Source organism: Buttiauxella brennerae ATCC 51605 (genome assembly GCF_001654925.1).
Taxonomy (GTDB): domain Bacteria; phylum Pseudomonadota; class Gammaproteobacteria; order Enterobacterales; family Enterobacteriaceae; genus Buttiauxella; species Buttiauxella brennerae.
Genome location: NZ_LXER01000011.1, coordinates 287,575 through 345,245, shown reverse-complemented (window position 1 = coordinate 345,245; position 57,671 = coordinate 287,575). Strand labels below are relative to the sequence as shown.

54 protein-coding genes and 1 pseudogene (2 of these 55 only partly in view) are annotated in these 57,671 nt (G+C 50.8%); 30 read left to right on the top strand and 25 right to left on the bottom strand.

Features of this window, described 5'->3' with window-relative positions; genetic code table 11:
* A protein-coding gene (locus M975_RS06875) for a VOC family protein (RefSeq protein WP_064558125.1) crosses the window boundary here: on the top strand, positions 1-270 show its 3' portion. It extends 123 nt beyond the left edge of the window; only the last 270 of its 393 coding nucleotides appear in the window; its start codon lies off the left edge, out of view; its stop codon occupies positions 268-270.
* Here the strand turns inward: M975_RS06875 and tehB are convergent.
* A complete protein-coding gene (gene tehB, locus M975_RS06870; protein WP_064558123.1) occupies positions 267-854 on the bottom strand; it encodes a tellurite resistance methyltransferase TehB in 588 nt (195 codons plus the stop codon). The genes M975_RS06875 and tehB overlap by 4 nt on opposite strands.
* 1 nt (position 855) lies before the next feature.
* On the bottom strand, positions 856-1,845 hold the full coding sequence (tehA, locus tag M975_RS06865) for a dicarboxylate transporter/tellurite-resistance protein TehA (RefSeq protein WP_064558121.1): 990 nt from the start codon (positions 1,843-1,845) through the stop codon (positions 856-858).
* A 120-nt stretch (positions 1,846-1,965) separates the two neighbouring features.
* On the opposite strand from tehA, the gene ydcK reads away from it, so the two are divergent.
* A complete protein-coding gene (gene ydcK, locus M975_RS06860) occupies positions 1,966-2,895 on the top strand; it encodes a YdcK family protein (RefSeq protein ID WP_064558119.1) in 930 nt (309 codons plus the stop codon).
* A gap of 10 nt (positions 2,896-2,905) precedes the next feature.
* On the opposite strand, the gene rimL is transcribed toward ydcK, so the two are convergent.
* Complete coding sequence (rimL, locus tag M975_RS06855; protein ID WP_064558118.1) at positions 2,906-3,460, bottom strand: 50S ribosomal protein L7/L12-serine acetyltransferase; 555 nt, start codon at positions 3,458-3,460, stop codon at positions 2,906-2,908.
* Positions 3,461-3,649: 189 nt separating this feature from the next.
* Between rimL and hpxO the strand changes: the two genes are divergently transcribed.
* The 3 genes from hpxO (at position 3,650) to M975_RS06840 (ending at position 5,557) form a co-directional block, all read left to right on the top strand.
* Positions 3,650-4,807: an FAD-dependent urate hydroxylase HpxO gene (gene hpxO / locus M975_RS06850; protein WP_064558117.1), complete on the top strand. Its 1,158-nt coding sequence runs from the start codon at positions 3,650-3,652 to the stop codon at positions 4,805-4,807.
* 115 nt (positions 4,808-4,922) lie between these two features.
* Positions 4,923-5,198, top strand: a complete 276-nt coding sequence (locus M975_RS06845) for a type II toxin-antitoxin system HicA family toxin (protein ID WP_064558116.1) — start codon at positions 4,923-4,925, stop codon at positions 5,196-5,198.
* Positions 5,195-5,557 carry a type II toxin-antitoxin system HicB family antitoxin gene (locus M975_RS06840; protein ID WP_064558115.1) on the top strand — a complete coding sequence of 121 codons (363 nt, stop codon included), beginning with the start codon at positions 5,195-5,197 and terminating at the stop codon, positions 5,555-5,557. The genes M975_RS06845 and M975_RS06840 overlap by 4 nt, the downstream gene beginning before the upstream one ends.
* Before the next feature lie 91 nt (positions 5,558-5,648).
* Here the strand turns inward: M975_RS06840 and M975_RS06835 are convergent, their stop codons facing one another.
* The 3 genes from M975_RS06835 to M975_RS06825 form a co-directional block, all read right to left on the bottom strand.
* On the bottom strand, positions 5,649-7,304 hold the full coding sequence (locus M975_RS06835) for a glucan biosynthesis protein D (protein ID WP_064558114.1): 1,656 nt from the start codon (positions 7,302-7,304) through the stop codon (positions 5,649-5,651).
* 254 nt (positions 7,305-7,558) lie between these two features.
* Complete coding sequence (locus tag M975_RS06830) at positions 7,559-8,335, bottom strand: transporter substrate-binding domain-containing protein (protein WP_064558113.1); 777 nt, start codon at positions 8,333-8,335, stop codon at positions 7,559-7,561.
* Positions 8,336-8,347: 12 nt separating this feature from the next.
* Positions 8,348-9,517, bottom strand: coding sequence for a pyridoxal phosphate-dependent aminotransferase (locus M975_RS06825; RefSeq protein WP_064558111.1), 1,170 nt, complete (start codon positions 9,515-9,517; stop codon positions 8,348-8,350).
* 122 nt (positions 9,518-9,639) lie between these two features.
* Here M975_RS06825 and M975_RS06820 point away from each other — a divergent pair, with 122 nt between their 5' ends.
* Complete coding sequence (locus tag M975_RS06820) at positions 9,640-10,515, top strand: LysR substrate-binding domain-containing protein (RefSeq protein ID WP_064558109.1); 876 nt, start codon at positions 9,640-9,642, stop codon at positions 10,513-10,515.
* A 61-nt stretch (positions 10,516-10,576) separates the two neighbouring features.
* Here the strand turns inward: M975_RS06820 and hglS are convergent, their stop codons facing one another.
* The gene (hglS, locus tag M975_RS06815) at positions 10,577-11,920 is read right to left on the bottom strand and encodes a 2-oxoadipate dioxygenase/decarboxylase HglS (RefSeq protein ID WP_064558107.1); all 1,344 of its coding nucleotides are present in this window, start codon (positions 11,918-11,920) and stop codon (positions 10,577-10,579) included.
* Positions 11,921-12,173: 253 nt separating this feature from the next.
* Between hglS and pcaH the strand changes: the two genes are divergently transcribed.
* The 3 genes from pcaH to pcaQ all read left to right on the top strand — a co-directional run bounded on the left by pcaH (position 12,174) and on the right by pcaQ (position 14,842).
* On the top strand, positions 12,174-12,911 hold the full coding sequence (gene pcaH / locus M975_RS06810) for a protocatechuate 3,4-dioxygenase subunit beta (protein WP_064558104.1): 738 nt from the start codon (positions 12,174-12,176) through the stop codon (positions 12,909-12,911).
* Positions 12,911-13,531 carry a protocatechuate 3,4-dioxygenase subunit alpha gene (gene pcaG / locus M975_RS06805; RefSeq protein WP_064558102.1) on the top strand — a complete coding sequence of 207 codons (621 nt, stop codon included), beginning with the start codon at positions 12,911-12,913 and terminating at the stop codon, positions 13,529-13,531. The genes pcaH and pcaG overlap by 1 nt, the downstream gene beginning before the upstream one ends.
* A gap of 387 nt (positions 13,532-13,918) precedes the next feature.
* Complete coding sequence (pcaQ, locus tag M975_RS06800; protein ID WP_064558098.1) at positions 13,919-14,842, top strand: pca operon transcription factor PcaQ; 924 nt, start codon at positions 13,919-13,921, stop codon at positions 14,840-14,842.
* A 41-nt stretch (positions 14,843-14,883) separates the two neighbouring features.
* Here the strand turns inward: pcaQ and pcaC are convergent, their stop codons facing one another.
* From pcaC to M975_RS06770, 6 genes are read right to left on the bottom strand one after another with little or no spacing between them, the layout of a single operon-like run.
* The gene (pcaC, locus tag M975_RS06795) at positions 14,884-15,264 is read right to left on the bottom strand and encodes a 4-carboxymuconolactone decarboxylase (RefSeq protein WP_064558096.1); all 381 of its coding nucleotides are present in this window, start codon (positions 15,262-15,264) and stop codon (positions 14,884-14,886) included.
* A gap of 1 nt (position 15,265) precedes the next feature.
* A complete protein-coding gene (pcaD, locus tag M975_RS06790; protein ID WP_064558094.1) occupies positions 15,266-16,024 on the bottom strand; it encodes a 3-oxoadipate enol-lactonase in 759 nt (252 codons plus the stop codon).
* Entirely contained in the window at positions 16,021-17,376 is a 1,356-nt protein-coding gene (locus M975_RS06785) for a 3-carboxy-cis,cis-muconate cycloisomerase (RefSeq protein WP_064558092.1), read from the bottom strand. The genes pcaD and M975_RS06785 overlap by 4 nt, the downstream gene beginning before the upstream one ends.
* Before the next feature lie 9 nt (positions 17,377-17,385).
* Entirely contained in the window at positions 17,386-18,588 is a 1,203-nt protein-coding gene (gene pcaF / locus M975_RS06780) for a 3-oxoadipyl-CoA thiolase (RefSeq protein WP_064558090.1), read from the bottom strand.
* A 9-nt stretch (positions 18,589-18,597) separates the two neighbouring features.
* Positions 18,598-19,254 (bottom strand): 3-oxoacid CoA-transferase subunit B, encoded by a 657-nt coding sequence (locus M975_RS06775; protein WP_064558088.1) that lies wholly within the window; start codon positions 19,252-19,254, stop codon positions 18,598-18,600.
* A 12-nt stretch (positions 19,255-19,266) separates the two neighbouring features.
* Positions 19,267-19,950, bottom strand: a complete 684-nt coding sequence (locus M975_RS06770; RefSeq protein ID WP_064558086.1) for a 3-oxoacid CoA-transferase subunit A — start codon at positions 19,948-19,950, stop codon at positions 19,267-19,269.
* Positions 19,951-20,132: 182 nt separating this feature from the next.
* On the opposite strand from M975_RS06770, the gene M975_RS06765 reads away from it, so the two are divergent.
* Positions 20,133-20,939 carry an IclR family transcriptional regulator domain-containing protein gene (locus M975_RS06765; RefSeq protein WP_064558084.1) on the top strand — a complete coding sequence of 269 codons (807 nt, stop codon included), beginning with the start codon at positions 20,133-20,135 and terminating at the stop codon, positions 20,937-20,939.
* A gap of 6 nt (positions 20,940-20,945) precedes the next feature.
* Here M975_RS06765 and smrA read toward each other — a convergent pair whose 3' ends face one another.
* Both smrA and M975_RS06755 read right to left on the bottom strand, forming a co-directional pair.
* Positions 20,946-21,509 carry a DNA endonuclease SmrA gene (smrA, locus tag M975_RS06760; protein WP_064558081.1) on the bottom strand — a complete coding sequence of 188 codons (564 nt, stop codon included), beginning with the start codon at positions 21,507-21,509 and terminating at the stop codon, positions 20,946-20,948.
* Between the two features lie 66 nt (positions 21,510-21,575).
* Positions 21,576-22,472 carry a LysR family transcriptional regulator gene (locus M975_RS06755; RefSeq protein ID WP_064558079.1) on the bottom strand — a complete coding sequence of 299 codons (897 nt, stop codon included), beginning with the start codon at positions 22,470-22,472 and terminating at the stop codon, positions 21,576-21,578.
* 165 nt (positions 22,473-22,637) lie between these two features.
* On the opposite strand from M975_RS06755, the gene M975_RS06750 reads away from it, so the two are divergent.
* From M975_RS06750 to uspE, 6 genes are all read left to right on the top strand, one after another.
* Complete coding sequence (locus M975_RS06750; protein WP_064558077.1) at positions 22,638-23,948, top strand: M20 family metallo-hydrolase; 1,311 nt, start codon at positions 22,638-22,640, stop codon at positions 23,946-23,948.
* Positions 23,948-25,393: a M20 family metallopeptidase gene (locus M975_RS06745; protein ID WP_064558076.1), complete on the top strand. Its 1,446-nt coding sequence runs from the start codon at positions 23,948-23,950 to the stop codon at positions 25,391-25,393. Before M975_RS06750 ends, M975_RS06745 begins: the two co-directional genes overlap by 1 nt.
* A 97-nt stretch (positions 25,394-25,490) precedes the next feature.
* Positions 25,491-27,017 (top strand): p-aminobenzoyl-glutamate transporter, encoded by a 1,527-nt coding sequence (abgT, locus tag M975_RS06740; protein ID WP_064558075.1) that lies wholly within the window; start codon positions 25,491-25,493, stop codon positions 27,015-27,017.
* A 12-nt stretch (positions 27,018-27,029) separates the two neighbouring features.
* Positions 27,030-27,545, top strand: coding sequence for a methylated-DNA--[protein]-cysteine S-methyltransferase (gene ogt, locus M975_RS06735; RefSeq protein ID WP_064558074.1), 516 nt, complete (start codon positions 27,030-27,032; stop codon positions 27,543-27,545).
* 196 nt (positions 27,546-27,741) lie between these two features.
* Complete coding sequence (gene fnr, locus M975_RS06730) at positions 27,742-28,494, top strand: fumarate/nitrate reduction transcriptional regulator Fnr (protein WP_064558073.1); 753 nt, start codon at positions 27,742-27,744, stop codon at positions 28,492-28,494.
* Positions 28,495-28,630: 136 nt separating this feature from the next.
* Positions 28,631-29,581 carry a universal stress protein UspE gene (gene uspE, locus M975_RS06725; RefSeq protein WP_064558072.1) on the top strand — a complete coding sequence of 317 codons (951 nt, stop codon included), beginning with the start codon at positions 28,631-28,633 and terminating at the stop codon, positions 29,579-29,581.
* Positions 29,582-29,719: 138 nt separating this feature from the next.
* On the opposite strand, the gene M975_RS06720 is transcribed toward uspE, so the two are convergent.
* The 3 genes from M975_RS06720 to pntA all read right to left on the bottom strand — a co-directional run bounded on the left by M975_RS06720 (position 29,720) and on the right by pntA (position 33,102).
* Positions 29,720-29,869, bottom strand: coding sequence for a Hok/Gef family protein (locus tag M975_RS06720; protein WP_064558071.1), 150 nt, complete (start codon positions 29,867-29,869; stop codon positions 29,720-29,722).
* Positions 29,870-30,173: 304 nt separating this feature from the next.
* Entirely contained in the window at positions 30,174-31,562 is a 1,389-nt protein-coding gene (gene pntB, locus M975_RS06715) for a Re/Si-specific NAD(P)(+) transhydrogenase subunit beta (protein ID WP_064558070.1), read from the bottom strand.
* Between the two features lie 10 nt (positions 31,563-31,572).
* Complete coding sequence (gene pntA / locus M975_RS06710; RefSeq protein ID WP_064558293.1) at positions 31,573-33,102, bottom strand: Re/Si-specific NAD(P)(+) transhydrogenase subunit alpha; 1,530 nt, start codon at positions 33,100-33,102, stop codon at positions 31,573-31,575.
* A 520-nt stretch (positions 33,103-33,622) separates the two neighbouring features.
* Here pntA and ydgH point away from each other — a divergent pair.
* From ydgH to tus, 7 genes are all read left to right on the top strand, one after another.
* Entirely contained in the window at positions 33,623-34,567 is a 945-nt protein-coding gene (gene ydgH, locus M975_RS06705) for a DUF1471 family protein YdgH (protein WP_064558069.1), read from the top strand.
* 184 nt (positions 34,568-34,751) lie between these two features.
* A complete protein-coding gene (locus M975_RS06700) occupies positions 34,752-36,134 on the top strand; it encodes an amino acid permease (RefSeq protein WP_064558068.1) in 1,383 nt (460 codons plus the stop codon).
* A 29-nt stretch (positions 36,135-36,163) separates the two neighbouring features.
* On the top strand, positions 36,164-36,889 hold the full coding sequence (gene folM / locus M975_RS06695) for a dihydromonapterin reductase (RefSeq protein WP_064558067.1): 726 nt from the start codon (positions 36,164-36,166) through the stop codon (positions 36,887-36,889).
* A gap of 75 nt (positions 36,890-36,964) precedes the next feature.
* On the top strand, positions 36,965-37,693 hold the full coding sequence (gene rstA / locus M975_RS06690; RefSeq protein WP_064558066.1) for a two-component system response regulator RstA: 729 nt from the start codon (positions 36,965-36,967) through the stop codon (positions 37,691-37,693).
* Positions 37,694-38,096: 403 nt separating this feature from the next.
* On the top strand, positions 38,097-40,235 hold the full coding sequence (locus M975_RS06685) for an EAL domain-containing protein (RefSeq protein ID WP_083967848.1): 2,139 nt from the start codon (positions 38,097-38,099) through the stop codon (positions 40,233-40,235).
* A gap of 180 nt (positions 40,236-40,415) precedes the next feature.
* Positions 40,416-41,732, top strand: a complete 1,317-nt coding sequence (gene rstB, locus M975_RS06680) for a two-component system sensor histidine kinase RstB (protein ID WP_064558064.1) — start codon at positions 40,416-40,418, stop codon at positions 41,730-41,732.
* A gap of 101 nt (positions 41,733-41,833) precedes the next feature.
* Complete coding sequence (gene tus / locus M975_RS06675) at positions 41,834-42,763, top strand: DNA replication terminus site-binding protein (RefSeq protein WP_064558063.1); 930 nt, start codon at positions 41,834-41,836, stop codon at positions 42,761-42,763.
* A gap of 18 nt (positions 42,764-42,781) precedes the next feature.
* Here the strand turns inward: tus and fumC are convergent, their stop codons facing one another.
* Positions 42,782-44,179, bottom strand: a complete 1,398-nt coding sequence (gene fumC / locus M975_RS06670) for a class II fumarate hydratase (RefSeq protein ID WP_064558062.1) — start codon at positions 44,177-44,179, stop codon at positions 42,782-42,784.
* Positions 44,180-44,362: 183 nt separating this feature from the next.
* Positions 44,363-46,009 carry a class I fumarate hydratase FumA gene (fumA, locus tag M975_RS06665; protein WP_064558061.1) on the bottom strand — a complete coding sequence of 549 codons (1,647 nt, stop codon included), beginning with the start codon at positions 46,007-46,009 and terminating at the stop codon, positions 44,363-44,365.
* A 218-nt stretch (positions 46,010-46,227) separates the two neighbouring features.
* Here fumA and manA point away from each other — a divergent pair, with 218 nt between their 5' ends.
* From manA to M975_RS06650, 3 genes are all read left to right on the top strand, one after another.
* A complete protein-coding gene (manA, locus tag M975_RS06660) occupies positions 46,228-47,400 on the top strand; it encodes a mannose-6-phosphate isomerase (protein ID WP_064558060.1) in 1,173 nt (390 codons plus the stop codon).
* A 163-nt stretch (positions 47,401-47,563) separates the two neighbouring features.
* Positions 47,564-49,114 carry a YdgA family protein gene (locus M975_RS06655; protein WP_064558059.1) on the top strand — a complete coding sequence of 517 codons (1,551 nt, stop codon included), beginning with the start codon at positions 47,564-47,566 and terminating at the stop codon, positions 49,112-49,114.
* Positions 49,115-49,456: 342 nt separating this feature from the next.
* Positions 49,457-49,942 carry an Hcp family type VI secretion system effector gene (locus M975_RS06650; protein WP_064558058.1) on the top strand — a complete coding sequence of 162 codons (486 nt, stop codon included), beginning with the start codon at positions 49,457-49,459 and terminating at the stop codon, positions 49,940-49,942.
* 20 nt (positions 49,943-49,962) lie between these two features.
* On the opposite strand, the gene M975_RS06645 is transcribed toward M975_RS06650, so the two are convergent.
* The 4 genes and pseudogenes from M975_RS06645 to M975_RS06635 form a co-directional block, all read right to left on the bottom strand.
* Positions 49,963-50,289, bottom strand: a complete 327-nt coding sequence (locus M975_RS06645; RefSeq protein WP_064558057.1) for a DUF1493 family protein — start codon at positions 50,287-50,289, stop codon at positions 49,963-49,965.
* Positions 50,283-50,732, bottom strand: coding sequence for an STM2901 family protein (locus M975_RS06640; protein WP_064558056.1), 450 nt, complete (start codon positions 50,730-50,732; stop codon positions 50,283-50,285). Before M975_RS06640 ends, M975_RS06645 begins: the two co-directional genes overlap by 7 nt.
* Before the next feature lie 64 nt (positions 50,733-50,796).
* Positions 50,797-50,991, bottom strand: a pseudogene (locus tag M975_RS23330) (hypothetical protein); the annotation flags it as partial.
* A gap of 18 nt (positions 50,992-51,009) precedes the next feature.
* Positions 51,010-52,044: a Mal regulon transcriptional regulator MalI gene (locus M975_RS06635; RefSeq protein ID WP_064558055.1), complete on the bottom strand. Its 1,035-nt coding sequence runs from the start codon at positions 52,042-52,044 to the stop codon at positions 51,010-51,012.
* 186 nt (positions 52,045-52,230) lie between these two features.
* Between M975_RS06635 and malX the strand changes: the two genes are divergently transcribed.
* From malX to add, 4 genes are all read left to right on the top strand, one after another.
* Positions 52,231-53,823, top strand: a complete 1,593-nt coding sequence (malX, locus tag M975_RS06630; protein WP_064558054.1) for a maltose/glucose-specific PTS transporter subunit IIBC — start codon at positions 52,231-52,233, stop codon at positions 53,821-53,823.
* Between the two features lie 41 nt (positions 53,824-53,864).
* A complete protein-coding gene (locus tag M975_RS06625; RefSeq protein WP_064558053.1) occupies positions 53,865-55,037 on the top strand; it encodes a MalY/PatB family protein in 1,173 nt (390 codons plus the stop codon).
* A gap of 200 nt (positions 55,038-55,237) precedes the next feature.
* Positions 55,238-56,065 carry an excinuclease Cho gene (gene cho, locus M975_RS06620; RefSeq protein WP_064558052.1) on the top strand — a complete coding sequence of 276 codons (828 nt, stop codon included), beginning with the start codon at positions 55,238-55,240 and terminating at the stop codon, positions 56,063-56,065.
* A 171-nt stretch (positions 56,066-56,236) separates the two neighbouring features.
* A complete protein-coding gene (gene add, locus M975_RS06615; protein ID WP_064558051.1) occupies positions 56,237-57,238 on the top strand; it encodes an adenosine deaminase in 1,002 nt (333 codons plus the stop codon).
* Positions 57,239-57,256: 18 nt separating this feature from the next.
* Here the strand turns inward: add and M975_RS06610 are convergent, their stop codons facing one another.
* Positions 57,257-57,671: the final stretch of a bile acid:sodium symporter family protein gene (locus M975_RS06610; protein ID WP_064558050.1), read on the bottom strand. Its footprint extends 584 nt past the window's final position; 415 of the gene's 999 nt are visible here — the last part of the coding sequence; its start codon lies off the right edge, out of view; it ends in the stop codon at positions 57,257-57,259.

Here is a 57,671-nt window from a genome sequence, read left to right as displayed (position 1 = left end):
GTGATGCTGGGTCGTGAAGATTTAAGCTGGCACCTGGAGTTCACCGTTTGCCATCGCCACCCGGTTGAACCCTCCGCAACGGTTGATGACCTGCTAGTGCTGTACTTCCCAGACCACGAATTATGGCAAAAAACCTGCCAGCAGATGCTGAATGCAGGTTTTCTAACCATCAACAGTTTTAACCCGTACTGGGATGTCGCCGGGAGCACGTTTGTTGATAACGATGGTTACCGCGTGGTGTTACAAAACCGCGCCTGGCCGGCGGTTTAAATTTTGCGTGCCAGCATCGTGGCAAACCGCAGCTTAATGCGGTTACCTTCTGCGTCGGTTTTGTGTAATTCGCCGAGGTCTTCGTTGTATTTAATCAGCTCCCAACCCGCGTAATAGTCGCGCAGTTCACCTTCAGTGAAAGCAAACGGGAAACCGACGGTACAAGGGAAATCTTCGGTGTCCATTGCGGCCACAACCAGGTTGTATCCACCCACTTTCGTGCAACGCTGCATGTTGGCGATAAGCCCAGGAATAGTTTTACGCTCCAGGAACATCATCACTACGGTTGAAAGAATAAAGTCGTATTCACCATCAAACTGCAATGCGTTAAGGTCGACCACATTCGTGGTGATGTTTTGCAGCCCTTCTGCCTCAATAATTTTATTCAGGTTACTGATGCTCATCGGGTTTTTATCCCAGGCAGTAACATCAAACCCTTTTTGATTCAGATACAAGCTGTTGCGCCCGCTGCCACAACCTAAGTCCAGTGTTTTCCCCGCCGGGACAATCGTTGCCGCATTCACCACATCAGAATGAGTACGGGTTAAACCATATTTCTCGGTGTAATAATTTTCAGAAGCCATCTTAGTTTGTCCTTTTTGCAGGCCGTTCGACACGCAGTAGCAATTTCCCCTGATAAAGCAGGATAACCGTGCGTACCAGCAGCAGGCCAATAATGAAATTTGTGAAGATAAATAGCGGTACCGCGAGTGTGGTGAAAAGCCCGTCATGGCTACCATGGCTCAGGTGCAACGCGGTGGCAGCAAGCGCTGAAATACCGAATGAGAAGCTCCAGAAAGACGCATTAAACGGCTGCATCAAATACCAGGGCATCAGGCGCAGCATAAACAGAAGTTGCAGCAGTCCATAGCCAAACAACATTTTGGCAAAGAAATCAGGCTGCCCACCGTTCACGCTCAAATAAGCATTGCAGGCTACCAGCGCCGGGGCCAGCTGAATACCAAGGGATGTGCGAACCTGCTCAGGGAGTTCACCGGCACTGCGCAAACGGTGCAAAATGGCCGGTTCAAGGCTTAGCCAGGAAAACACGCCTGCGCCGAAGAACAGAATCCCGAGATCCTGATAGCCAAGTGCGCCACAGGCCATGGCACTGATGAAGTTGTTGGCAACCGTGGGTAAATAAAGCCCCGGAGTGGTGTCTGTATGCGGATGGTTTCCCCGCCACAAACCCGCACTTTGCCAGGCGGCGTAGGCTAGTTGAATAACGGCCCCGAATGCAAACATCCCAACCGCTAACGGGCGAAGATAAGGGGCGATGGCAATCGAAACCAACATGGTTGTCGCCGGAAACAGGCTGACAAAACTGCCCTTCAACGGGTGACGGACTTCATCTAAAACGGTTTGCGGATATTTCACCAGGCGCACGATAAAAGCCAGCGCCAGAGCCAGCCAAATGGCGATCGCCAGGCTTTCAAACGCTTCGCCAATGGCGGGTGGCACTTGCCAAATCATTGCGGCATAGCGCCAGGCAAACCCCATTCCGATGGTCCCAAGTACCATGCCAAAATACCCGGCAGGCAGATTGAGCATGGTACGAGTCACTGAATTGTTCATTTCGTTTAAAGAATAAAGTGTATTTGAAATGCATTTTATTCGATTGCTTTGCAGAACGCCACCTGGGGATTTACCTGCTACGTTTTAAACTGACGCAGAGCAAACATGAAGGCGCAATAAATGAACAAGTATCAGCTGACTGGTGAATCGCGGCTGCACAGCTACCTGGTCGATGGACAAAAACAGCAGGTCAAACTTTGGCAAATCGAAGCTCTTTGTGATTTCAGCGATGTCAAAGCCGAGCAGACTGGCGGCTGGGTTGAAAACGAAAGTAACCTTAGCCAGCAAGGAAAATGCTGGATTTATGGCAGCGATTGCGTGGTTTTTGGTGGTTCGAGCGTGGAAGATGACGCGCAAATTCACGGTGAGTCCACGCTTTGCCACCAGGCACATATCAGCGGTAAAAGTGTGGTTGAACACTCATTCATCAGCGGTGAATGCCGTATTTACGATGCAGCTCGCATTGTTAATGGCAGCCAGGTGATTGCCGTTCGTGGGCTGACAGCCGATAACGATAAACTGCTACAAATTTATGGCAATGCCACGGTCAACGCATCCCGCGTGGTTCATCAGGCACAGATTTTTGGCAATGCGGTGGTGAACAACGCGTTTATTGAACACCGCGCTGAAGTGTTCGGGCAGGCAATTCTTGAAGGCAACGACGAAAACAACATCTGGGTCTGCGACTGCGCGCGCATTTTCGATAATGCCCGTATTATTGCCGGGCGTGGCGATGACCAGATCCCGACCATTCGCTACTCTTCGCAGGTTTACGGCAATGCGCTGATTGAAGGTGACTGCGTGCTGAAACACCAGGTACATATCTTTGATGACGCAACACTGATCGGTGGCCCGATTCAGTTAGATAACCAGGTGCAGATTTACGGCCAGGCACGAGTCACCGGGAATGTGCTGATAGAAAATAACGTGCAGATTTATGATAAAGCCGCCGTGGATGGACTGGATGGCGAGTTGATTCATATTCGCGGCATTAAAGATATTAACGGCGACCAACGCGTCACGCGCTCGCCGTTTTATGGGGTGTTTTAGCCGAAGCGCCTTACTCTATAATCCGACCATAAATATTCTGGTCATGAAATTCGCCATTAAGAAACTCGGCTTGTTTCAGGCAGCCTTCAAGCTCAAAACCATTGCGCAACGCGACCTGGTTGCTGGCGGTGTTACTGACAATGCACTTAATCACAAAGCGGCGCGCCAGGCCTTCGCGGGCATATTTTTGAATGACCGCCTGTAGCGTGCGGGAAATAATGCCCTGCCCCTGAACGCCTTTATCTAGCCAATAGCCGATGTAGGCGGTTTTATTGGTCGGTTCAATTTGGTTAAACGAAAACACACCCACCATTGTTTCATTCTGGAAAATCAGAAACATTTTCGCGTAACCGCGATGGTGCAGCATGTAATTGCCCTGTGCCATTTTGCGCGAGTCTTCCACAGACAATACATATTTCGGCCAGTCCATTGCGGTTTTCAGCCAGGCTTTGTTTTTGACTACCAGCGTAAAAATCTCATCCACATAGCGTTCGTGAATCGAGCGAAGCGTAATCTTCTCATCAATATAAATGACATCGTCCTGCCAGCTTTCGGGATCTTGCACGCCCTTTCTCCTGCTTTCATTCTTTGAAAAAATAGTGTGGAAAATAATGGTGCATAAAACCGTGTTGCACCACTGATGCTCCCCACCATTGCGCAAACTTATTTAACATTCACAGCAAGCCGCCATTGGGCCACCACGCAGGCTGGCACTGATATTGCTTAACATCTTTGTAACCCATAGGAGATTCAGATGAAAGCGATCATAATTGGCGGCGGCATTGGTGGACTTTCGGCGGCAATTGCCCTGAAAAGATGTGGCATTACAACGGAAGTCTATGAAGCGGTCAAAGAAATCAAACCGGTTGGTGCGGCGATTTCAATTTGGCCCAATGGCGTGAAGTGCCTGAACTGGCTCGGTATGAAAGAGCAGCTCCAGCAGTTAGGCGGTCCGATGGAGTTTATGGCGTACAAAGAGTTCGTCCACGGCCAGACGTTAACGCGCTTTAGTCTTGATCCTTTAATCAAAAGTGTTGGCGAGCGCCCCTACCCGGTTGCTCGCGCCGAATTGCAAGACATGCTGATTGATACTTACGGTCGCGGTGATATTCAGTTCGGCAAACGTGTCGCGCGCATCGAAGAATTTGATGGCGGCGTGCGGGCATATTTTGAAGATGGGCACGTCGCCGTTGGTGATGTGTTGATCGCCGCCGATGGCACGCATTCGGTGATCCGCCCTTATGTGCTTGGCCACCAGACCGAGCGCCGTTATGCCGGTTACGTTAACTGGAACGGTCTGGTAGAAATCGACGAATCCATTGCACCTGCAAACCAGTGGACGACGTTTGTTGGTGAGGGCAAACGTGTATCCCTGATGCCGGTTGCGGGTAACCGTTTTTACTTCTTCTTTGACGTACCGTTAGACAAAGGATTGCCGGAAGACCGCACCACAGTAAAAACCGATTTAACGCGTTACTTTGCCGGTTGGGCAGCCCCGGTTCAAAAATTGATTTCCGCGATTAACCCCGACACCACTAATCGCATAGAAATTCATGATATCGAGCCATTTATGCAACTTGTGCGTGGCCGTGTTGCACTGCTTGGCGACTCGGGTCACAGTACGACTCCGGATATCGGCCAGGGCGGTTGTGCGGCAATGGAAGATGCCGTAGTGCTGGCCGTTGCGTTGCAAACCAACTCGTTAGGTGTGGAAGATGCGCTGCTACGTTACCAGGAAAAACGCGCGTATCGCGTCAAAGACCTGGTGCTGAAAGCGCGTAAACGCTGCGATGTCACCCACGGAAAAGATATGAACATTACTCATAGCTGGTATGAAGAGCTAAAAAGCGAAACCGGCGAGCGTGTACTGTCGGGTATGCGCGAAACAATTCTCGGCGGGCCGCTAGAGTAGCGTTGCACAAATTTTCATTCAAATCCTGAAGAGTGTTCCAGAAATGACGTCAGAAATTGACGTCATTTTTTTATATGCTAGCATGACTTCATAAATTGACTTCACGGAAGGATTCATGGGATATGGCAAGGACTACCTCAGAAACAAACATCACGGCACACTAAAACAGATTTATGCCCGCCCCACTGCATCCCACGTCAAATGGCAGGATGTGGAAATGTTGATAGTGGCATTAGGTGGTGAAGTGAGTAACGGAAAAGGTTCGAGAGTGCGCTTCATTTTAAAAGGCAGTATTGCCCGTTTTCATCGCCCTCACCCCCATCCCGAGACTGACAAAGGTGCCATCGTCAATTTACGAGAATGGTTTGAAAGTATTGGAGTAATACCATGACGGATTCACACTCAATTCCCAACACCATGGTCATTTGCGGCCAGCCGGCGCTGATCACCTGGATCCCCGAAATCAGCCTGTTTCGCGGTAAATTTTTAGGCCTTTCAGGTTACTGTGATTTTGTTGCAGACAGCGCCAAAGGGTTGGTGCAGGAAGGCGAGATTTCACTTAATGAGTATCTTGCTGATTGCAAAGCTAGCGGAATTGAACCCTATGAGCGCGAAGAAAAGACCAAGACCTTTACCCTTCGCTACCCGGAGTCTTTTGGTGAGCGTTTAGCCATTGCCGCCGCCGAAAAGCGGATGTCGGTGAACAGCTATATCGTTGAGATGCTCAGCAAGCAAATGAAGTTGAAGTAACACTGAATACCCGTTTTGTAGTGTGGATTAGCGGCAGCGGCATCCACCGTCTACACCAAAAAAAAGCCTCGCAATTGCGAGGCTTAAGGCTTTACTTCATCACGCGGTCATCAACGTATTTGCGTTTATCCGGTGCTGGTGGGAAATAGTGATACAGCCAGGTTTCACTGATGGCATCGCCCTGGCAGCGCAGGAACATGCGCATATCGACCGGGTCGGTTGAGTCGTCAGTTGGGTACCAGTCAAACAGAATACGGTAGCCGTCGAATGGTTCGACATACAAAATCTCAATCTGTCTGGCTTCACCGTTCGATAGCGTAATCACCGGCTCGATACCTTTCGGTGCCGCAGCTTTCAGATCACCACCGATGAAATCAATGGCGAAACGGCGTGACCATTTTTCAGGGAAATGTTCGCCAGGCGCCCAACCTTCCGGGAAGCTACCCATACCGGTGCGGGTCGCATAAACACGGGCCAGCGGCGACTGAATCGGCGGCAAACCGCTCCAGTACAGACGGTATTTGAATTCCAGCTCATCACCGGCTTTCACCGGTTTCTCCGGCTGCCAGAAGCAGACGATGTTATCGAGCGTTTCCCCCGTAGTCGGGATCTCCATCAGCCCAATCGCACCTTTACCCCACTTATTGAGCGGCTCAACCCACAGACTTGGGCGCTTGTTATACCAGCCCATGATGTCCTGGTAATTGGCAAACTCGTGGTCGAGTTGTAGCAAACCGAAGCCTTTCGGGTTGTTATCGAGATAAGCGTTGAACTGCAACTTCTGCGGGTTATTGAGCGGACGCGTTACCCATTCGCCGTTTCCACGCCACATCGCCAGGCGATCGGAGTCATGAATTTGTGGGTGAATGGTGTCGCACATACGGCGTTCGTTAGTGCCGCAGGCAAACATACTGGTCATCGGCGCGATGCCCAATTGCTTAATATCTTCACGAGCATACAGGTGATTATCGACATCCATCACCACACGCTCAGCTTCACAACTGATTGTAAATTTGTACGCACCCGTCACACTTGCGCTATCAAGCAGCGCGTAGACCACAAACTTCGTGTCACCCGCTTTCGCGGTTTCAAACCAGAAAGAGGTAAAGTCCGGGAACTCTTCCAACTGGTCGGTATAGGTGTTAACCGCAAGGCCGCGTGCAGAAAGGCCGTACTGGTAGGTGTTATCCACCGCACGGAAATAGCTCGCGCCGAGGAAAGAAACGACATCGCGGCGAGCCAGTTCCGGCGCTTTAAACGCTTTAAAACCAGCAAAACCGAGGTCAATCTGGCCTTCGAGTTGTTTGGTGTCGACACCGGCATCGTTGTAGTTAAACAGCTCAGGGCGGAAGTGAATTTCACGCGCCTGATGGCTGGCTGCATCAACAGAGAACATGCGCACACGGCGGCGGAAGCCCATACCCACGTGGAAGAACTGCACGTCAAGCTGGCGGTTCTCGACGTTGTTCCACAGCGAATGTTCAGCGTCATACTGAATGGCGTTGTAAGCCTGTGGCGTTAAGTTTGCCAGCGTATCCGGCAACGGACGTGGTTTGCCAACCCATGGTTTTTTCGAGAGATCGTGAGCCATTGACTGGAGCACGGAAAAATCGAATTCGGTGGTGCGGCCATCGGCAATTTCAGACTCTGCCGCATAAGCTGCGCGCGAGAAGAGCGTGGCAATGGAAGTAGTGCCGCTGACTGCGGCGAGAGCCATTGAGGCTTTGATAAAACGTCTGCGGTTCATGCCTGAAAGATTGTCCTTCATGGTCGATGTGTTTCGTCCCACCGGCTATACCCGTCATACTTCAAGCCGCAGGTGCGTTGACTGCGACCCTGCGCCCCAGTCACATAGTTATCTATGCTCCTGGGACTTATGCTCTGATCGCCTTTCTGCGGCTCGAATTATTTTGGGTATAGAAGCTGTTAAGACCGCACACTCTAGACAAAAATCACTGAAAAACCAATCAGAGACACAGACCTTTACGCTTTGTGTGGAGTTTATTTCACACTGACATCAATACCCGGGAAGTATTTCTTCGCAAGTGTGGTCACCGTGCCGTCTGCCTTCACTTTCGCGATGGCATCATCCAACTGTTTCTTTGTGGCTTCATCGCCTTTACGCAAACCGTAACCGATACCGCTACCCAAAATCGTATCGTCGCTTACCGGCTTGCCGATAAAGCCAAAACCTTTACCCTGTGGCTTGCTCAGGAAGCCCGCCTGGCCTGCGGCTGACATCACCAAAGACGCATCAATACGGCCATTGAGCAAATCGCCCCACGCCATATTCTGGTCTTTATAAGAAACCACCGTCACGCCCGATTTTTCCCAGTGTTCTTTCGCATAGGTTTCCTGGATGGAACCTTGTAGCACACCGATAGTTTTGCCTTTCAGCCCTTCAGGGGTGGCTTCCATACCGCTGTCAGCCTTGCCCACCAGCTGTGATGGAATGCGATAAATTGGCTGGGTAAAATCGATGCTTTTACGGCGCTGCTCTGTGATATTCATCGCGGAGTTGATGGCATCGAATTTCTTAGCCATCAGCCCTGGGATCAGCGCATCAAACGATGTTTCTACCCACGAACATTTCAGGCTCGCCGCTTTACAAATCGCGTTGCCTAAATCGATATCAAACCCTTCCAGTTCGCCCGCTGAGTTACGGCTTTCAAACGGTGGATACTCCGCTTCCACGCCGTAGCGCAGTTCGGTTGCTGCGAATGCCGAGAATGACGCACACATCCCAACCAACAAACTTAACGCATAAACTTTTTTCATTATGACCTCGTATCAGCGTGGCTTAACCTGGCAAAGTGCATGTGCACCCGCACGTAACGTAGCTTCATCTTTCGCAAATGACAAACGAATCAACTTGTTGTCTGTTCCGTCGGTATAAAACGCGGAGAGCGGAATGGTCGCCACGCCATATTGAGTAATTAAACGTTTTACTAATTCGCTGTCTGATTCATCGGTGAAATGATCGAATTTCGCCAGCAGGAAGAAAGACCCGGCGCTCGGCAGCAATTTAAACGGTGAGTCCACCAGCAACGATTGCATTAAGTCGCGCTTGCGTTGGTAGAACGCCGCCAGCGACAAATAGGTGTCCGGGTTTGCCATATATTCAGCAAACGCATATTGCATAGGGGTATCGGCAGAGAACATCAAAAACTGATGCACTTTGCAGATTTCGTTCATTAATTCTGCCGGAGCCAGGCAATAGCCCACACGCCAGCCGGTCACGTGGAATGTTTTGCCAAATGACGACACAATCACGCTGCGTTCGGCTAATGCCGGGTGTGTCGCCATGCCGTGATGGCGTTCGCCGTCAAACACGATATGTTCATAAACTTCATCGGAAAGAATAATGATGTCGGTGTTGCGCGTCAGCTCAGCCAGCCTGTCCAGATCTTGTGCGTTGAATACCTGCCCGCTTGGGTTGTGCGGCGTGTTGACGATGATCATGCGGGTGCGTGGCGTGATGGCAGCGCGGACTTCATCCCAGTCGACGGTGAAATCCGGCAGCGCCAGTTTCAAAGCCACAGGCGTTGCGCCCTGTAAACGAACAATCGGCGCGTAGCTATCAAAAGAAGGTTCGAAGTAAATCACCTCATCACCCGGGTGCACTAACCCGCTGATGGCGGAATAGAGCCCTTCGCTGGCGCTGGCGGTAATTAAGATTTCATCGTCAACGTCGTAGGTTGAGCCATAGAGCGTGGTGACTTTTTCTGCAATCAGGGTTTTTAACGGCCTGAAACCGGTCATGGATGCGTATTGATTATGGTTATCCTGCATCGCTTTAGTGACACCGGCAACGAGCTTCGGATCAGGCGAAAAGTTAGGTGCACCCTGAGAAAGGTTGATGGCGTTATGTTGCGCCGAGAGTTGGCCGATAACGGTAAAAATCGTGGTTCCAACGTCCGGCAGTTTTGAACGAAATTGCACCGGGGTTTGCATGGTCATGGCCGCTCCTGTAAATGCGCGATTTGCATAACTATTCAATATGCAACAGGTTGCCACCACAACCGAATTGTTGTCATAATAGCCATGCGAAAAACTCATGGCTCAGCGGAGAGTAACCAGACATGCGGCGCAATTTCCCCCTTAATACGGTTGATGCTTTTCTGGTGACGGCCAAACACCTCAATCTCACTCGCGCGGCAAAGGAACTCTGCCTGACGCAAGGTGCCGTCAGCCGTAAAATCTCAACGCTTGAAGAGTGGCTGGGGTTTTCCCTGTTCGACCGCCATGCGCGCGGGTTGCACCTCACCCCGCAAGGCTCTGCTCTGCTGCCGGAATTGCAGCAATCTTTTGAGCACTTGCTGAATGTCGCCAGCAACGCTTGCCATAAATCCAGTGTGATTCGCCTGAAAGCCCCGACCTGCGCCATGCGCTGGCTGGTGCCTAAACTTGTGCAACTGGAAAGCGTGTCGCCGGATATCCAGGTGGCTTTGACAACTACCGTTGAACATGGCGTGAATTTCAAAAATGAGCCGTTTGATGCGGCGATTATTTTTGGCCCGCAAGACAGCAGCGGCGTGTTGTTGTTTGAAGAACGACTGACGCCGGTGATAAGCCAGCATTTACTGCCTGAAGATGCGCTCACCACCGCAAGCCTGAGTCGTTACACTTTCCTGCACCCGACACGCGATCGCACCGACTGGTCGTTGTGGTTTGCGCAAAATGCCGCTGTCGCTCCTGCTATGAATAAAAATCAACACTTCGATACCATGGACTTAGCGATCAGCGCCGCGATTCAGGGGTTTGGCATTGCGATTGCCGACGCCACGCTGGTCGCAGAGGATTTGCACCGTGGCAGGTTGGTTCAACCTTTTGCCAATAGCGTGAAAACTGGCGCCTGTTACCGGCTGGCCGTTCGGCCCGGGAGTGAGAATGGCGCGAAGCTTGAGGCTTTTGAGAGGGCGTTGTTAGCGGTAAGCGAACATATTGAGCCAGCATGATGTTTATTCTGGCAAATATACAGGGCCGCATTGCTGCGGCTCTGTTCTTTAAACAACATACTTACAGCAACCCGCAGCGCTTTTTACTGCGATCGGATGCCTGTTGATACAACTCAAATTCATTGGCGACCGGTGCACCCAGGGCTTGTTCAAACGCGCTACGGCTGGAATGACCGTGGCTACGTTGACCGTTTTCGCCGCCGAGGTTTGACTGGAAAATCCCTGCGGCACTGACTGGCAGGAAATCTTCATAAATAATCGGCTGCGCCACCAGCCAACCGCGTTCAATTAACGGCTGCGGATCGTCGCCCGGTTTAATCGCCTGGCGGTGCATTTCACCTACCGGTGTTAAACGATAGCGGAAATAAGCCAGATCCTGGCAGCGCATCAATGTTTCGCTATCCGGCAGGCGGCTGAACACTTCGCGCAAATGCTGCTGGTGGCTAAAGTTATCCTGGCCGTTACCCGCCTCATTCAATAACTCATCATATAAAGCCCGCCCTTTCGGCGTTAACGCCACACCGCGCTGCTCAATTTCTCCGAAGCGAGCGGTATGCGTGCCGTGATGCACACCGGCAAAGATAATCGGCTCTTCCAGCGCTTTAAAGCTGGTCTGGCGTAGTAAAATCGGGAAGTTGCGGCGCGGTGGGCCTTCGATAATCGCTTTTGGCGCGATGCCATATTCCGGCATCAATGCCTGCACACGGTCAATATCCAGCGTGCGTGGCGTGAGGTGGTTAATGTGGCAGCCACGGAAACAGACCACGTCAGCAATCAGACGGTGTTGCTGGTGAAATGCCTGGTAGGTCTGCGCATCCACCGTGGCATGACTGTGCCAACGGAAGGTTTCCAGCGCCTGCGCAACAAACTCGTCTGCCTGCTGTTCGCTAAATGCCCCCTGCTGGTCATAAATATCCAGCAACGCCCGACAACGCGGAGTGAAAATATCGCGCTCTGCCAGAATCGCCGCTGCGGTTTTTCGCAGTTCGGGATCGTCAATCAACTCAAGGCGCAGCAGCGAAGTGAAAATGCGGAACGGGTTACGCGCCAGCGCCGCATCGTCAATTGGGCGAAATGCCGTGGAATGCACCGGAACGCCTGCCTGTGAGAGGTCATAATAGCCGACCGGATACATACCCATTACTGCAAAAATACGCCGTAATGTCGCCAGTTCTTCCGCTTTACCCACTCGTATTGCGCCGTGGCGCTCCACGTTCAGGCGCGCCAGTTCATCGGCATTTTCTAATTGCTGTTGCAGATCGGGGCTATTTTCCAGTACCGCCAGATTTACATCAGCGACTAACTCTAACAAGGTTCCGTATTGAGGTACTTCTTGCTGGTACATCGCCGACATTGCGTGCGAAAATTTTTCCCGAATATCATCAGCCGTGATGTTGTTCGCCATGATGTCGTACTCCTGTGAATATTGCTGAAAGAGTAGAATGCCGCGCGGCAGTTTTGGGCGAAGAATTTCCGTTTTGTGATCGACTATACAGCCCTGCCCCATAAGTAATGCTAACCGCTTATTGCATAGCTACTAGTTATGAATATCCATGCTTAAATTCACTTTAATTTAACAATTCATTAACCGAGACTGTGGCTGGCGATATTTAAAATTAAAATGCATCGCCTCCTGTATCCCACAACTGGAGCTGGCTATGTCACCGATTTGGCAACCTCGTGAAATTGTACATCGCGACTACGACTCTCATCCTCCGGCATTCGCGCCTGGGTATAAAACCAGCGTGCTACGCTCGCCGCGTAATGCGCTTATCTCGTTACAAAACTCACTGTCTGAAATTACCGGCCCTGTCTTTGGCGTAAATGATCTCGACCCGCTTGATAACGATTTGATCATGAATTACGCCAAAGACGGCTTGCCGATTGGCGAACGCATTATTGTTCACGGCTACGTGCGCGACGGCTTTGGCCGTCCGATGAAAAACACGCTAGTTGAAGTGTGGCAGGCCAACGCAGGCGGGCGTTATCGCCACAAGAAAGACAAATACCTTGCGCCGATTGATCCAAATTTTGGCGGCTGCGGGCGCGTGTTGACGGATGAAAACGGTTATTACTTTTTCCGCACCATCAAGCCGGGACCGTATCCGTGGCGTAATCAGGCCAGCGACTGGCGGCCTTCGCATATTCACTTTTCGCTTTCCGGCGACGCTTTTTCCCAGCGTCTGATTACGCAGATGTATTTTGAAGGCGACCCGCTTATCAAACAGTGCCCGATTGTGAAAACGATTAATAACGATGATGCCATCCGCACCCTAATTGCCGAACTCGACACCCATGCGGCGGTGCCGCTCGATTGCCTGGCGTACCGTTTTGATTTAGTGCTGCGCGGCCAACGTGCCACGCTGTTTGAAAATCGCACCCAAGGAGCCGTGTGATGAAAGATTATTTAGCCGAAACCGCCTCACAAACTGCCGGGCCGTATGTGCACATTGGTCTCGCTCCACAGGCTGCCGGATTTAACATTTTCGAGAAAAACTTCAGCCATGTGCTGACTAACTCGCACACCCAGGGCGAGCGCATTATTGTTGAAGGCCGGGTGTTTGACGGTTCCGGTACGGCCGTGCGCGATGTGCTGCTGGAAGTGTGGCAAGCCAATGCTGCCGGGCGCTATAACCACCCGGCAGATCAGCAAACCAATAAAGATTTGGATGAAGATTTCCGCGGCTGGGGGCGCACTTGTTCGGACTTCGACAGCGGCGTGTGGCGTTTTGATACCATCAAACCCGGTGCCGTTACCGGGCGTGATGGGCGCATGATGGCCCCCCATCTGAACCTGTGGATTGTGGCGCGTGGGATTAATATCGGCCTGAATACGCGGATGTATTTTTCCGATGAGCAGGCTGCGAATGAATCTGATCCGGTGCTTAATCTCATTGAGTGGGAAGTGCGGCGTAATACGTTGATTGGCAAACGTGCCCACCGTGGTGATGAGGTGGTTTATACATTTGATATTTTTCTTCAGGGGGAGAAGGAGACGGTGTTTTTTGATGTGTAGGTGGATTGCCATTTTCTGGCAAGATCGCAGTTTTCCGTTCACCTGAAAGCAATTCGTTCCCACATTGTTCTGTGAACGGTGAACGTGCCGGGGAGAGAACGCCCTCTCCTTGGCAATCCTGGAGCCCGGTTTTTAAATTGCCGGGCGACGGGGTCGCCGGGAGGATGTCGTTATCCGCCTGGCACGTTCACCGGTTCGGTAAGCACAGGGGACACTACACGTTTAGTGAACGGAATAAACACTATTCCAGCATAGGCCCTGCCGATTACCCCACCCTCACCATTTGTTATCAAACAAACCTAATTGTTAATGAAATTTTGCTAGCAAGTTATCAAAATTAAACAACTTATCTTGTCAGCGCCACGCGTCTGTTTTTAACATCAGGTTATGGAAAAAAACGGTTTGTTCAGTCAGCGCATTCGCTTGCGCCATCTTCATACATTCGTGGCTGTCGCCCAACAGGGAACTCTTGGGCGCGCGGCCGAAACACTTAATCTTAGCCAGCCTGCACTGTCGAAAACGCTCAATGAACTTGAGCAGTTAACTGGCACACGTTTATTTGAACGTGGGCGTCTTGGCGCGCAAATGACGCTGATGGGCGAGCAGTTCCTGACGCACGCCGTTAAGGTGCTTGATGCGCTCAACCACGCCGGGCAGTCGCTCAATCAAAAAGATGGGCAAGGCTCCACAGTGATTCGTGTCGGTGCGCTGCCTACCGCCGCATTAGGCATATTACCTAAGGTTATCGGCCAGTTTCATAAGCAGCAAAGTGACGTCACGCTGCAAGTCGCCACCATGAATAACACCATGCTGCTGTCAGGTTTAAAGTCTGGCGAGCTGGATTTAGGGATTGGTCGCATGTCCGACCCTGAATTGATGACCGGGTTGAATTATGAACTGTTGTTCCTCGAATCATTAAAGTTAGTCGTTCGCCCAGGACACCCGCTGTTGCAGGAAAACATCACCCTCAGCCGAGTGATGGAGTGGCCTGTGGTGCTGTCGCCGAAAGGGACCATTCCCCGTCAGAATGCTGAAACATTGCTGGCAAGTCAGGGCTGTAAAATGGCCACAACTTGTGTTGAAACGCTTTCTGCTTCGCTCTCACGCCAGTTAACGGTGGATTACAACTACGTGTGGTTTGTACCGTCAGGCGCGGTGAAAGAGGATTTACGCCAGGGAACGCTGACTTCGCTGCCGGTCACGACACAAGGTGCAGGTGAGCCGATTGGCATTTTGACTCGCGTTGACACACAGTTTTCGGCGGGCGCGCAAATCTTGTTGGCGTCGATTCGGAAATCGATTCCCGGTTGATTAATGGTGGATGTCGCCTGCGGCTAATCCACCCATGCCCGTTAAGCGTCCATCTCATCAAATACCTGTTGGGCAAGATGCATGGTGGCGTTGGCGGCGGGTAAACCGCAGTACAGCGCCGAATGCATGATCAACTCTTTTAGCTCATCACGCGTCACGCCGTTGTTAAAAGCCGCGCGCAGGTGCATTTTCAGCTCGGCTTCACGGTTTAACGCAATCAACATCGCGATGGTAATCATGCTGCGCGTGTGGCGCTCAAGGCCAGGCCGCGTCCAGATATCACCCCAGGCGTAACGGGTAATGAAGTTCTGGAATTCTTCATTGAGCGGCGTGAGCTGCGAAAGTGTGCGGTCAACGTGACTGTCGCCCAGCACCGCACGGCGCACGTCCATCCCTTGTTGATAATGTTCTTCGTCCTTCATCTCAGTCGCCCTGTTGAATAAAGTTAAGCAACGCCACATTAAAACCGTGAGCGTCTTCAATGCTGGAAAGGTGTGAGGCCTCGAGTGTGACGAGGTGCGAACCCTTCACCTGTTGGTGCATAAATTCACTGTCTGCCACGCTACAAACCGGATCCTGGGCTCCAGCGATAAACTGCATTGGTAAGGTGATATTGCCCATTTCACCACGCAAATCAGCCGCCGCCAGTGCTTCGCAACATGACGCGTAACCCTCGCCATTCGTTTGCGCCAGGGTTTCGCACCGCGCATCGACTTGCGCAGGGTGGTGTTTAACGAAATCATCAGTAAACCAGCGTGACGGCGCACTTTTGGCAATCGCCGACATCCCTTCACTGCGCACAGTCCGCGCACGTTCCAGCCAGCCACTTTGTTCGCCGATTTTCGCAGCACTGTTAGCGACGGTTACCGATAGAAAACGCTCCGGCGCAAAACACGCCAGCCACAGGCCAGTCAAACCGCCCATTGAGATCCCGCAGAAATGCGCCTGCTTCACACCCGCGTCATCCATCACGCTGATAACGTCTTCCGCCAGCTGTGGCAGCGTGGTTTTATCGTGTTTGGTGGTGCGCCCGTGTCCATGAGTGTCGTAACGCAGCACGCGAAAATTCTCAAGCAAGGCCGCCATTTGTGGCTGCCACATCTCAAATGTGGTGCCCAGTGAATTGGATAGCACCACGACGGGTGCGCCCGCAGGCCCTTCCAGTTGGTAATAAAGGTTCATATTGACTCCCTGGTTTGTTGTGCCGCCCGCGCCAGAACCTGGCCGATGAAATGGTGGTTACTGCCAGTGGCGTGTTGCGGGTCGAGCAGATATTCAATTTGTGTGGCGGACAGATGCGGCGTGACGTCCGTGTGTTGGGCGAGCAACGCTGCCAGCGGCTGGTTTTCATCCAGCGCACGGTGGCAAAGCTGTTCCACCAGATGATGAGCCGCCGCTTTGCCGAGATGTTCGGCAAGGGCAAGCGTCACGGATTCCGCCATAATCAGGCCGTGAGTGATATCCAGATTAGCGCGCATTTTTGCGCTGTTAACCTGCATTCCGCTAATCAGTTCAAGCGTTGTCTGCATCACACCACCGGTAAGAGTTATTAGCTGTGGGAGCGTTTCCCATTCGGCCTGCCAGCCGCCGAGCGCCCTTTCATGCTGCTGATTCTGGCTGGCGTACAACGTCGCCATCAATCCAGGGATACGCATGGTGGAGGTTAAAATCGCGGCGCAGCTGACGGGGTTACGTTTATGCGGCATGGTGGAGGAACCACCGCGCCCTTCGGCAACCGGCTCGCCCACTTCGGCGACTTCGGTTTGCATCAGCAATGCAAAGTCACTGGCAAATTTCCCCAATGTACCGCTGACTCCGGCGAACCATCCACCCGCTTCGAGCAATCTGTCACGCTGGCTATGCCACGGCGTGTCGGCCTGGCTCAGCTTTAGCGTGTCTGCCAGTGCCCGAGTAACGGGAATACCCTGCTCTTTAAGCGACGCCAGCGTGCCTGCCGCCCCACCAAATTGCAGCACCAGAACGCGCGGTTTGATTTCATGTACACGTTGCTGCCAGCGCAAAAGTGCATCGAGCGTGCCGGCGAGTTTCAAGCCAAAAGTTATCGGCAAAGCGTGTTGCATCCAGGTTCGCCCCGGCATCACGCTGTGTTGGTGTTGCTGAATTTGCACGGTGAGTGCGGATATTAGCTGCTCAAGCAATGCTTCACTGGCCGTGAATGCTTCACGCAGTTGCAGTATCAGGCCGGTATCAATCACATCCTGGCTGGTTGCGCCCCAGTGGACGTAACGCGCCGCCTGTTCATCTTGTTGTTTTACGTTAGCGGTGAGTTGTTTCACCAGCGGAATCGCCAGGTTTCCGGCGTTGGCCGCAGCCCTCGCTAACGCTTCGGCATCCAGTTTTGTGGCCTGACACTGCCCGGAAATAGCGTTCACCGCCGATTCCGGGATCACGCCACACTGAGCGCAGGCCACCGCCAGCGCCGCTTCAAAATCCAGCATCCCTTGTAGCGTGCGCTCATCGCTGAATATTTCTGTCAACGGTGAGTGACGTAACATTGGGGTAAACAGTGTCATGCCTGCTCCTTAAACGCGTTCGATAATCAGTGCAATCCCCTGGCCGACGCCAATGCACATGGTACACAGTGCGTAACGCCCGCCGCTGCGCTGAAGCTGATATGCGGCGGTCATCGCCAGGCGCCCGCCCGATGCCCCAAGCGGATGCCCCAGCGCGATTGCGCCACCGTTCGGGTTAACGTGTTCGGCATCATCCGGCAGACCCAAATCGCGCATAACCGCCAGCGCCTGTGCGGCAAAGGCCTCGTTTAATTCAATCACATCCATTTGCGCGAGCGTTAGGCCGGTTTGCGCCAGCACTTTACGCACTGCCGGAGCCGGGCCAAAACCCATAATTCGCGGTGCAACACCTGCTGTAGCAACACCCACTACGCGCGCCAATGGTTGTAAACAGTGGGTGTTTAGCGCCTGTTCGCTGGCCACTAATAAAGCACACGCGCCGTCATTCACGCCTGACGCATTGCCTGCGGTAACGGTGCCGTCAGCACGCACCACGCCTTTGAGTTTTGCCAGCGATTCGATGGAGGTAGAACGCGGATGTTCATCGCGGTTAAACAACAGCGCTGCACCTTTTCGCTGCGCGATGGAAACGGGAATGAGTTCATCATCAAAAATACCCATCTCCTGAGCGCGAGCGGTGCGTAACTGGCTGCGCAGCGCAAAAGCGTCCTGATCTTCACGGTTGATATTGAAGTCAGTTGCCACGTTTTCTGCCGTTTCAGGCATCGCATCCACGCCGTATTGCGCCTTCATCAGCGGGTTGATAAAGCGCCAGCCGATGGTGGTATCTTCCATTTTCATGCTGCGACTAAACGCGCTTTCCGCTTTGCCCATCACAAACGGGGCGCGCGACATACTTTCCACACCGCCCGCAATCATCAACTGCGTTTCACCACTTTTGATTGCTCGTGCAGCAACGCCTAATGCATCAAGGCTTGAGCCGCATAAACGGTTGATGGTGGTGCCGGGCACGGTTTCCGGCATTCCTGCCAGCAACAGCGCCATGCGTGCCACGTTACGGTTATCTTCCCCGGCCTGGTTTGCACAGCCATAAATCACATCGTCAACCGCCGACCAGTCCACATTCGGGTGGCGATCCATTAAGGCTTTTAACGGCAGCGCGGCTAAATCGTCACTGCGCATTGTCGACAGTGTGCCACCAAAACGGCCGAACGGAGTACGCACTCCATCACAGATAAATGCTTGATTCATCATAGTTCCTTACGCGCTTTCTGCCAGTTGTTCGTAGCCAAGTGTGACCGGAGTAATACGTTGCAACTCCTCAAATGAGAGGCCGTTGAAGATCTCGCGCACCACGGGGCCTTTTTCGGTGATATCAATCACCGCCAGGTCAGTATAAATGCGGCTAACACAGCCAATTCCGGTGAGCGGATAGGAACAGCTTTCCACCAGTTTGCACTCACCATCGCGGGTTAAATGATCCATCATGACAAACACCTGGCGTGCGCCAATGGCCAGGTCCATCGCCCCACCGACAGCAGGAATGGAATCCGCAGCGCCAGTGCTCCAGTTGGCTAAATCACCGCGGGCTGAAACCTGGTATGCACCCAATACGCAAATATCGAGATGGCCGCCGCGCATCATGGCAAAGGAGTCGCCATGGTGGAAAAAACAGCCGCCAGTCAGCAGCGTGACATGTTCTTTGCCTGCGTTGATGAGTTCCGGGTCTTCTTCCCCTGCTGCCGGTTCTGGCCCCATGCCCAGCAAGCCGTTTTCACTGTGCAGGAAGATCTCTTTATCCGCCGGAAGGTAGTTGGCGATACGCGTCGGCAAACCGATACCGAGGTTGACGTAAGCTCCTTCGGGAATATCGCGGGCGACACGCTGCGCCATTTCATCACGGGTTAATTTTTTCATCTCGCGGCTCCTTTATGCGCTTTGTGCCAGTGAGTTTTCGACGGCGACCAGGCGCTGCACAAAAATGCCTGGCGTGACGATATGTTCCGGGTCGAGTTCGCCCAATTGCACGATACGACTGACTTCAGCAATGGTGACATTAGCGGCGGTTGCCATAATGGGCCCAAAGTTACGTGCCGCTTTGCGATACACCAGGTTGCCCCAGCGATCCCCTTCATACGCTTTAATCAACGCAAAATCGGCTTTCAGTGGATATTCGAGTACGTAATGACGGCCGTCAATTTCACGCGTTTCTTTGCCTTCAGCGAGCGGTGTGCCATAGCCGGTTGGCGTAAAGACCGCCCCTAAACCGGAACCAGCTGCCTGAATGCGTGCCGCGAGGTTGCCCTGTGGCACCAGTTCCAGCTCGACTTTTCCGCGGCGATACAGGTCGTCAAAAATTTGTGAGTCCACCTGGCGTGGGAACGAGCAGACCATTTTGCGCACCCGCCCGGCTTTCAAAAGTGCCGCCAGCCCAACTTCGCCGTTACCTGCGTTGTTGTTGATAATGGTCAGGCCGGTGGCGCCCTGCGCTATCAGGGCATCAATAAGATGGGTGGGCTGCCCTGCGGTTCCGAAGCCGCCAATCATGATGGTGGCACCGTCAAAAATTCCGGCGACGGCTTCATCAAGCGTGGCCACACTTTTGTTGATCATCACTCTGCTCCTTGGGGTGCGTAATTCGCACAAGTTTGCGTTGTTCGAACAAAATGTGACCCGGTTAACGAAGCTGGTCAAGGGCGATAATCGAAATATGGTGCGATTATCGAACATCATGTATCTTTGTTTTCATAGTGTGATCGGCGGCGTGATCGACGATGAACAATCAGGAGAACAGAATGGAAATTCAACGTGATGAGCTGGCGGCAGGAGAAGGTGATCCGTTCAAAGGCGATCCGAATTTTATGGCTTCACTGGCTCGTGGACTTGAGGTTATTCAGGCGTTCACCCCTCAACGGCGGCAGTTGTCTATTTCGCAAATTAGCCAGAAAACGGGTATCCCCCGCGCGGCGGTTCGCCGTTGTTTGTACACGTTGGGCAAACTCGGGTTTGTGTATGCGGATGACGGCAAAAACTACCAGCTGCGCCCGCGTATTTTGTCGCTTGGGCATGCTTATCTGGCCTCAACGCCGCTGGCAAAATCCACACAACCGGTGCTCAAACATTTAAGCGAAATGCTGAATGAATCCTGCTCGATTGCGACACTTGATGGCGACGATATTCTGTATATCGCCCGTGCTTCCAGCTCACGCATTATGACGATTGATTTGGATATCGGCAGCCGCCTGCCCGCGTGGTCGACGTCAATGGGGCGTGTGTTGCTGAGTTATTTGCCGGATGAGCAACTTAACGATTTTCTCGGGCGTATCACCATGATTCGCTATACCCCGCAAACAGTGGATTCGGTGAGCAAACTGCGCGAGGAGTTAAAACGTGTGCGCCAGCAAGGTTACGCGCTTAACGATCAGGAGCTGGAGATGGGGTTGCGTTCGATTGCCGTTCCGTTGGTAAACCCGGATGGCGCGGTGGTGGCAGCACTTAACGTGGGTGTTCACGCCGGGCAAGTTTCTGCACAAGAGTTGCGCAGCCGCGTGCTGCCAAAATTGCAGGAAGCGGCGCAAGAGTTGTCGTTGCTATTGAAATAAGAATGCTTAGCGGCTGCGTTTGGCGTGGCGTTCCCAGTTTTCGACTTTTGCCTGGTCGGATTTTTTGAGCGCCACATAACAGGCCCCACTGCCGCCGTGGTGCGGCATCGCGCTGCAAAATGCCTGCACTTCATCAAATTCTGCCAGCCAACGGGCAAGGTAACTGCGCACGATATTGGCGTGGGATTTATCTTCCCGCCCTTTACCGTGAACGATCAGCAAATTGCGCAGACCCTCTTTCTTAGCTTGCTGGATAGTCGAAAAAAGCATCTGGCGGCATTGTTCGACGGGCTGGCGAATCAGGTTTAGGCTCGCCTGCTGGCTGTATTTACCGAGACGCAATTTATCCAGCACGCCGGTTTGCAGCCCTTCGCGTTTAAATTCAAGCAGCGTGGTAAGCGGAATGATTTCCAGAAAGTCCGTGGTCAGGAAGTTATCAAGCTGTTCAATGTCAGGCTTGTGCACCCTCTTTTCTTTCGCCGGTTTCAGCCACTGACTGCTGTTACAGTCTTTCAGCGGTTTCACATCCTCCATGGCCTCAAGAAACAGCGATTTTTCGTCAAGGTTCATGTGCAATCCTCCAGGCTCAATTCTGAAGTCACTATAAATGCTGATTCGCCATGGCTCAATGCCGGGTTAGCGACATTCACGCCGAAATTGATTGATTAGCGCCGTGGTCAGCGGTGATTGCGTCACATCTCGCCGTTGAATCAGATAGTAAGTGGCCTGGGGCAGCGTTTCGACGATATTAATTTGCTTTAACCGGTGCGCTAAAATGGGGTCTTGACCCAGTTCGGCGGGCAAAATACTCAGAAAATCACTCTGTGCGACCAGGCTTATACAGGCAGAAAAGGTTTCGCAGAACACACTGATGTTTGGGATTTGCGAGCGTTTTTGAAAGAGTTCTTCCAGCTGTTTGTAATAGCTGCCGCGTGGGGTTGGCAGCGTCCAGTTATAGTGCAACAGTTCGGTTATCGAGCGGGCATTTATTGCCGGGTGACCCTCACGAGCAAAGACCGCAAACGGTTTTTCGAACAGCCGTTCAAAGCTAAATTCTTGATCGTATGGCCCCTGATAATAGGTATTGATGGTGAAATCCAGCTCGCCCTGGCGCAATGAGTTGATCATCGACACCAGTTGCCCTTCCATGATGCGCATTTTAACTTGCGGGTGTTTCTGGTGAAACGCGGTGATAACCCGCGGCATTAGCGTGCGCGAAACGCTGGCGCCCAGGCCAATGTTGATTTGCCCGGCCAGTTGCCCCTGGCGCTGCAAAATATCTTCCTGAGCGGCTCTCAACTCTTCGAGAATCAAACGGGCATGCTGGTAAAAACTTTCACCACATTCGGTCAACGCCACGCCCTGGCTACGCCGGATAAACAAACGTGCCGACATTCCTTCTTCTAATTCTTTGATTGATTTTGTGAGCGCGGGCTGAGAAAGATTTAACGCCCGGCTGGCCCCACGAATGCTGCCACTCTGCGTCACAGCGACGAAAGCTCGAATCTGGTGAAGCTTAACCTGGAAGGTCACATTGCCTCCTGATAACCAATAGCTATCAGCCGAAAGATTTTGGCATCTACTGTAATTCAATCTCTTGTGCCAGGGTAATCCCATTACGGCGAAAACTAACAAAAAGCGCTGGGTGATAAGTAAAAACTATCATGGCGTGAAGTTGATCACAGAACAGGATGAGTTATGTCAGAGATTGAATTAGCAGTACATGAGCTTGCCCCACGTATGCAGCACTGGCGTCGTGATTTCCACCATTTTGCCGAGTCCGGCTGGCTGGAATTCCGCACCGCGGCAATTGTTGCCGAAACGCTGCACCAGTTAGGTTATCAGCTGGCTTTGGGCCGCGACGTGGTGGACGAAGCGGCGCGCATGGGGTTGCCTTCCCCGGAAGTGCTGGCTCGCGAAGAGCAACGTGCGATTGAACAAGGTGCGTTACCACAATGGCTGGCGCATTTTTCTGGCGGTTTTACCGGGATTGTCGCCACCCTCGACACTGGCCGGCCTGGGCCGACACTGGCTTATCGTGTGGATATGGACGCGCTGGATTTAGGCGAAATGCTGCAACCTGCGCATCGCCCATTTGCCGAAGGCTTTGCCTCCTGTAATGCCGGAATGATGCACGCCTGCGGCCACGACGGGCACACGGCGATTGGGCTAGGACTTGCCACCGTGCTGCAACAGTTTTCCGACCAGTTAAACGGCACCATCAAACTGATTTTCCAGCCCGCGGAAGAAGGTACTCGCGGCGCACGAGCCATGGTTGCTGCGGGCGCACTCGACGGAGTCGATTATTTTACCGCAATTCATATCGGCACCGGCATTCCGAGCGGCACCGTGGTTTGCGGCAGCGATAACTTTATGGCGACCACTAAGTTTGATGTGCAATTCACTGGCGTTGCCGCGCATGCAGGCGGCAAGCCGGAAGAAGGCCGCAACGCCCTGCTCGCTGCGGCTCAAACGGCGTTGGCTCTGCACAGTATCGCACCGCATAGCGCCGGAGCTTCACGCGTTAACGTTGGCGTTTTACAGGCGGGAAGTGGCCGTAACGTGGTGCCCGCGAACGCGCTGCTGAAAGTGGAAACGCGTGGTGAAAGTAACGTTATCAACGACTACGTGTTTGAACGTTCGCAAGAGATCATTCGTGGTGTCGCGACGATGTACGGCATCGAAGCCGAAGTCCGTTTGATGGGGGCGGCAACCAATAGTGTGCCGTCACCAGAATGGGTGGCATTTATCCACCAGCAGGCGCTCGACGTGAATGGTGTAACGCAAGTTGTCGATACTGTGAAAGGCGCTGCTGGTTCCGAAGATGCCACTCTCATGATGGCGCGTGTTCAGGAGCAAGGCGGTAAAGCGTCGTACATGGTTTTCGGCACCGAATTAAGCGCCGGGCACCATAACGAAAAGTTTGATTTTAATGAGAAGGTGATGGAAGTTGCCGTTTGTACGATGGCTCGCCTCGCCCTTAATTTCCCGTGGCAGCGAGGTGTGTAATGGATCCTATTTATCAGTTTGTTGATGACGTAATTGAAGCAAAACGCGGTACGTTTACTGATATTGCCGATGATATCTGGGATCACCCTGAAACCCGTTTTGAAGAGCACTGGTCTGCAGAACGTTTGGCCTGCGCGTTAGAAGCGGAAGGTTTTAGCGTTGAGCGCAATGCCGGGAATATCAAAACAGCGTTTGTAGCGAGTTTCGGCTCGGGTCTACCGGTCATCGCCCTGCTGGGGGAATACGACGCGCTGGCCGGTTTAAGCCAATGCTCCGGTGAAGATTCGCCTAATCCACTGGTTGAAGATGCAAACGGCCATGGCTGCGGCCACAATTTGCTTGGCTCGGCTGCTTTTGCCGGTGCCGTGGCGGTGAAGAACTGGCTTGAGCAATCTGGCGCTAAAGGAACCGTGCGTTTTTATGGCTGCCCTGGCGAAGAAGGTGGCTCCGGTAAAACATTTATGGTGCGCGAAGGGCTTTTTGATGATGTCGATGCCGCCATTACCTGGCATCCGGAAGCTTACGCCGGAATGTTTAGCACCAGTTCGCTGGCCAATATTCAGGTTGCTTATCGCTTCAATGGCATTGCAGCGCACGCGGCAAACTCACCGCATTTGGGGCGTAGCGCACTGGATGCCGTCACACTGATGACTACCGGCTCTAACTTCCTCAACGAGCACATTATTGAAAAAGCGCGTGTGCATTACGCGATAACCAATGCCGGTGGCATTTCGCCAAACGTGGTGCAGGCGCAGGCCGAAGTGCTGTATTTGATTCGCGCACCGGAAATGGCGCAGGCACAGCATATTTTTGAGCGCATCAATAAGATTGCTGAAGGTGCGGCGCTGATGACCGAAACCACAGTAAATGTGCGTTTTGATAAAGCCTGCTCCAATTATCTACCTAACCGCAACCTGGAAGCCGTGATGTATCAGGCTTTACAGGCACTTGGCTTGCCTGAATGGAATGAAGAAGAGCTGGCATTTGCGAAAAAAATTCGTGCGACGCTTACCGAAAACGACCTGCAAAATAGCTTAAATAACATCGCAAATACCTCAAATGAAGAAGGTAAAGCATTTGCTCGTCGCCATCGCGAAACGTTGCTGATAGATGAAATTGCGCCTTATGCTGCAAACGACAAGATCCTGCCGGGTTCCACCGATGTTGGCGATGTCAGCTGGAAAGTCCCGGTGGCACAATGCTTTAGCCCATGCTTTACGGTTGGGACTCCGCTCCATACCTGGCAACTGGTGAGCCAGGGTCGCACGTCTATCGCGCATAAAGGAATGCTACATGCGGGCAAAGTGATGGCGGCGACGGCACTGCAACTGTTTACACAACCTCAGACACTGGAAGCCTGCCAAAGCGAGTTGCACGCACAACTTGCTGAACGCCCATACCAGTGTCCGATCCCAGCAGGCGTGACGCCGTCACCTTTAAAATAATTAATAACCATACATTAATGGTTTTTGTAAGGCGGATTGGCGCTGCGTCCTCCGCCTTACTACACAACATAACATCGCAATTGATAGAGGCCCGTCTATGAGTCTTTCTTCATTACCCACTCCTTCCGGCTCTGGCAAGTTGTACGGCCTTGTCGAAAAAATTGGCAATAAAGTGCCCCATCCTTTTTTGCTGTTCGTCTATTTGATTGTCATTTTATCAGTGAGTACTGCGGTACTTTCTGCGTTGAATGTCAGCGTTCGTAACCCGGCGGATGGGAGCCTGGTGCAGGTTAATAACCTGCTGAGTGCCGAAGGCGTGCATTGGTTTTTGCCTAATGTGATTAAAAACTTCAGCGGCTTTGCGCCATTAGGGGCAATTCTGGCACTGGTGCTGGGCGCGGGTCTTGCCGAGCGCGTCGGCCTGTTGCCAAGTTTGATGGTAAAGATGGCGTCACACGTGAGCGTACGTTATGCCAGTTATATGGTGTTATTTATCGCCTTCTTTAGCCATATTTCGTCCGATGCGGCATTGGTCATTATGCCACCGATGGGGGCGCTGATATTTCTTGCCGTGGGTCGCCACCCAATCGCTGGTTTACTGGCGGCCATCGCCGGTGTCGGTTGTGGGTTTACGGCTAATTTATTAATTGTGACCACCGATGTGCTGCTTTCAGGGATCAGCACCGAAGCTGCCCACACTATCGATCCGCTGATGCACGTTAGCGTGATTGATAACTGGTACTTTATGGCGACGTCCGTGTTCGTGCTGTCGATTGTCGGCGGGCTGATTACCGATAAAATAGTCGAGCCGCGCCTGGGAACCTGGAAAGGTGAGAATAAAGAGAAACTTCAGCAGCTCGATGATGAACAGCGCTTTGGCTTGCGCGTAACGGGTATTGTGGCGCTGTTGTTTATCGCCGTGGTTGCCGTGCTGCTGGTGCCAGAAAATGGCCTGCTGCGCGACCCGGTTAAACACACCATTATTCCTTCACCGTTTATCAGTGGGATAGTGCCGCTGATCATCATGTTCTTCTTTGTTGTTTCGCTGGCCTACGGCATTGCGACGAAAAAGATTCGCCGCCAGGCTGATTTACCGCAGTTAATGATTGAACCGATGAAAGAGATGGCCGGTTTTATCGTGATGGTGTTCCCGTTGGCGCAGTTCGTGGCGATGTTCAACTGGAGCAACATGGGCAAATTCATGGCAGTCGGCCTGACCGATATGCTGGAAGGATCAGGGCTGAATGGGATCCCGGCGTTCCTCGGCCTTGCTCTGCTGTCTTCGTTCCTGTGCATGTTTATCGCCAGCGGCTCGGCCATCTGGTCGATTCTGGCACCGATATTTGTACCGATGTTTATGATGCTGGGTTTCCACCCTGCTTTCGCACAAATTCTGTTCCGCGTGGCGGATTCATCGGTCATTCCACTGGCCCCTGTTTCACCGTTTATCCCGCTATTCCTCGGCTTTTTACAGCGCTATAAACCGGATGCCAAATTAGGCACCTATTACTCTTTGATATTGCCTTACCCGCTGATCTTTTTGGTGGTCTGGTTGCTTTTACTGGTTGCGTGGTATCTTGTCGGCTTGCCTATTGGGCCGGGAATTTACCCGCATCTCAATTAACTGGAGCGCATCATGCTGACACTGCTGGAAGACAAAATCGTTACGCCTTTAGGGCCATTATGGATAATTTGCGATGAGCAATATCACCTGCGCGCTGTGGAGTGGGAAGAACATAGCGACAGAATGGTGCAATTGCTCGGTGTTCATTATGGTGTCAGCGGCTACCAGCGCGTGGCCAGTGCCAATCCAGATGGGCTAAGTGGCAAGCTTCACGACTATTTCGAGGGTGACCTGGCTGTGATTGAAACGCTGCCGACCGCTACCGCGGGAACGGCATTCCAACGAGAAGTGTGGCAAACACTGCGGACGATCCCTTGTGGGCAGGTTATGCATTACGGGCAATTAGCAGACCAACTTGGCAGACCCGGCGCTGCTCGCGCGGTTGGCGCGGCAAACGGTTCAAACCCGGTTAGCGTGGTGGTGCCATGCCACCGCGTGATTGGACGCAACGGGACGATGACGGGATATGCTGGAGGCGTTGGCCGGAAAGAATGGCTGCTACGCCATGAAGGATATTTACTTCTCTAGGCCGTGATGTGCAGAGCTTTGTGCTTTATTCCTAAAGGAATAATGCTCATTAATATACAGCTCCATGATTTTCAATAGGATAGCTCGAAAAAGCCGCTCTTATTGGCATGTATATTCTGAATGCGCTTTCATCATACTTACGTGCTCAAGAAAAAGATGTTAAAATTGACCAATATCAATAACGCCGAGCATATCTATGATCCCTGAAAAGCGAATTATTCGACGCATTCAGTCTGGCGGTTGTGCTATCCATTGCCAGGATTGCAGCATCAGCCAGTTATGCATCCCCTTCACGCTCAACGAGCATGAGCTTGATCAGCTTGATAATATTATTGAGCGTAAAAAGCCTATCCAGAAGGGGCAGACCCTGTTTAAAGCAGGTGATGAGCTGAAGTCGCTGTACGCTATTCGTTCAGGGACCATCAAAAGCTATACCATCACCGAACAAGGTGACGAGCAAATTACCGGTTTCCATCTGGCAGGTGATTTGGTTGGCTTTGACGCTATCGGCACCGGGATGCACCCAAGTTTCGCGCAAGCGCTCGAAACATCAATGGTTTGCGAAATCCCGTTTGAAACGCTTGATGATTTGTCCGGTAAAATGCCAAACCTGCGCCAACAGATGATGCGTTTAATGAGCGGCGAAATCAAAGGCGATCAGGATATGATTCTGCTGCTTTCTAAAAAGAATGCAGAAGAGCGCCTGGCTGCGTTTATCTATAATCTTTCACGTCGCTTTGCCCAGCGCGGTTTCTCTCCGCGTGAGTTCCGTTTGACCATGACTCGTGGTGATATCGGTAACTATCTGGGTCTGACTGTTGAAACTATCAGTCGCTTGCTGGGCCGTTTCCAGAAGAGCGGTATGCTGGCGGTTAAAGGTAAGTACATTACCATCGAAAATATCGATATTCTTGCACAACTCGCTGGCCAATCGCGTAACGTTGCTTAGTATCTCCTGTCCTGGGTCGGATCATTAAATTTTCCTGATTTATTGATCCGACATAGACTTATCACCTGTTTCAATCAGCACATATGAGTTAACCTTACTAAACAGACTGTGGTTAAGCAGTTGTAAGGAGACCTGTATGGCAAAGTATCAAAACATGCTAGTCGCGATAGATCCTAATCAGGATGATCAACCCGCCCTGCGGCGTGCTGTTTATTTGCATCAACGGATTGGTGGCAGGATTAAAGCGTTTCTGCCTATCTATGATTTTTCCTACGAAATGACCACCCTTCTGTCACCAGATGAACGTACCGCTATGCGCAAAGGCGTGATTAGCCAACGTGCAGCCTGGATTAAAGAACAAGCCCAGTACTACATCGACTCGGGCATCCCCATTGAAATTAAAGTGGTGTGGCATAATCGTCCTTTCGAGGCGATTATCCAGGAAGTGATTAGCGGTGGACACGACCTGGTGCTTAAAATGACGCATCAGCACGATAAACTGGAAGCAGTTATTTTCACTCCAACCGACTGGCATCTGCTGCGTAAATGCCCAAGCCCGGTCTGGATGGTTAATGAAAAACCATGGCCAGAAGGTGGCCGAGCGGTTGTTGCGGTAAACCTTGCCAGTGAAGAGCAGTACCATAACGCATTGAATGAAAAGTTAGTGAAAGAGACCATTCGTTTAGCCGAAGATGTAAACCACACCGAAGTCCATCTGGTCGGCGCCTACCCGATTACCCCGATTAACATCGCCATCGAACTCCCTGATTTTGACCCGAGCGTTTATAACGATGCCATTCGTGGGCAGCATTTAGTTGCCATGAAAGCATTGCGCCAGAAATTTGGTATCGATGAGAAAATGACTCACGTTGAGAAAGGGTTGCCGGAAGAAGTCATTCCCGATCTCGCCGAGCATTTACAGGCAGGTATTGTGGTGCTCGGAACTGTTGGCCGCACCGGGCTTTCTGCGGCTTTCCTTGGCAACACGGCCGAACAAGTTATCGACCATTTACGTTGCGATTTGCTGGTCATCAAGCCTGATGATTATCAAACGCCAGTAGAAATGGATGACGAAGATGACGATTGATTTGCCGCTCAGTCAGTAAAGAAAAGCCCGTTCAGGTTAATGAACGGGCTTTTTGTTTGGTGGAGTGCTGAACCTCATGCCTGACATCAGTTGTAGCGAGGGGAAATTCCCCCGCTACTCTCCTCCTGAACTTCGCTTTTACGACTTGTGACAAGCTAAAGATGCCGCCATCTCAATGCCTCCTTTCCGGTAGTGAAATTCACACAGTGAATCCTTCACCAGAAAAATAATCATGAGAATTGTCAAACAGATAACTATCACTGCATACAGCCTGTTCTTTGATGACATCTTCGCCTCCTGCGTTGCAAACACGAAATTAAGAGGCTACTATCATGGTGTCTATGCATGAGAGGGCCTCGGGTTGGTTTAACTAACTCGGGGCTTTTTTCTGTCTGCTTCTCACCGTTGGTGATTGAAGCCTACAGCTTCAGCACCCGGTTATATTTTACTCTTTGCACCATCCCTCTCCTACATTATTTTTCCATAGATTCAAATAGTTAAATGTAATATTGCATTCATTTCAGTTATAGACAGGCGTAAAAAAACCGCCCCGAAAGGCGGTTTTGGGAAGCATCTCGCACTAATTTCTCAACTAGAGCGCTTTAAGAATCGCTTCAACGCTGGCTTTGGCATCGCCAAACAGCATTTGGGTGTTCTCTTTAAAGAACAGCGGGTTTTGTACACCAGCGTAACCGGTGTTCATCGAGCGTTTGAACACAATAACGTTCTGCGCTTTCCAAACTTCCAGCACTGGCATACCCGCGATTGGGCTGCGTGGATCTTCAAGCGCTGCCGGGTTAACGGTGTCGTTTGCGCCGATAACCAGAACGGTGTCTGTATCGGTGAAATCATCGTTGATTTCATCCATTTCCAGAACCACGTCGTATGGTACACGCGCTTCCGCCAACAGAACGTTCATGTGGCCTGGTAAACGACCGGCAACCGGGTGAATACCAAAGCGAACTTTGATGCCACGTGCGCGCAGTTTTTCGGTAATTTCAGCCACCGGATATTGCGCCTGCGCAACAGCCATACCGTACCCCGGAGTGATGATCACAGACGTGGAGTTTTTCAACATATCCGCTGTATCTTCAGCCGTGATTTCACGGTGCTCACCCACTTCATCGTCTTCACCAGTAGAAGAACCATCGGTGCCGAAGCCGCCTGCAATGACGCTAATAAAGGAGCGGTTCATCGCCTTACACATGATGTAAGACAGAATGGCACCAGAAGAACCCACCAGCGCACCGGTTACAATAAGCAAGTCGTTGCTGAGCATGAAGCCCGCCGCTGCCGCTGCCCAACCGGAGTAGGAGTTCAGCATGGACACCACAACTGGCATATCTGCGCCGCCGATAGACGCCACCAAATGCCAGCCAACAACCAGTGCGATAATCGTCATCACCAGCAGTGCCAGTACCTGCACGCCAACGCTTTCGGTACGTACGAAGATGATAAGCATCGCAAACGAAACAACCAGTGCCGCCAGGTTCAGCTTATGACGATTTGGCAGCATTAACGGTTTAGAAGAAATCTTACCGCGCAGTTTGCCAAACGCCACAATGGAGCCTGTGAAGGTCACCGCACCGATGAAGATACCGAGAAATACTTCCGTTAAATGGATGTTTTCCATGACCGGCTCGAGGCCAGGGGCATGGTCCAGATAGCTATTGAAGCCAACCAGAACCGCTGCCAGACCCACGAAGCTGTGCAAAATCGCCACCAGCTCCGGCATCTCAGTCATTTCGACTTTCTTCGCAAGGTGAATACCGATGGCACCACCAATCACCATCGCCACGATAATCCAGACGACGTTGCCCGTTTCTGGCCCGAAGATAGTCGCAACCAGTGCGATACCCATACCAGCCATACCAAACAAGTTACCTTGCTTGGATGTTTCGTGTTTTGACAACCCCGCCAGGCTGAAAATAAACAGAATAGCGGCAACAATGTATGCTGCTGTAACTAATCCACCAGACATGTGTTACCCCTTAGTTCTTCCGGAACATTTTCAGCATGCGCTGAGTGACGGTGAAACCACCAAAAATATTGATACTGGCGATCAGTACAGCAATAAAGCTCAGGAAACTAACCCAGCCACCATGACCAATTTGCAGTAATGCACCGACCACGATAATCCCTGAAATGGCATTCGTGACCGACATCAGTGGCGTATGCAGCGCGTGGGAAACATTCCACACGACGTAGTAACCGACGACACATGACAGCGCGAACACGGTGAAATGGCCGAGGAACTCTTTAGGAGCAACATCAGCAAGCCAACCAAACAGAATGATCGCCAGCGCCATAAACGCATATTTGCGCCATGGTGAAACCGGTTTTTTCTCTTCGACAGGGATAGCCGCTTTCTTGGCAGCAGCCTGCGGTTGAGCAGAAACTTGAATAGGTGGTGCAGGCCAGGTCACTTCGCCATCGCGAATAACCGTTACGCCACGAACAACCACATCTTCAAAATCAACCACGGTATTGCCATCTTTCTCTTTGCAGAGCAGTTTCAGCAAGTTGACCAAGTTGGTGCCGTAAAGCTGGGACGACTGCGTAGGCAGTCGGCCTGGCAAATCGGTATAGCCAATCACTTTCACACCGTTTGGCGTCACTGTTACCTGATCGGCAACGGTGTATTCACAGTTACCGCCATTTTGCGCGGCCAAATCGACAATCACACTGCCCGCTTGCATGGAATCAACCATTTCACGGGTAATCAGTTTCGGTGCTGGTTTACCCGGAATGAGCGCCGTTGTGACGATGATGTCGACTTCTTTGGCCTGGGCTGCAAACAGCTCCATTTCCGCTTTAATAAAGGCCTCAGACATCACTTTGGCATAGCCATCGCCGCTGCCTGCTTCTTCTTTAAAGTCCAGTTCAAGGAACTCAGCGCCCATACTCTGGACTTGTTCTTTAACTTCAGGACGAGTGTCGAATGCACGTACAATCGCACCCAGGCTGTTTGCCGCACCAATCGCCGCAAGACCTGCAACACCCGCACCGATAACCATCACTTTAGCCGGAGGGACTTTGCCCGCAGCCGTAATTTGCCCGGTAAAGAAACGCCCAAATTCATGAGCAGCTTCAACAATTGCGCGGTAACCCGCAATGTTCGCCATTGAGCTCAAAGCATCGAGTGACTGCGCACGTGAAATACGTGGCACAGAGTCCATCGCCATCACAGTGACTTTTTTAGCTGCCAGCTTTTCAAGCAACTCAGGGTTCTGAGCAGGCCAGATAAAGCTCACAAGCGTAGAACCTTCACGCAGCAGCTCGATTTCGCTGTCCTGCGGTGCATTCACTTTCAGTACGATGTCAGACTGCCAGACGTCAGCGGTATCTGAAATAGTTGCGCCAACCTGTATAAACGCCTCGTCATCAAAGCTTGCCAGTTTGCCCGCACCGCTTTCGACTGTGACGGTGAAACCCAGTTTCAGCAATTGCTCCACTGTTTTTGGCGTGGCTGCAACACGGGATTCACCCGCCCACCGCTCTTTTGGTACCCCAATACGCATAGTATTCCCTTCCATCTGTTTTTTTGTTGATGGTTTGTCAGACATTGCCATGGCAATCGTCAGTTCCGTTACCTGTTCTATGAAAAATACATCTGTAACAAACTTTTTATAACCTACTGAAAATAACGCCTGTGATCTAGATCAGGATCTCAGTATTTGTATCATTATCGTAAAAGTTTAGCGTTAGGAGCTTCAGACAGCTCTTTTTGACTGACTTTCACCCACGATACCTGATAATACGCTTCATTGGCCCGGCAATTCACGATTCTGAGCCACTGCAAATGGCAGATTTAACATTACATTAACTAATTAAGTTGTATGCTTTATCACTTTTACTGGTCAAAGCACTGTTTTGTTAAAATATAAATTTTAGTGATGAAAAATATCTGCACTCAGCGATTGCTGAGTGAAAAATGCCGCAGACAGTCGCAGTGATTCAATGCATAATCTGCGGCTAACAGGTAACCCTCAGAGAATGCGGTATTTGTATTCATTTTGCGCAAGGCGAAGGATTATTTTTATGAAGCTCAAGAACACCCTTCTGGCGTCAGCACTGTTTACCCTAACAACGCTGTCAGCTCAGGCAGCAACGGAACTGACTCCAGACCAAGCTGCTGCTCTTAAACCTTTTGATCGCATTAACATCACTGGCCGTTTTAACTCGATTGGTGAAGCGGTTAATGCCGTGTCTAAACGCGCGGATAAAATTGGTGCTGCCTCTTTCTATGTTCTGGACACTCATGACACTGGCAGCAGCGGCAACTGGCGTGTAGTTGCAGATGTGTATCATGCTGATGCACCGAAGGCTGAGGAAGTCTCTAATCGCGTTATCAATGGCGTGGTGGAGTTACCAAAAGATCAAGCATATCTCCTTGAGCCATTCGATACTGTGACTATCCAGGGTTTTTATCGCAGCCAACCTGAAGTTAACTCGGCAATCACCCGCGTAGCTAAAGAAAAAGGTGCGGATTCGTTCTATATCGTGCGCCAGATTGACGCGAACTCGGGTGGCAACCAGCGCATCACAGCATTCATCTATAAAAAAGATGCTAAGAAGCGTGTGGTTCAAAGCCCTGATGTGATTCCTGCAGATTCTGAGGCTGGTAAAGCAGCTCTGGCTGCCGGTGGTGCTGCAGCGGCAAAAGTTGAGATCCCAGGCGTTGCAAGTTCCAGTACACCAAGTTCTGATGTGGGCCGTTTCTTTGAAACACAAACCACTCAAGGTGGCCGTTACACTGTCACCCTGCCAGATGGAACCAAGATTCAGGAGTTGAACAAAACGACTGCTGCGCAGATGGTTCCCTTTGATAGCGTGAAGTTCACTGGCCACTACAGCAGCAGCACAGAGGTCTCTTACCAGGTCGCTAAGCGTGCTGCTAAGAAAGGTGCCAAGTATTACCACATCACCCGCCAATGGGATGAACGTGGTGGCAACCTGACGGTCAGTGCTGACCTCTATAAGTAAGTCCTGAATCAATAAAAGGGCAGCTATGCTGCCCTTTTTGCATTTCACAGAGCATTTTATGGCTCACGCCATTGCAAGCAGCGCCCACACTCCGTAAAATTCCGCGCCTTAGTGTTACCCACCATTTTTATGCATAAAAGCATAATAATTATGCTGGGTCTTATTTGAAATCTACGGGACTGCTATGGAAAAGAAGCTTGGCCTCGCCGCATTAACTGCATTGGTATTGAGCTCGATGCTCGGTGCGGGTGTATTTAGCCTGCCGCAAAACATGGCGAGTGTCGCGAGTCCTGCAGCATTGCTGATTGGTTGGGCGATTACGGGCGTAGGTATTTTATTACTGGCACTCGCAATGGTCGTGCTAACCCGCATACGCCCGGATCTGGATGGCGGCATTTTCACCTACGCTCGCGAAGGTTTTGGCGAACTTATTGGGTTCTTTTCAGCATGGGGTTATTGGCTCTGTGCGGTCATCGCCAACGTCTCTTATTTGGTTATCGTTTTCTCCGCACTGAGTTTCTTCACCGACACTCCGGAACTGCGTCTGTTTGGTGACGGAAATACCTGGCAGTCGATTGTCGGCGCTTCTGTGCTGCTATGGATGGTGCATTTCCTGGTGCTGCGAGGCGTGCAAACCGCAGCCAGCATTAACCTGGTTGCCACGCTGGCGAAGTTACTGCCACTCGGTCTGTTTATAATACTGGCCGCCATGGCTTTTAAACTGTCTACTTTTACTCTCGATTTTAGCGGTATTGCGCTAGGTGTTCCGGTTTGGGAACAGGTCAAAAACACCATGCTGATTACCCTGTGGGTATTTATTGGTGTTGAAGGAGCGGTGGTAGTTTCGGCTCGCGCACGCAATAAAAATGATGTCGGCCGTGCAACACTGCTGGCGGTTATTGCGGCATTAGGCGTTTATCTGCTGGTCACGCTGTTGTCATTGGGCGTGATTGCGCGCCCGGAACTGGCCGGAATACGTAACCCGTCCATGGCAGGTTTGATGGTCGAAATGATGGGGCCGTGGGGTGAAGTGATTATCGCCGCCGGGCTGATTGTCTCAGTGTGTGGTGCGTATCTGAGCTGGACGATTATGGCTGCAGAAGTGCCTTTCCTTGCCGCAACGCATAAAGCCTTCCCGAAAATTTTTGCTCGCCAGAACAAAAACAATGCTCCTTCGGCCTCACTCTGGCTGACCAATATCAGCGTTCAGGTTTGCCTGGTATTGATTTGGCTGACCGGGTCGGACTACAACACACTGTTGACCATCGCATCAGAAATGATTCTGGTGCCTTACTTCCTGGTGGGCGCCTATTTACTGAAAATCTCCACCCGTCCACTGCATAAGGCAATTGGTCTGGGCGCATGTATTTATGGCTTGTGGTTGCTTTATGCATCAGGCCCCATGCATTTGCTGCTTTCGGTGGTATTGTATGCGCCGGGTTTATTAGTCTTTATGTACACACGCAGCACGCATATCCATGACATTAAGCTGAAATTACGCGAGAAAGCCGTTATCTTTCTGATGCTGGTGGCAGCATTCCCGGCTACATGGATGCTGGTGAAATAAATTAATGGGTCAGATAAAAGGAGTCGTCGATGGAGCTAACATCCCCTGTACGCCCAATTTTGATTACCGGTGCCGGTAAACGAATTGGACTGGCGCTGGCACGACACTTTCTGGCCCAACAGCACCCCATTATCATCAGTTATCGCACGCGTTACCCGGCGATAGCTGAACTTGAACAGGCAGGCGCGATTTGCCTGTTCGGGGACTTTTCCACTAATGCAGGTATCGAGCAATTTGCACTGCAAGTAAAAGAGCATTGCAATGGTCTGCGCGCGGTTCTGCACAACGCCAGCGCCTGGCTTTCCGAGTCTACCGAGGTGTCACCTGCTGATACGCTGGCTTTGATGCTGCAAATTCATGTCAATACGCCCTACTTGCTCAACCACTACTTTGAACCTTTGCTGCGCGGCCACGGGCATGCCAGTTCCGATATTATTCACTTCACCGATTACGTCGTTGAGCGCGGAAGCGATAAGCATATTGCCTATGCCGCCAGTAAAGCGGCGCTGGATAATATGACTCGCTCATTTGCCCGCAAACTTGCGCCGGAAGTGAAAGTGAATGCGATTGCGCCTGCGATGATTATGTTTAATGAGCATGACGATGCGCAGTACCGTAAAGAGGCATTAAATAAGTCGCTAATGAAAGTCGCCCCTGGCGAACAAGAAATTATTGGGCTGGTCGATTACCTGCTCAATAGCCAATATGTCACAGGTCGCACGCATTCTGTCGATGGTGGTCGCCCGCTTCGATAGATCTGTTTACCCGTGATTTATGGTTTAACCTTCGTTAGCAGTGTATGTTTTCCTTTTAAGCTGATGTGCCGGGCCATGAATAAAATCGTATACGTAGAAGACGACCCAGAAGTAGGATCGTTAATTGCCGCTTACCTCGGCAAACATGACATTGACGTTATCGTCGAAAGCCGTGGCGATCTCGCCGAAGCGACTATTCAGCAACAACAGCCTGACCTCGTACTATTGGATGTGATGCTACCGGGCAAAGATGGCATGACGCTGTGCCGCGATTTGCGTCCCCAATGGGATGGCCCAATTGTACTGCTGACATCTCTGGACAGTGATATGAACCATATTCTGTCTCTGGAAATGGGCGCTAACGATTATATTCTTAAAACTACCCCACCTGCCGTTCTGCTGGCACGTTTGCGACTTCATTTACGCCAACGCGTTTCGGCACAACAGACCGTTGAAAGCACCCCTAACGCGCTTAAGCCACACAAAGCCATGCGCTTTGGCACGCTGTGCATTGACCCGGTAAACCGCCAGGTTACTCTGGGTGCAGAAAACATCACGCTCTCTACCGCTGACTTCGATTTGCTTTGGGAGCTGGCCACCCACGCCGGGCAAATCATGGACCGTGATGCGTTGTTAAAGAACTTGCGTGGCGTGACCTATGATGGCATGGATCGCAGCGTCGACGTCGCTATTTCGCGCCTGAGAAAGAAACTTTACGATAGCGCAACCGAACCGTTTCGTATCAAAACCGTCCGTAATAAAGGCTACTTATTCGCGCCCCATGCCTGGGAGAGTGAAGTTTAGATACTGGGTATTAAACTTACTTGACGTTATAAATAACCGTTCGTTTTGCGAGCGGTTATTCGAATTAAATAACCTTCACTCGAAAGCTCTCCTGATATATTTCGCCTGCTTCTTGCACTAGTTTTAATTCTGTACACTTATGTATAGAAGTGTGTGCAACTATTATGATAGATTTCTTTCTGTATTTTGGTTTCTCCAGAAAACCAGGTGAATATTTCGAAAACCACTATTTTTATTATCATATTGTATTCGCTTTGTTACTTACCTGAATTAACAAAATAACACTTCGGCCTAATTCGTGGGAAATAAAACCCATAAATGTAGAAAAATAGATAATTTTACTCTGCCGTTAACACCGGATAACTCGCTTTGATAATTCAGTTATCTGTTTAAAAAAACCATTATGAGCGTAATAGCTTCAGGTAATTTTGTGATAAAAGTGTGGCTACAAAACAATCTTTTGCATCGTTTAAATAACAGTCAGGTAAAGTTATTAAACAATCGTTATGCCCATGCAATCATTGCCAGCACTATGGCTATAGTTCCCTTATCGATTGTCCGTGGTTTGGTGATCACCGCATCAGTTCTTTGTGAAACTGCGGGTTTTAACCATGCGGCACAATGGTTCATACAGTTGCAGATTGGTTTTTTAGCGCTCGCTCCGCTGGTTATGAATATCTATGTTGCGGTTCATTGGGCCGTCAGAAACCGCTTGTCACAAATATACTGTATTGCGTTAAGCATCAGTACCTTGATGATATTCCGGCGAATAATGGATGATAACGCACAATTTTTCCTCGATATCAGCATCCCTATGGCTTTGGCCTCTGGGATAATTGGTAATGTATTACAGGAAATAGTCAGCAAGAAACTGTTAAAAATTCGCAAATGGAAAGACAACAATAACGTTACAATTGTTTCTTTTTTTGCCACATTGATGATCATTGCCCTATTCAGTAGCATTATAAAATTAGCAGCTGAATCTGGCTTGCACCATGCAATGAATTTTTTCAGCCAACTGTCTCTTTATTTCTACCCTACTAACTTTCTAAATGGTATTTCATACGTCCTGTTGCGCAGTGTTCCATGGTTCTTTGGCCTGCACGGCTATTATCTATTTATGGACATTGATGTTGCCTTTACGGCTGCCGCGAAATTAAATATTAATGATTGGTATTCAGGGCGCGGGGCACTCAACATTCTCAGCCCGGTGTTCTATGACATGTGGTGTAACTCCGGTGGTACAGGAAATACACTGAGTTTGGTGATCTGTATTTTAATGCAGAAAAACAGCCCACACCGCCGTCTGTTGACCATCGCCGGGCCTATGGCTTTGTTTAACATCAACGAACCGCTGATATTTGGTTTCCCGATTGTTCTCAATCCGGTCATGATTATTCCGTTCGTCCTGACCCCGCTTGTCTCTTACATCGTGGCATACGGTGCGACTTACTTTAGTTTCATTCCACGGATAACTGCAATCGTCAGTTGGTCAACACCAGGACCTCTCAAGGTGTGGTTAGCTAGCGGTGAATCCAGTGCCGCCGTACTGTTATATCTTGCGCTTGTCGCTTTGGGTGTGGTCATTTATTACCCGTTTGTCAAAAGTACATTAAAGCAAAAAAGCGCTGTAAATAACGATATGGACTTACTGACCGGTGAGATGAAAATCATTCAGCCGACTGATTTTGAGATGGTGCCAAATTACAGCCATATTGTTGAAGAAAACAGCTACATCGAAGCTCAGCGACAAATTGAAAAGCTGCAATCCAGCGGGCAGTTCATTCTCTACTTCCAGCCTCAGTTGCGCTTATCTGACAAAAAAATTGTCGCTCTTGAGGTGCTTATCCGCCATCAAAGTGACAGTGGAAAGATAACGCCCCCTACTTTCCTGAAATACTATGAGCGTACCGGCCTGATGCCGGAGGTCGATTTCTGGGTGATGGAAAACGCGCTGGATTACGTACGAGAGAATATGTCTGAGACAGAGAGCATGACGCTGTCGATCAATATCTCCCCACAGACATTGGTCGACTATCGACTTCTGCATATTGTGAACACAGTTCTCGCCAAACCATTGCCTGCTGGCTGGAATCTTGAGTTTGAAATTACTGAATCCCAAAAGGTTCAAGAGCCTGTACGTGTTGCAGAAGTGATGGGGAAACTACGTAGTCTCGGGATCAAAATCGCCCTTGATGATTTTGGCTCAGGTTACTCAACACTCCACTATCTGACCCGCTACCCGCTGGATAAGATCAAGCTCGACAGATCGATGGTGCTGGGTTTATCCAAACCTGATGGGTTTAACTTCCTGCTACAGGCCGTTAAATTATGCATGGTCATTCAATGTGAAATTCTCATTGAAGGCGTTGAAACCGAGCAAGAGTTAGAACTGGTACAAAAGGCAGGGATTGAACTCTGCCAGGGCTTCCTGTTCTACCGCCCTCTTCCGGGAACCACGGCCTGCGAACTCCTGAACGAACAACAGAAACAGGCGATGCCGGAAAGGCATATCCCTCGAGAGGTTGAAGCTATCGCTTAGCTGCTTTTCCCCTCAATCACCGCACTTATGCACGCCAGATATTGTCAGCAGGGGCAAACCCTGCTTACATAGCCAGCCAGATGGGGTGTGAAATTTTCATGATGAAATCACTCATATCTGCATAGCGCTTCTGCGTATCAGAAGGCAACGCTCAATCCGTTGATAACCCGGTGATTTTCATTGAAAAAGTTATTTATTCAGTTCTATCTGTTGCTGTTCGTCTGCTTTTTGGTGATGACCATGCTGGTTGGCCTGGTCTACAAATTCACCGCTGAGCGTGCGGGCCGCCAGTCACTGGATGATTTGATGAAAAGCTCGCTGTATTTAATGCGCAGCGAGTTGCGTGAAATTCCACCGCGTGACTGGAACCGGACAATCAAAGATCTCGATCTCAATTTGTCGTTTAAACTCCATATCGAACCCATAGACAAATTCAAGCTCGATGAAATGACGATGCACCACCTGCGCGAGGGGGAAATTGTCGCCCTCGACGATGAGTACACCTTTATTCAGCGCATCCCTCGCAGCCATTATGTTCTGGCCGTCGGCCCGATTCCTTATCTCTTCTTCCTGCATCAGATGCGATTGCTGGACGTCGCATTGATGGCATTTATTGCCATTTCCCTCGCCTTCCCGGTCTTCATCTGGATGCGTCCCCACTGGAAGGACATGCTAAAACTTGAAACGGCGGCGCAAAGATTAGGTCAAGGGCATCTGGAAGAGAGAATCCATTTCGACAGCGCCTCGAGTTTTGAACGTTTAGGCGTTGCCTTTAACCAGATGGCCGACAGCATCAACGCGCAAATTGCCAGTAAGAAACTGCTGATTGACGGTATAGCCCATGAACTACGCACGCCGTTGGTCCGCCTGCGTTATCGCCTGGAAATGAGTGATAATCTGACTGAAGCGGAGTCGCTGGCGCTAAACCGGGATATCGGCCAACTGGAAGCACTGATTGAAGAACTGTTGACTTACGCCCGACTCGACCGCCCGCAAACGGAGTTACAACTGGCGAAAGTCAATGTCCCGCGCTGGCTTGATGAACACATCGCTGATGTCAGAATCATTCACCCGCAGCTCGATATCATGCTGGACACGCCGCCTGACGGAGATTTTGGCCTGATTGATCTGCGTTTAATGGAACGTGTCACGGACAATCTGGTTAACAATGCTCTGCGTTACAGCAACGAGAAACTGCGCATCAGCCTGTGGCTTGATACAGACACTGCCATTTTACAGGTCGAAGATGATGGCCCAGGCATCCCTGCTGAAGAGCGCGAGCGCGTGTTTGAGCCCTTCGTTCGCCTCGACCCAAGCCGTGACCGTGCAACCGGCGGCTGTGGCCTTGGGCTTGCGATTGTGCATTCCGTTGCCACGGCCATGGAAGGTTCAGTGACTGTCGACAGCGGAGCGTTTGGTGGCGCCCGCTTCCGCTTTAGTTGGCCGATAAAAACACAAGCCCCTTTACCGCTGGCATCGATTACCCCCGACCGCTAAAAATCCATTTTTCCCTGCCTGACCATCGCAACATCGGTGGTCAGGTTCATCGCCCTGTGTTATAAATTTATAAGTATGTTGTAACTAATGGAGGGTGAGAAATGGCAAAGTATGATTTGATTGAACGGCTCAACGGCACGTTTCGCGAACTCGAGCGAGATTTGCAGCAGCTGCGTGAACAACTCGATAGTTACCGATTACTCATCGGTCGTGTCTTCCTGTTACCTGCCGTGAATAAAGGGAAAGAACATGACGCTATCAGCAGGATTGAGGTCACTCAACGCCTGAGTAAAGAGGCGCATCAGTCCACCCTTTCCCACTTCACGCACCTGTTCATTCAACAGCAGTCGGAGAAAACCAGCAGCAAAGCGGCAGTTCGCCTGCCAGGAGCCGTTTGTTACCAGGTCGATGAAACTGAACGGCAGCAAACCCAGGCGCTGATCACGCGAATTAACCAGCGTAAACAAGAACTGGAAAACATGATTAGTGTGGAGTCGGGTTTACCCAGCGTGCAGCGTTTCGAATGGGTTCACCGCCAGCTTCCAGGACTGATTACCCTCAACGCCTATCGAACCATCACTCTGCTGGAAAACCCCACAACCCTGAATTTTGGCTGGGCGAATAAGCAAATCATTAAGAACTATACGCGCCAGGAAATTATCGACATTCTCGAAAAGAGTCTTAAAGCGAATCGCGCTGTGCCGCCCTACACGCGTGAGCAATGGGCTGAACAGATCACACGTGAGCTGAATGCCATCAGTAGCCTGTCGGATAAAGTACGCCTGAAGATTAAGCGCCCCGTCAAAGTGCAACCGGTCGCGCGGGCCTGGTATCAGGATCGCAAAAAACAGGTGCAACATGCCTGCCCTTCGCCGCTGGTCGTGTTATGCAACCCTGACAACGGCGAAATGCCGCCGGATATGGGGGAATTACTAAATTACGATGCGGATAATATTCGCCACCGTTATAAGCCCGATGCGCAGCCCTTGCAGCTGTTGATCCCGCGCCTGCATCTGTACTGTGAAGAGTAGAAACAGGCGCGGTAAAACTTATTGTTTCATACTGCCAACCATTTCTTCCGGCCGCACCCAGGCATCAAATTCGTCTTCGGTGAGATAGCCGAGTTTTAATGCCGATGCCTTCAACGTCAGCCCTTCTTTATGGGCTTTCTTGGCTATTTCTGCGGCCTTGTCGTAGCCAATGTGCGTGTTGAGCGCCGTCACCAGCATCAAAGACTCATTGAGCAACTGAGTAATTCGATCACGGTTTGGCTCGATACCCACCGCACAATGTTCGTTGAAGCTTTCCATACCATCAGCCAGCAAGCGCACCGATTGCAGGAAATTGTGAATGACCATCGGGCGATAGACGTTAAGCTCAAAATTGCCCGATGCGCCGCCCATGTTCACCGCTACGTCATTGCCCATTATCTGGCAGCAGAGCATTGTCATCGCTTCGCACTGCGTTGGGTTGACCTTGCCGGGCATAATTGAGCTTCCCGGTTCGTTTTCAGGGATCGCGATTTCGCCAATCCCGCAACGTGGCCCGGAGGATAACCAGCGAACATCGTTGGCAATTTTCATCAGCGACGCCGCCAGCCCTTTTAACGCGCCATGGGCATGAACCAGCGCATCGCAGGTAGCCAGTGCTTCGAATTTATTCGGTGCGGTGACGAACGGTTGGTTGGTGATATCTGCCAGTTCTTTGGCGACACGTACCGCGTATTCAGGATGGGTATTCAGGCCAGTGCCGACCGCCGTTCCGCCTAACGCCAGTTCTGCAACATGCGGCAGGCTGTTTTCAACGTGTTTAAGGTTGTGCTCAAGCATCGCCACCCAGCCAGAAATCTCCTGGCCAAGAGTGAGCGGCGTTGCGTCCTGTAAGTGGGTACGGCCAATCTTCACGATATCGTGAAATGCTTCGGCTTTGCCTTGCAATGTTGCTTTCAGCACATTGAGTTGCGGGATTAATTGTTCACGCACCGCAATCACCGCCGCAACGTGCATTGCGGTTGGGAAAACGTCGTTTGAGCTTTGGCTTTTGTTCACATCGTCATTAGGGTGAACTTTGCGCTCCATGCCACGCACACCACCGAGAATCTCACTCGCCCGATTTGCCAGCACCTCGTTCATGTTCATGTTGCTCTGCGTGCCGGATCCGGTTTGCCAGATGGCGAGCGGGAATTCATCCGGATGGTTGCCCGCCAGCACTTCGTCAGCGGCTTCGATAATAGCGTTACCGCGATCGGCCACCAGCAACCCGAGATCCATATTCACCTTTGCGGCCGCCCGCTTGGTTAAGGCGAGCGCGTGGATCAGGGCCGTTGGCATTTTTTCAGTGGAAATACGGAAATGCTCAAGTGAGCGCTGAGTTTGCGCGCCCCACAGTTTATCTGCCGGAACGTCGATTGGGCCCATTGAGTCTTTTTCACTGCGACTGGCTACCATTTCATTCTCCTTAGACGTAGAGCATCCCCCAAAATAATTCGAGGTGCGTCAAGGCGGCAAAGGAGCTTATCCCGATGAGCTTACATAAGTAAGTGATTCGGGTAAGCGAGAGCAGCCAACACAGACGTAACTCGAAGAATGAAGGGGGATAAAAAAACCGCCCTTGTGGGCGGCTTGAGTTATCTATTTCACACATCGCGTACATTGCGAGGCGTGTATTTTCTGGAAGAAGTCGTTGCCCTTGTCATCGACCAGAATAAAGGCCGGGAAGTCTTCCACCTCTATTTTCCAGATGGCTTCCATACCCAGTTCCGCGTATTCGACACAGGTCAGGCTCTTGATGCTTTGCTGCGCCAGAACCGCCGCCGGACCACCGATACTGCCAAGGTAGAAGCCACCGTGCTTATGGCACGCATCAGTCACCTGTTGGCTACGGTTGCCTTTCGCCAGCATTACCATGCTGCCGCCGTTGGCTTGCAGAAGATCTACGTATGAATCCATACGCCCGGCAGTGGTTGGCCCAAGCGAGCCGGACGCATAACCGTCTGGCGTTTTAGCTGGCCCTGCGTAGTACACCGGGTGATCTTTGATGTACTGCGGCAAACCTTCGCCGTTGTCGATACGCTCTTTGAGTTTAGCGTGTGCGATATCGCGTGCCACAATAATCGTGCCGCTCAGAGAAAGACGCGTTGAAACAGGATATTGCGACAACTGCTTAAGGATTTCGCTCATCGGGCGGTTCAGATTGACCTTGATCGCCTCGCCTTCGCCCGCCTGGCGCAACTCCTGCGGAATAAACTTGCCAGGGTTGTGCTCGAGTTTTTCGATCCAGATACCGTCGCGGTTGATCTTAGCTTTGATGTTGCGATCGGCAGAACAGGAAACGCCCATGCCAACCGGGCATGACGCGCCGTGGCGTGGCAGTCGTACCACACGAATATCGTGAGCGAAGTATTTACCGCCAAACTGCGCACCGAGGCCAAGATTTTGCGCCTCTTTCAGCAACTCTTCTTCCAGTTGCACATCGCGGAACGCCTGGCCGTGCTCGTTACCTTCGGTTGGCAAGCCGTCATAGTATTTGGTAGAGGCAAGTTTCACGGTTTTCAGCGTCGCTTCAGCCGAGGTACCGCCAATGACAAACGCCACATGATACGGCGGGCAGGCAGCCGTACCGAGACTGCGCATTTTCTCAACCAGGTATTCTGTAAGGCGGCCAGGACTCAGCAGTGCCTTCGTTTCCTGATACAGATAAGTTTTGTTCGCCGAACCGCCGCCTTTGGCGATGCAGAGGAATTTGTATTCGGCACCGTCAACGCTATAGAGGTCGATTTGTGCAGGCAGGTTGGTACCGGTATTCACCTCTTTGTACATATCCAGCGCCGCGTTTTGCGAGTAGCGCAGGTTATCTTCAATAAAGGTGTTGTAGACACCGTGCGACAGCGCTTCTTCGTCACCACCGCCCGTCCAGACGCGCTGGCCCTTTTTACCCATGATAATCGCCGTACCGGTATCCTGGCAGGTCGGCAAAATACCTTTGGCGGCGATTTCAGAGTTGCGCAGGAACTGGAGCGCGACATATTTATCGTTTTCGCTCGCTTCCGGGTCATTCAGGATATCGGCCACTTGCTGTTGGTGGGCCGGGCGCAGCATAAACGAGGCATCATGGAAGGCGTGTTGGGTGAGTAACGTGAGGGCTTTAGGGTCAACTTTCAGGACTTCCTGCCCTTCGAACTCTGACACGGAAACATAATCGCTGCTGAGCAGGTAGTATTCTGTTTCGTCTTTTTTTAACGGGAACGGTTCTTGATAATGAAAGGCTTTATTCGGCATTGTTCTCTCACTTACTACGTTAATTATTATCTTTTATACCCTTTAGATTTCAAGCCTGAGCCAACCCCGCTGTGGCTTGAAAGATAACGGGTCTAACATGCTACACAATTTTTTAACAAAAACTGAGACTAAACCGACTTTTTAATCCCCTGGTTACTTCACAGCGGATAATTGGTTTAATAGCAGTAACTTTGTTTAGATTACTATAGGGCTTACTGATGCAAAAACTCATTAACTCAGTGCAAAACTATGCCTGGGGAAGTAAAACTGCGTTAACGGAACTTTATGGCGTGGAAAACCCAGAAAACCTGCCAATGGCAGAATTATGGATGGGAGCACACCCTAAAAGTAGCTCAAAAATTCTTGATAACGGTACGGCTCGTTCATTGCGTGACGTTATTGACGCCAACAAACCAGCGCTATTAGGCAAGGCCGTTGCAGAGCGTTTTGGTGAGTTACCGTTTCTCTTCAAAGTGCTGTGCGCCGATCAACCCCTCTCCATTCAGGTTCATCCTAACAAAAAAGCGTCTGAACTGGGTTTTGCTAAAGAGAACGCCGCGGGCATTCCATTAGATGCCGCCGAGCGTAACTACAAAGATCCTAACCACAAACCTGAACTGGTGTTCGCATTAACACCGTTCCTGGCAATGAATGCTTTCCGTGAGTTTTCCGATATCGTTTCTTTGCTCCAGCCAGTTTCCGGGGCCCATCCGGCGATTGCCCATTTCTTACAACAACCTGATGCCGAACGTCTGTCACAGCTTTTTGCCAACCTGTTGAAAATGGAAGGCGAAGAAAAATCTCTCGCCCTCGGCGTGTTGAAAGCCGCCCTCAACAATCAACAAGGCGAGCCGTGGGAAACCATTCGCGTTATTTCTGAGTTTTATCCGGACGACAGCGGTTTGTTCTCGCCGCTGTTGCTTAACGTGGTGAAACTTCAGCCGGGCGAAGCGATGTTCCTGTTCGCTGAAACCCCACACGCTTACCTGAAAGGTGTGGCGCTGGAAGTCATGGCGAACTCAGATAACGTGCTGCGTGCGGGCCTGACACCAAAATACATCGATATCCCTGAGCTGGTTGCCAACGTCAAGTTCGTGCCAAAACCTGCATCTGAACTGCTGACTCAACCTGAGAAACACGACAGCGAGCTGGACTTCCCTATTCCGGTCGATGATTTCGCCTTCTCTTTACATGACCTCAGCACACAACAGGCAAGCCTCGCACAACCAAGCGCTGCCATTGTGTTCTGTACCGAAGGTGAAGCGGTTCTGAGTAAAGATGGGCAGCAACTGGTCCTGAAACCTGGCGAGTCTGCCTTTGTTTCTGCGCAAGAATCTCCGGTGTCCATCAGCGGTGTCGGCCGTGTTGCGCGGGTGTATTCCAAAATCTGAGTTGCAAGCAACTTACTGATCTTTTTAAGCAAGGTTGCTAAGCTTACCGGGTTAGTTTTCTTAAATACCGATACCCGAGCATCTTCAGGATGCAGGGTTATCGGTATTTCAATCGTCTGCCGGAGGATAACCGGCACACGCACTTAATATGGACTACGACAGAATGAAAAAATCACTGGTTGCTGTAGGTGTTATTGTGGCTCTGGGTGTGGTGTGGACAGGTTCAGCCTGGTACACCGGTAAGCAACTCGAAGGCCGCATGGCGGAAATGATTAGCAACGCTAACGCCCAACTGAAAAAAGCCTCGCCGGAAGCTGGCCTGACTCTGGGCTACCAGGATTACAAACGTGGTCTGTTCCACAGCACCATGCAGTTGGTTATCAAACCGACTGATGGTATGACGAGCGCAATCCTGAAACCTGATCAAAGCATCGTGTTTAACGAAACTATCGATCACGGCCCGTTCCCGTTTGCGCAGCTGAAAAAATTCAACCTGCTGCCTTCTATGGCATCTGTTCACACAACGCTTGTGAATAACCCAACGACCAAGCCGTTGTTCGATATTGCTAAAAGCCAGTCCTTTATCGATGCACAAACACGTATTGGTTACACCGGCGATACCTCTTCTGACATCGCACTGCTGCCACTGAATTACGAAAATGGCGAGCAAAAAGTTGCGTTCAGCGGTGGCCAGTTCAACGCGGATGTTGACGGCCAGGGTGACAAAATTGCCATTAGCGGTGAAGCAGAAAGCGGCCTGGTGAACACCGTTAATGAATATGGTCAGCATGTGCAGATGACCTTCAACGGCATCAAGACCGACGGTAGCAGCGCGCGTAGCGAGTTCATTGAGCGTATCGGTAGCCAAAAAGCCTCCATCGAGAAGTTAGCTATTTCCATCGAAGGCAAAGAAATGGCGGTGCTGGAAGGTTTAGTTATCAATGCTAAATCTGAACTGCAGGACGATAAAAAACACCTGTCCGGCCAGATTGATTACAACCTCAATTCACTGAAAGTGCAGAATAAAGATATCGGTAGCGGCAAATTGACGCTCAAAATCGGTAACCTTGATGGCGCAGCGGTAAGCGAGTTCAGCCAGAAATATAACGCTGAATCGCAGAAACTGTTGGCCGACCCTGCATTCGCGCAGAACCCGGAAGCCTATCAACAGCAGATCGTTGAGCTGTTTGCGGCAAACCTTCCGTTGCTGTTAAAAGGTGACCCGGTGATCACCGTTGCACCGTTAAGCTGGAAAAACGCTAAAGGCGAAAGCACCTTTAACTTGTCTCTGTTCCTGAAAGACCCTGCAACGGCGACTGGCGAAGCCACCACTCCGGAAGATCAGTTGAACCGTGTGGTGAAATCACTCGACAGCAAACTGGTTATTCCGGTAGACATGGCGACCGAGTTAATGACCCAGGTTGCACAACTCGAAGGTTACCAGCCAGCTGAGGCTGCTAAACTTGCCGATCAGCAAATCAAAGGCCTGGCGGCGATGGGCCAAATGTTCCGCGTCACCACCATGGAAAACAATAACGTGGTTTCCAGCCTGCAATACTCCAACAGCCAGGTGACTCTCAACGGCCAGAAAATGCCACTGAGCGATCTGTTAGGTATGTTTGGTATGCCGGGTACCGGTGCACCAGAAGCTGCTCCGGCACCTGAGCTCGAAACTCCGGCTGTTCCGGCTGTTCCGGCTGTTCCGCAGCAGTAAATTGCATGTTTTGGAGGGTGTTAAGCGAGAGCATCATCCACCTAATATGTGCATGTGACCGGATGCGCTACACTAATCCGATCTACGAAAAAGCTTTGTAAGCTGTCTAAAGCCTCCCAATGCGGGAGGCTTCTTTTTTAGTCATTAACTCTAGAAATAAAAGAATTTATTTCAGGACACAGCAGAAGTATTAATCTTTAATGTGAATAAAAATAATCAATCTATTATCTGTATGAATGTAAATATACCCCCTTAAATAAAAAATGAATTATCGTTAGGTGCTGATGTACGGGTTGGTTATTTTATTAGGGTAATTACTGTAAACAAACAAGGATGATCAAAATGGCAATACCCGCATATTTATGGCTAAAAGATGATGGTGGCGCAGACATCAAAGGTTCAGTGGATGTAAACAAACGTGAGGGCAGCATCGAGGTTGTCGGATTTACTCATAATCTAAATATTCCAACTGATAACGCAACCGGTAAATTAACCGGGACTCGCCAACATGCAGCCATGGTGATTGAAAAGGAGTTTGATTCTTCAAGCCCGTATTTATATAAGGCTGTTGCTACGGGGCAAACTCTTCATTCGGCTGAAATTAAGTGGTATCGCATCAATGATGCGGGTCAGGAAGTGGAATATTTCAACATGATGCTTGAGGGGGTGAAAGTGGTTTCCATAACCCCGATAATGCACGACATCAAAAATGTTCCCGGCACAGGGCACATGGAAAGTATTCAGCTTCGCTACGCAAAAATTACCTGGAAATACTGTGACGGTAATGTGGTCTTTGCGGATGCCTGGAATGAACGAGCAGTAGGTTAATGGCAAGGGGCATCAACCCCTTAATCATAAAGCCAACGTCCCGCTTTCGCAGACTCAGCAAACATTCTAACAGTTAGTGGTTTTTTAGTTTGCAGAACTGGTTTCTTGGTAAACCATTTTCTGAAAAACCATTCCACCTTCCACGGGTAATAATTGTTGCAATCGATAGCAGAAACATCAATATCAAACCTTTCACCAAAATCAGTGATTGCATAAACCACATCGTCTGGATCGCAGTAATCCTGCAAAGCATCATCCAATTTTAATGGAATGCGTTTGAATGTCAGCGTGCCTTGTTCAGGTAGTTTTTTCCTGAAAAAAGACAGAACATCTTCATCTGTTACCATATTTTATCGTGACCTCTAGCTATTTTATTATAATGCGACGTGGCTTTATAAACGATGGTAGACACGTCACTGGCAAGTAAAATCCATCCTATTACCGGTACCGCACGACCAACGAACTTACCAAGATTATTCACCCACATAGGTTTCAGATATTTAATACTCTGATTGGTAAACGTAGGCAGTTGGAATGGAAGTGCTACATCCAGATATCGCCTGGCATAAATTGAGGCTACGGAAGTTCCAACCGTTGCAGTACGCATCTTTTGCCGAGTCCCTTGTGTCGGTTGGCCGAGAAGAATCAGCGCAACAGTCCCCAGATCGCCTATGCCTCCCATCTGTTCCCCAATCTCATCCATTAGAATCCAAAAAAATAACTCACCTGCCGAAATATTACCTATACCTTTATAAAAATAAGTGCCGCCTAATTCTTCAACCGTATCCATGTTTTAAGTCCATTTAACTCAGAGAACAGCATCATAACGCTGGAGTAAAAGTCATACAAATAGAGGGGGTATACCACCGCATTAATTGCACGGTGAGGTCATTGTCTTTGAATGCAGTGCCCATCTTGCTCCAGATGCCACACAAATAGCATTGGCCCTCTTTCGGGCTGAAAGTTTCATCGTTCCATTTATGGTTAAGCTGGACGGTTTTATCCGCACCGGTGACGCGTGTCGGGTGATATTTGGATGGGGTAGTAAGCCTCCCGCGGGAGGCTTTTCAGTTTTTACGTATTACCAATCTCGCAGGCATAATCTGGCTGCGGGCTTCTTCGTTATCGTTTTGCACTCGTTTGATAATCCGCTGGCCTGCGCTGCGGCCTATTTCACGGGCGGGGGTGGAAACCCAGGTGAGTGGCAAATCGTCGAGTTCCTCGTCCATCACTTCAGCAAAAGCGGCCAGCGCCACATGCCTGTCGTAATAGCTGTCGATACTCCCTTCGCCGCTCTGCCGGCCTGCGCGAAGTAAACCAAACCATGCGCCCATCGCCACGGTGCTGTTGTGGCAAAGCACGGCGGTGATGGTCGGATTGTGCTGCAAAAGCGTAGTGATCGCATCGGCTGCCTTTTTCTGGCTTGGCTCGCACTCGATTATCCATTCGCTGTGGAACGGCAAACCGAATTTCAACAATGTGGCGCAATAACCACCGACGCGTTCCGCGCGGGTTAACGACGCACCGTCGCCACCCAGCCAGGCAATACGCTGATGCCCGCGCTTGATCAAATGTTCGGTAACTAGCTGTGCGGCCTGCATATTATCGGGCCGGATAATATCGGCTTCATCGAGATAGCTGGCACGCGAGGCAAAAACCAGCGGCAGGTTTTTCTGCTCAGCAATAATACGCATCTCGGCGCCCTGTCCTGCTGCACCTGCGACAATAATGCCATCCACGCCCTGCGCGACCAGCATGTCGAAGCAGCGCTGCATGTGTTGGCCTTGCGCACCGCTTTGTGTCAGAAACAGCAATTTGCCCTGCTTTTCTAACTCGTCCGTTAAGCCTGCCGTAAGCTCGGCATAAAATGGATTGCACAAATCACGCACAATTAAACCAATCACGCCACTCTGCCCGCCGCGTAAGGAAACAGCCTGCCGGTTGCGCACAAATCCTAATTTTTCGATGGCTTCATTAACGCGTAAACCTGTCGCCGGTGAAATACGGCCTTTGCCACTGAGCACCAAAGAAACGGTGGTGACAGAAACGCCAGCGGCTTCAGCAACTTCGTTAATGGTTATCTTCTTTTCCTGAGTCGTCATCAGCGAGACGAACCCTCCATGACTCTAAAATATGGTGATAAAACGTTTAACCCCAATGGATGTATTAGGCACTCTGCCGAGCTTAAAATCTGTGAACTACCACGCAATAAAGGTTGGTAAAACGTTTTATCATCCGCTTCGTTTTGTACCACTACTCATTTATTAACCAGGGTTAAAGGAGTCGTTATGGCGGCTAATACACCACAAAAAATTACGCTTTGGGAGTTTTTTCAAAACCTTGGCAAAACCTTTATGCTGCCAGTGGCGCTGCTGTCGTTCTGCGGCATCATGCTTGGCATTGGTAGCTCATTAAGCAGCCACGATGTTGTGACGTTGCTGCCTGCGTTAGGCAACCCCGTTTTACAGCTGATCTTCACCTGGATGAGCAAAGTTGGCTCGTTTGCGTTTAGCTTCCTGCCAATCATGTTCTGTATCGCAATCCCGTTGGGACTTGCGCGTGAAAACAAAGGTGTTGCCGCGTTTGCCGGTTTTGTTGGCTACGCAGTCATGAACCTTGCGGTGAACTTCTGGTTAACCGCGAAAGGCATTCTGCCGACTACAGATGCCGCGATTCTGAAAGCCAATAACATCCAAAGCATTCTCGGTATTCAGTCTATCGACACCGGTATTCTGGGTGCAGTAATTGTCGGGGTGATTGTTTTCCTGCTTCACGAACGTTTCCACAATGTGCGCCTGCCGGATGCGCTGGCGTTCTTCGGCGGTACCCGCTTTGTGCCAATCATCACCACCGTGGTGATGGGTTTGGTCGGTCTGGTTATCCCACTGATTTGGCCGGTCTTTGCTGCCGGAATCAACGCGCTGGGTAATATGATTAACAGTGCTGGCGTCTTTGGGCCGATGATTTTCGGTACCGGTGAGCGCCTGTTACTGCCATTCGGTTTGCATCATATCCTGGTTGCACTGATTCGCTTTACTGATGCTGGCGGCACCATGGATGTTTGTGGTCAGAACGTCAGTGGCGCACTGACTATCTTCCAGGCGCAGTTAAGCTGCCCGAGCGTACATGGTTTCTCTGAAAGTGCCACTCGCTTCCTCTCGCAAGGTAAAATGCCCGCCTTCCTGGGTGGTTTGCCTGGTGCCGCACTGGCGATGTACCACTGCGCACGCCCGGAAAACCGTCATAAAATTAAAGGCCTGCTGATTTCTGGTGTGATCGCCTGCGTTGTTGGCGGCACCACAGAACCACTGGAATTCCTGTTCCTGTTTGTTGCTCCGGTTCTGTATATCATCCACGCGTTGTTGACTGGCCTGGGCTTTACCATCATGGCGGTACTGGGTGTGACTATTGGGAACACCGATGGCAACATTATCGACTTCGTGGTGTTCGGCATTCTGCATGGCCTGGCAACAAAATGGTACCTGGTGCCGCTGGTAGCCGCTATCTGGTTTGGCGCGTATTACGCCATCTTCCGCTTCGCCATTACCCACTTCAATATCAAAACGCCAGGGCGCGATATTGACACCACCAGCAGCGCTGAAAAAGCGATTGCCGGACAGGTTGGCAAATCCGGCTACAATGTTCCCGCTATGCTGGCCGCACTCGGCGGTGCTGAAAATATCGTCTCTCTCGATAACTGCATCACTCGCCTGCGTATGTCGGTGAAAGATATGGCTTTGGTTGACAGCGCTGCGCTGAAAAACCTGCGCGCAATTGGCGTCGTGCAACTTAACCAGCACAATCTGCAAGTGGTGATTGGGCCGCAGGTCCAGTCGGTGAAAGATGAAATGGCGCATCTGATGCAAACAGCTCAGGCGTAAATCACAACGGGCGCTCCGGCGCCCGCTTGTTGCGAGGTGATATGTTCGATTTCTCCAAAGTCGTTGACCGACACGGAACATGGTGTACGCAGTGGGATTATGTCGCAGACCGTTTCGGTGCCGCCGATCTGCTGCCCTTTACGATTTCCGATATGGACTTCCCCACCGCTCCGGTGATCCTCAACGCACTTCAACAACGTTTATCGCACGGCGTGTTAGGTTACAGCCGCTGGAAGAACGACGAGTTCCTGGGCGCGATTGCTCACTGGTATCAGACGCGCTTTAACAGCACGATTGATAAAGAATCGGTGGTGTACGGCCCATCGGTCATTTACATGGTTTCGCAGTTGATTCGCCAGTGGTCAGAACCCGGTGATGCAGTATTAGTCCACACCCCAGCATATGACGCCTTTTATAAAGCCATCGAAGGGAATAAGCGCCAGGTGTTTAGCGCCCCGCTGCACAAAACAGAGAATGACTGGATGTGCGATATGGCAGCACTCGAAGCCCAGCTGGCAAAGCCTGAATGCAAAATCATGCTGCTGTGCAGTCCACAAAACCCGACAGGGAAAGTGTGGACGCGCAGCGAACTGGAAACCATGGCAGCATTGTGTGAACGCCACGGTGTCAGAGTGATTAGCGATGAAATTCATATGGATATGGTGTGGAAAGGTCATCAGCACACGCCATGGAATGAAGTAGGCAAAGGTCAGTGGGCGCTGTTCACCTCTGGCTCAAAGAGCTTTAATATTCCGGCACTAACAGGGGCTTACGGCTTAATTAACGATGCCGATGAACGCCAAAAATACCTGAATGTGCTCAAAGGTCAGGATGGACTTTCATCGCCGGCGATCCTCGCGGTTGTTGCACATATTGCCGCTTATCAGGAAGGCAGCGCATGGCTGGATGAACTGCGCGCTTACCTTCAGGGCAATCTTCGCTATGTGGCTGATGCGCTGAACAGCGCGTTCCCGCAACTCAACTGGCAACCGCCAGAATCAACCTATCTGGCATGGATCGATTTACGCCCGTTAGGCATTGATGACAACGCGCTGCAAAAAGCACTGATTGAGCAGCAAAAGGTCGCCATCATGCCAGGATATACTTACGGTGAGGAAGGAAAAGGGTTTGTGCGCCTGAATGCGGGTTGCCCACGAGTGAAGCTCGAAGAAGGCGTGAAGCGTTTAGTTGCGGCGATTAAGTCGTTGCAGTAAAAAATCCAGAATCTGAATAATTCGAACGATCAGGGGAGGCAACTCCCCTTTGGTTTTGGTAACTGAAAAGTCCCCCCACGCTCGGTAATGTTGCATATGTGCTGATTGATCAGTACGATGAACTGGTTAAAACACGACCAACTCTTAATTGTTTGCAACCCACTCTTTCTGTTTTCTTGCCTGATGAAATTAACTAAAGCATGACCCTACAATACCAATACCCTGAACACCTTCGGCATACCCTCGATACGCTTCCCTCAAGTCCTGGGGTCTATATTTTCTACGGTTCAGATCAAACCTTCCCTCTCTACATAGGGAAAAGCATCAACATTCGTAGCCGTGTCCAGTCGCATTTCAGAACACAATCTGAAGCGAAATTACTGCACATGACCACGCGAATTGAATTTCACCAGACCATTGGTGAAATTGGTGCCCTGTTGCTTGAATCGCAACTGATAAAAAACCAAAGTCCTTTGTTCAACAAACGATTACGCATCGCTCGCAAGCTCTGTTCGCTTCGTATAACAGATAAAACCACGCAATTTGTTTTCAGCAATGAGACAAATTTCACGCATGCGCAGGACTTGTTCGGGCTGTTCAAAACCAAACACGCGGCGATTGAGCAAATCCGAGATCTCGCAGACCAGGAAAAACTTTGCTATGGCGTACTGGGATTAGAAAAGTTATCTGCTGGCAGAGCTTGCTTTCGCTACTCGCTGGGCAAATGTGGCGGAGCATGCTGCGGGGCAGATACCCTGGAAAACCATCAGCAAAGGCTCAAAGACTCTCTCGAGTCGATAAAAATCCGCAGCTGGCCCTATCCGGGGCGAATTGCCATAGAAGAGACATCCGGAGATAAAGCCGAATATCATGTATTGAATAACTGGTTGTATCTGGGAACAGTAAGCTCTCTCGCGTCTGGCAAAGAAATGGTCACTCCCCCTTCACATTTTGACCGGGACAGTTACAAGATTCTGTGTCGATATGTTTTCCAGAGCGACGCGGTGAAGATCCTGGCATTAGATTAACGGGCGAGCGACAAGGGTCTTGATTAGGTACAAATACGTAACAACATTACGTGGTAAATATCTCCCTCGGGTCACTTTTTACGTTTTAATTCATGAGATTATCTTTGCTTAGAGTGGCTTAAAACCTCATGCTATAATGTGACGCACTTTAATCAAAAAAAGAGTGCGACCATGATTGATACCACCCTGCCGTTAACTGATTTGCACCGCCACCTTGATGGCAATATTCGTGCACAAACCATCCTCGATCTCGGCCGCCAGTTTAATTTGCCACTTCCGGCAGATACTCTTGAGTCTCTGCGCCCTCATGTACAAGTCGTAGAAACCGCGCCTGACCTGGTGAGTTTCCTGCAAAAACTGGACTGGGGCGTGAAAGTTCTGGCCGACCTTGATGCCTGCCGCCGCATCGCATGGGAAAACATTGAAGATGCCGCCTTAAATGGCCTGCACTATGTCGAGTTGCGTTTTTCGCCGGGTTATATGGCAATGACGCACAATCTGCCGGTTGCCGGTGTGGTCGAAGCGGTCATTGAAGGTGTGCGCCAGGGTTGCCGTGACTTTGGTATTGAAGCGCGTTTGATTGGCATCATGAGCCGTACTTTTGGTGAGGCTGCTTGCCTTGCTGAGCTGGAAGCATTACTGGCTCATCGCGATGGAATCACTGCGCTGGACCTGGCGGGCGATGAACTGGGTTTCCCGGGTAGCCTGTTCTTAAACCATTTCAACCGTGCGCGTGATGCGGGCTGGCATATCACCGTTCATGCCGGCGAAGCGGCTGGCCCGGAAAGTATCTGGCAGGCAATTCGTGAACTTGGCGCTGAGCGTATTGGCCATGGCGTGAAAGCGATTGAAGACCCGGCGCTGATGGATTTCCTGGCTGAACACGGTATTGGTATCGAATCCTGCCTGACATCCAATATCCAAACCAGCACCGTGGCCTCTTTGGATAAACACCCGCTGATTACCTTCCTCGATAAAGGTGTGCTGGCGACCATTAATACCGATGACCCGGCTGTTCAGGGTATCGATATAATTCATGAATACACCGTTGCCGCGCCACAAGCGGGTCTGAGTGCCACGCAAATCCGCACCGCACAACAGAATGGTTTAACCATTGCCTTCTTGTCAGATGCAGAAAAGCAGGCGCTGATCGCTAAAGTCCGCGCGGCTTAATCTCGCGATAAACTTGAGTCAGGAAACTGACTCAAGTTCTCTTTTTTCCTTCGCCGTTTTTCGCGCATAACGTTGCGCAAGCACCGCACAAACCATTAACTGCACCTGGTGGAAAATCATCAGCGGCAGCACCATCATGCCCACCGCACTGGCCGGGAACAGCACGTTCGCCATCGGTATACCATTGGCGAGACTTTTCTTGGAGCCACAGAAGACAATGGTGATTTCATCAGCGGTATTGAACCCCATAAAGCGCGCGACCCAGGTATTGATAACCAGCACAATCGCCAGCAATACAATGGAGCAACCCAACACGCCCAGCAGCGAATAACCGTTAACCTGGTGCCAGATCCCCTCCACCACCGCTTCGCTAAAAGCCACGTAAACCACCAGCAAAATAGAGGACCTGTCGGTCAGGCTAATCAGTTTTTTA

What these genes read in the sequence shown, in the direction of transcription:
- tehB (WP_064558123.1), bottom strand. Translation starts at nt 854, where the DNA reads ATGGCTTCTGAAAATTATTACACCGAGAAATATGGTTTAACCCGTACT.
- tehA (WP_064558121.1), bottom strand. Translation starts at nt 1,845, where the DNA reads ATGAACAATTCAGTGACTCGTACCATGCTCAATCTGCCTGCCGGGTAT.
- ydcK (WP_064558119.1), top strand. Translation starts at nt 1,966, where the DNA reads ATGAACAAGTATCAGCTGACTGGTGAATCGCGGCTGCACAGCTACCTG.
- hpxO (WP_064558117.1), top strand. Translation starts at nt 3,650, where the DNA reads ATGAAAGCGATCATAATTGGCGGCGGCATTGGTGGACTTTCGGCGGCA.
- M975_RS06845 (WP_064558116.1), top strand. Translation starts at nt 4,923, where the DNA reads ATGGGATATGGCAAGGACTACCTCAGAAACAAACATCACGGCACACTA.
- M975_RS06840 (WP_064558115.1), top strand. Translation starts at nt 5,195, where the DNA reads ATGACGGATTCACACTCAATTCCCAACACCATGGTCATTTGCGGCCAG.
- M975_RS06835 (WP_064558114.1), bottom strand. Translation starts at nt 7,304, where the DNA reads ATGAACCGCAGACGTTTTATCAAAGCCTCAATGGCTCTCGCCGCAGTC.
- M975_RS06830 (WP_064558113.1), bottom strand. Translation starts at nt 8,335, where the DNA reads ATGAAAAAAGTTTATGCGTTAAGTTTGTTGGTTGGGATGTGTGCGTCA.
- M975_RS06825 (WP_064558111.1), bottom strand. Translation starts at nt 9,517, where the DNA reads ATGACCATGCAAACCCCGGTGCAATTTCGTTCAAAACTGCCGGACGTT.
- M975_RS06820 (WP_064558109.1), top strand. Translation starts at nt 9,640, where the DNA reads ATGCGGCGCAATTTCCCCCTTAATACGGTTGATGCTTTTCTGGTGACG.
- hglS (WP_064558107.1), bottom strand. Translation starts at nt 11,920, where the DNA reads ATGGCGAACAACATCACGGCTGATGATATTCGGGAAAAATTTTCGCAC.
- pcaH (WP_064558104.1), top strand. Translation starts at nt 12,174, where the DNA reads ATGTCACCGATTTGGCAACCTCGTGAAATTGTACATCGCGACTACGAC.
- pcaG (WP_064558102.1), top strand. Translation starts at nt 12,911, where the DNA reads ATGAAAGATTATTTAGCCGAAACCGCCTCACAAACTGCCGGGCCGTAT.
- pcaQ (WP_064558098.1), top strand. Translation starts at nt 13,919, where the DNA reads ATGGAAAAAAACGGTTTGTTCAGTCAGCGCATTCGCTTGCGCCATCTT.
- pcaC (WP_064558096.1), bottom strand. Translation starts at nt 15,264, where the DNA reads ATGAAGGACGAAGAACATTATCAACAAGGGATGGACGTGCGCCGTGCG.
- pcaD (WP_064558094.1), bottom strand. Translation starts at nt 16,024, where the DNA reads ATGAACCTTTATTACCAACTGGAAGGGCCTGCGGGCGCACCCGTCGTG.
- M975_RS06785 (WP_064558092.1), bottom strand. Translation starts at nt 17,376, where the DNA reads ATGACACTGTTTACCCCAATGTTACGTCACTCACCGTTGACAGAAATA.
- pcaF (WP_064558090.1), bottom strand. Translation starts at nt 18,588, where the DNA reads ATGAATCAAGCATTTATCTGTGATGGAGTGCGTACTCCGTTCGGCCGT.
- M975_RS06775 (WP_064558088.1), bottom strand. Translation starts at nt 19,254, where the DNA reads ATGAAAAAATTAACCCGTGATGAAATGGCGCAGCGTGTCGCCCGCGAT.
- M975_RS06770 (WP_064558086.1), bottom strand. Translation starts at nt 19,950, where the DNA reads ATGATCAACAAAAGTGTGGCCACGCTTGATGAAGCCGTCGCCGGAATT.
- M975_RS06765 (WP_064558084.1), top strand. Translation starts at nt 20,133, where the DNA reads ATGGAAATTCAACGTGATGAGCTGGCGGCAGGAGAAGGTGATCCGTTC.
- smrA (WP_064558081.1), bottom strand. Translation starts at nt 21,509, where the DNA reads ATGAACCTTGACGAAAAATCGCTGTTTCTTGAGGCCATGGAGGATGTG.
- M975_RS06750 (WP_064558077.1), top strand. Translation starts at nt 22,638, where the DNA reads ATGTCAGAGATTGAATTAGCAGTACATGAGCTTGCCCCACGTATGCAG.
- M975_RS06745 (WP_064558076.1), top strand. Translation starts at nt 23,948, where the DNA reads ATGGATCCTATTTATCAGTTTGTTGATGACGTAATTGAAGCAAAACGC.
- abgT (WP_064558075.1), top strand. Translation starts at nt 25,491, where the DNA reads ATGAGTCTTTCTTCATTACCCACTCCTTCCGGCTCTGGCAAGTTGTAC.
- ogt (WP_064558074.1), top strand. Translation starts at nt 27,030, where the DNA reads ATGCTGACACTGCTGGAAGACAAAATCGTTACGCCTTTAGGGCCATTA.
- fnr (WP_064558073.1), top strand. Translation starts at nt 27,742, where the DNA reads ATGATCCCTGAAAAGCGAATTATTCGACGCATTCAGTCTGGCGGTTGT.
- uspE (WP_064558072.1), top strand. Translation starts at nt 28,631, where the DNA reads ATGGCAAAGTATCAAAACATGCTAGTCGCGATAGATCCTAATCAGGAT.
- M975_RS06720 (WP_064558071.1), bottom strand. Translation starts at nt 29,869, where the DNA reads ATGTCATCAAAGAACAGGCTGTATGCAGTGATAGTTATCTGTTTGACA.
- pntB (WP_064558070.1), bottom strand. Translation starts at nt 31,562, where the DNA reads ATGTCTGGTGGATTAGTTACAGCAGCATACATTGTTGCCGCTATTCTG.
- pntA (WP_064558293.1), bottom strand. Translation starts at nt 33,102, where the DNA reads ATGCGTATTGGGGTACCAAAAGAGCGGTGGGCGGGTGAATCCCGTGTT.
- ydgH (WP_064558069.1), top strand. Translation starts at nt 33,623, where the DNA reads ATGAAGCTCAAGAACACCCTTCTGGCGTCAGCACTGTTTACCCTAACA.
- M975_RS06700 (WP_064558068.1), top strand. Translation starts at nt 34,752, where the DNA reads ATGGAAAAGAAGCTTGGCCTCGCCGCATTAACTGCATTGGTATTGAGC.
- folM (WP_064558067.1), top strand. Translation starts at nt 36,164, where the DNA reads ATGGAGCTAACATCCCCTGTACGCCCAATTTTGATTACCGGTGCCGGT.
- rstA (WP_064558066.1), top strand. Translation starts at nt 36,965, where the DNA reads ATGAATAAAATCGTATACGTAGAAGACGACCCAGAAGTAGGATCGTTA.
- M975_RS06685 (WP_083967848.1), top strand. Translation starts at nt 38,097, where the DNA reads ATGAGCGTAATAGCTTCAGGTAATTTTGTGATAAAAGTGTGGCTACAA.
- tus (WP_064558063.1), top strand. Translation starts at nt 41,834, where the DNA reads ATGGCAAAGTATGATTTGATTGAACGGCTCAACGGCACGTTTCGCGAA.
- fumC (WP_064558062.1), bottom strand. Translation starts at nt 44,179, where the DNA reads ATGGTAGCCAGTCGCAGTGAAAAAGACTCAATGGGCCCAATCGACGTT.
- fumA (WP_064558061.1), bottom strand. Translation starts at nt 46,009, where the DNA reads ATGCCGAATAAAGCCTTTCATTATCAAGAACCGTTCCCGTTAAAAAAA.
- manA (WP_064558060.1), top strand. Translation starts at nt 46,228, where the DNA reads ATGCAAAAACTCATTAACTCAGTGCAAAACTATGCCTGGGGAAGTAAA.
- M975_RS06655 (WP_064558059.1), top strand. Translation starts at nt 47,564, where the DNA reads ATGAAAAAATCACTGGTTGCTGTAGGTGTTATTGTGGCTCTGGGTGTG.
- M975_RS06650 (WP_064558058.1), top strand. Translation starts at nt 49,457, where the DNA reads ATGGCAATACCCGCATATTTATGGCTAAAAGATGATGGTGGCGCAGAC.
- M975_RS06645 (WP_064558057.1), bottom strand. Translation starts at nt 50,289, where the DNA reads ATGGTAACAGATGAAGATGTTCTGTCTTTTTTCAGGAAAAAACTACCT.
- M975_RS06640 (WP_064558056.1), bottom strand. Translation starts at nt 50,732, where the DNA reads ATGGATACGGTTGAAGAATTAGGCGGCACTTATTTTTATAAAGGTATA.
- M975_RS06635 (WP_064558055.1), bottom strand. Translation starts at nt 52,044, where the DNA reads ATGACGACTCAGGAAAAGAAGATAACCATTAACGAAGTTGCTGAAGCC.
- malX (WP_064558054.1), top strand. Translation starts at nt 52,231, where the DNA reads ATGGCGGCTAATACACCACAAAAAATTACGCTTTGGGAGTTTTTTCAA.
- M975_RS06625 (WP_064558053.1), top strand. Translation starts at nt 53,865, where the DNA reads ATGTTCGATTTCTCCAAAGTCGTTGACCGACACGGAACATGGTGTACG.
- cho (WP_064558052.1), top strand. Translation starts at nt 55,238, where the DNA reads ATGACCCTACAATACCAATACCCTGAACACCTTCGGCATACCCTCGAT.
- add (WP_064558051.1), top strand. Translation starts at nt 56,237, where the DNA reads ATGATTGATACCACCCTGCCGTTAACTGATTTGCACCGCCACCTTGAT.